This window comes from Archangium violaceum, from assembly GCF_016887565.1.
GTDB classification, from domain to species: Bacteria; Myxococcota; Myxococcia; order Myxococcales; family Myxococcaceae; genus Archangium; species Archangium violaceum_B.
Genome location: NZ_CP069396.1, coordinates 8,676,405 through 8,732,647 on the forward strand (window position 1 = coordinate 8,676,405; position 56,243 = coordinate 8,732,647).

Here is a 56,243-nt window from a genome sequence, read left to right on the forward strand (position 1 = left end):
CGATCGACCCGTGACCTGGCATCCCCTCGTGGGAGACAAGTTGGAGGATTTCCAGGCCGTCCAGCCGAACAAGACGCTCGGTCCCGACTCGGCGTATACGAGCGAGGCGCAGGCGCGCAAGGACCTGAAGGACTACCTGTCCCAGACGAACAGTGAGAGCTTCTCGGCCCAGGCCATGAAGATCCTCTGAGTCAGGCCCTGGCTCCCGACCGGGGAACCGGGATACTGGGTGCGAGAACCCTCTTCCGCACCCGGAGTCCCTCATGTTCCCGCATCGCGCGCCCCTGGCGCGTCTGCTCGGTGTCCTGCTGCTCTCCCTGACCGCCCTGGCGCACGCGGCGGAGCCGAGCCCCAAGGCTCCCGCCACCCCCAAGGCTCCGGGAACACCGTTCCCCCAGGAGGTGCTGCACACCTCGGAGCTCTTCTACTCGGTGTTGCTGTTCCACCCGACGGAGCCGAAGGGCAACGTGGTGGCGGAAGCGAACGCGCTGCTGGCGGCGAAGTACAAGGAGCTCAACGGCGCGTGGAAGTCCGGCGCGCCGGCCCCCGAGGTCGTCATCGAGAGGGTGTCACAGGACAAGTTGGATCCGATCGACGAGGAGCTCCTGCGCTACTTCGGCGGGAAGGTGGAGCCCGAGGATCGCAAGCGGCTGCTGGGCGCGAAGCACGCGACGGCGCTGAACTTCCACATCCCCTTCGCCAAGCGCCACGAGTCGCTGCTGGCGGCCATGCGCTTCGCGCACCAGCTCGCCACCCAGCAGAAGGCCCTCCTCTGGGACGCCGAGACGCGCGAGTACTTCTCCCCCAAGAGCTGGAAGGAGATGCGGGTGGACGGCTGGACCGGTGGAGTGCCCTCGATTCCCGCGCACATCACGATGCACGTGTACGCCAGCCGTGGGGCCCAGCGGATGGTCACCCTCGGGATGGTGAAGCTGGGCCTGCCGGATCTGGTGGTGGAGCAGGTGCCGGGCTCGATGACGACCGAGATGGGGAAGCTCGTCAACGCCGTGGCGCAGTTGCTCACCGAGGGGCTGGAGCCCGCGAAGACCGGAGAGCTGGCGGTGGACCTGACGCGCGTGAAGGACGCCCGGGTGCAGCGCATGGTCGCGGCGGATGATCCGAAGACGGCGCGGCGGAACGCGAAGTTGTGGGCCATCGAGGGCCGCCGGGACAATGGAGACCCGGAGAACCCGCTGCTGGAGATCGCCTTCCCGGGGAGCGGGTCGGCGCACGAGCGGCAACTGGCGGCGCTCGACGGGCTGTTCGGCAAGAAGCCGGACAACATCACCGCCGCGCCCCCGGGAGACCCGGAGCTGGAGGCGGTGGCTCGCAAGGCACGCGCCCGGCTCAACGAGCTGCGTCCCCGCATCGCCAAGGGAATCCATCCACCCGAGGTGCTCCTGGTGAAGGCGGGCTTCCGCACGGATGACGACAACCTCGAGTACATGTGGATGGAGGTCATCACCTGGGAGAAGGACCGGCTGAAGGGGACGCTGGCCAACGAGCCCTTCAACGTGAGCCGGCTTCGCCGGGGCTCGCCCGTGGACGTGGCGGAGTCGGAGGTGCAGGACTACCTCTACATGAGCCCCAACGGCACGCGTGAGGGCGGCGAGAGCAGCACCATCCTCATGCGCCGCGAGCAACAGGGCCAGTAGGCCGGGGCACGAGCGGGACTCACGCCGGCGCGGTCGCTTCCCGCACCGCCCGGCGCAGGGCCGCCCTCGCGAGCAGGCGCGTGGAATCGAGCGTCGGCAGCGGAGAATTCGAATCGTTCATGATCAACGGGATCTCGGTGCAGCCGAGGACGACGGCGTCACAGCCCTCCCCTTTCATCCGTTCGATGACCCGCTGGAAGCAGGCGACCGCCTCGGGCTTGAAGACGCCGCACACCAACTCCTCCATGATGATGCGGTTGATCTCCTCGCGTTCGGCGGTGTTCGGGCGCACGTACTCCAGTCCACGCGCCGCGAGCTTCTCTGGATAGAGCTCGCTCTCGACGAGCCAGCGGGTTCCAGTCAGGCCGATACGCCGGAACCCGCGCTCGACGGCCCGTTCGGCGACGACCTCGGCGATGTGCAGCCAGGGCAGCGGTGAGCGCGGCTCGACGGAGGGAAGCGCCTGGTGGATGGTGTTGTCGGGGCAGATCAGGAAATCCGCGCCGCTCCTCGCGAGCTTGTTCGCCGAGGAGAGCATCAGCTCACCGACGCCCCGCCAGTCACCCCGGTCGATGCATTCCACGTACTCGGCGAGCGAGTGCGTGTGCATCGAGACCTCGGGATGGGCGTGCGGGCCAAGAAGCTGCGCGCCTTCCACGCAGACGGTCCGATAACAGAGAGCCGCGCCTTCAGCCGAGCAGCCAACGATGCCGATGTGGAGGGACATGACGATCGTATCCCATGATTTCGAGCCTTTGGGGCACCCCTGAAAAAAGATGCTCCGGCGTGTCGATCTCGCGGCTCCTCGTTCGACGAGACAATAGAGGCCCCAATAGAGGCCCCCAACCCGAAGCCAGAAGGAGCGCCGAGCATGCGATTCATGATGCTGATGATCCCCAAGGGGTACGAGAAGGCAGCGCCGGGCACGATGCCGGACGCCAAGGCCGTCGCCGAAATGATGAAGTACAACGAGTCCCTGAAGAAGGCCGGCGTGCTGCGCGCGCTGGATGGCCTCCACCCCCCCTCGATGGGCGCGCGCGTCTCGTTCTCCGGTGGGAAGCCCAGGGTGACCGACGGGCCCTTCGCCGAGACGAAGGAGGTACTCGGCGGCTACTGGATGATCGAGGTGAAGTCGAAGGAGGAGGCGATCGAATGGGCGTCGCGCTGCCCCGCTGCGGACAACGAAGTGATCGAGGTTCGCCAGGTGCAGGAGTTCTCGGACTTCCCCGCCGATGTCCAGCAGGCCGCGGCGAGGTTACCCGAGCTGCAGGGGTAGCCCGGCAGCCAACCCCTTCTATGGCACCTGCAGCTCGCGAGGGATGCAGGCATGGAGCTCCAGGCGCTTTCCCGTGAGCGGATGTACGAAGCACAGCCGCTCCGCGTGCAGCAGGTAGCCGATATCCCCGAGCAGTCCCGGATGCTCGGCGCGCGGCACGCCTCCCACGGTGTAGACGGGATCTCCTTCGAGCGGATGCCCGATGAAGGCCAGGTGGATGCGGATCTGCTGGGAGCGGCCCGTCTGGATGTCCACCTCGAAGAGGGTGCTCGCCGCGCGCCGCTGGAGCACGCGCGCCAGGCTCCGGGACGCCTTCCCGCCTGGAGTCGCCATGGGAACCATGCCCATGTCTGGATGCACCACCTCGCCGATGGGCGCGGTGATGTCGTAGCGCTCCTGGGTGGCCACGTTGAGCGACAGGGCCCGGTAGCGCTTCTCCACCTCGTGCTCGCGCCAGGCGCGGGACAGTTTCGCCGCCGCGTCGTGCGTGCGCGCGAAGAGCACGAGGCCCGAGGTACCACGTCCCAGCCGATGCAGGGGGCTCGCCTCCGGGAAGCGCTCCCGCACGACGCTGAGCAGGGTGTTCACGAGGAATCCCCCGCCCGGCACCGTGGGCAGGCCGACCGGCTTGATGACCGCCAGGATCGCCTCGTCCTCGTGCACGAGCGAGTAGTCGCGCGGCGTCTCCCTTTCCTCCCAGGGCGGCCGGTTCCACACGAGCCACTGGCCGGCCTTCAGGAGCTCCTCGCCCGTCGCGGAGATGTCATCCAACAGGACTTCTCCCCGAGCGAGCCGCTCCCGCCACACCGCCTCCGAGGAGTGCCGGTAGGCATCGACCAGGTAGGAGAGCGTGCTCGCTCCCCGGGCCCGCGTGCCCAGTTGTTCGCGGTAGGCATAGCCCGTATTGAGCGCCATGCCGCTACCCTCCCCCGAAGGGCCTCATGGAGACCCTCCCGTGCCGAGCCCCCGGGCCCGGTCCAGGTTCGCGCCTGCCCATCCGTGTCTTCTTCACGATGCACGGTGTAGGCATCCCGCGCATCACGACGCAACTGGAGCGAGCGCCTGAAATACTTTCAGCGATTTGAAGGCTCACACCCCGCGGCAGTGGTCGGATTCCTGCTCGCGGGTCAGCGATTCCAGGCGTTGAACGGCGGCCCGCACTTCAATTTCACCGAGGCCATCTCCCTGGTCGTGGACTGCGACTCGCAGGAGAGGGAAGCCTGCACCCCCCTCCCTATACCTGGAGTGTAGACCTCTATACACTTGGGTCTGACGCACAGCGTCGTACTGTCCGGGCCCCTGGTGTCCCGGGCTTCTCCAGAGAGGTGACCGCCGCGATGAGACGATTGCTGCACGTCCCGGGACTCTTCGAGGAATATGGAATGACGCCGGGGACCATCGACGAGCTGATCGGTCCCGATGGAGTGCCCCGGCCGGATTTCCTCGGACTGCTGACGTTGTTGGGGACGCGAGCACCGGAGGACTTCGCCCGGCTGCAGTCGTTGGCGGAGCGGGCCCTGCTCAACCAGGGCGTCACCTTCTCCGTCTACTCGGACCAGCGCGGCACGGAGAGGATCTTCCCCTTCTGCCTCATTCCCCGCCTCATCTCGGCGCCGGATTGGGCGCACCTGGAGCGGGGATTGGAGCAGCGCGTGCGTGCGCTGAACCTGTTCCTGAATGACGTCTATGGCGAGCAGCGCCTGTTCGCCGAGCGGCCCGAGCTGAGGGACCTCATCCTGAGCACCTCCCTCTACCTGCCCCTGTTGCGCGGCGTGCGTCCACCCGGCGGCGTGCGCATCCACATCGCGGGCATCGACCTGGTCCGCGATGGCCAGGGGACGTTCCGGGTGCTGGAGGACAACCTGCGCACGCCCTCGGGCGTGTCGTATGTCATGGAGAGCCGCGTCATCTCCAAGCGCGTGCTGCCCGACATCCTGGAGATGGCCCGGGTGCGCCGGGTGGACCACTATCCGGCCCGGCTGGCGGAGACGCTGCGGTCCGTTTCTCCCGAGGATCCGGAGCGCTCCACCGTCGTCGTGCTCACCCCGGGGCCGTACAACTCCGCCTACTTCGAGCACAGCTTCCTGGCGCGCACCATGGGCGTGCAGCTGGTGCAGAGCGAGGATCTCTTCGTGGACCGGGAGCGGGTCTTCATGCGGACCACCCGCGGGCCCCAGCGCGTGCACGTCATCTACCGGCGCATCGACGATGCCTTCCTGGATCCGGAGACCTTCCGTCCGGACAGCCTGCTGGGCGTGCGCGGCTTGATGAGGGCCTGGGCCGCGGGCCATGTGACGCTGGCCAACGCCCCGGGCAACGGCGTGGCGGACGACAAGGCGGTGTACGCCTTCGTGCCGGAGTTCATCCGCTACTACCTGGGCGAGCAGCCCGTGCTGGAGCAGGTGCCCACCTACGTGTGCGCCCGCGAGGAGGATCGCCGCTACGTGCTCGAGCACCTGGAGGAGCTGGTGGTGAAGACGGTGGACGAGGCCGGTGGCTACGGCATGCTCATGGGTCCCCAGTCCACCCGGGAAGAGCGCGAGGACTTCCGCCAGCGCATCCTCGCCACGCCCCGGCGCTACATCGCCCAGCCTCGCGTGGAGCTGTCCACCTGTCCCACCTGGGACGCGGCCTCGGGACGCGTGGTGCCGCGCCGGGTGGATCTGCGGCCCTACATCGTCTCCGGACCCCAGGGGCCCTGGGTGCTGCCCGGAGGGCTCAGCCGCGTGGCCCTGCGCGCCGGCTCCTATGTCGTCAACTCCAGTCAGGGGGGCGGTTCCAAGGACACCTGGGTGCAGAAGGAGGCGGCATGATCGCCCGCATCGCGGAGCATTGCTTCTGGCTGGGGCGCTACCTGGAGCGCGCGGAGAGCACCGCGCGGGTGCTGCAGATCACCGGCCAGCTCGCCCTGGACGCGGAGCTCCCCCCCGAGCAGTTCTGGACTCCGGCCCTGGCCATCTTCGGCGAGCGCCTCGCCTTCACCACGCGGCATGGAGCGCAAGCCGAGGCGGACGGCGAGGCCGTGCAGCACTTCCTCACGTGGGAGGAGGAGAACGCCTCCAGCCTGCTGAGCACCATCTGCGCGGCCCGGGAGAACGCCCGCACCATCCGCGAGGTGGTGAGCCGCGAGTGCTGGGAGGTCACCAACGAGCTGTACCTGTGGCTCGTGGGCGAGGCGGGCCGGGAGGAGTACGCCCACTCCCGCTTCGCCTTCTACCAACACATCCGCCGGATGGTGCAGCTGTGCCTGGGCCTGTTCCGGAGCACCATGCTGCACGACACGCCCCTGGACTTCATCTGGCTGGGGGTGATGTTGGAGCGGGTCGGTCAGACGGCGCGGCTGCTGGACGTGCACCACCACGTCTTCACGGGGATGAAACCCGAGCACCCGGTGGTGGAGACGGCGCTGTGGCTGTCCCTGCTGAGGGCCTGCTCCGGCTTCGAGCCCTTCATGAAGAGTCACTCGGGCCGGGTGACGGGAGACGCCGTGGCGGCCTTCCTGCTCTTCGAGTCCCGCTTTCCCCGCTCGGTCCGCTACTGCGTGGAGTCCGCGCACCGCTACCTGCGCCAGCTCTGTCCACCCGAGTCCCAGGGTCCCGGCCGGGAGAGCCTGGCCCGCATCGAGCCCCTGGTGGAGCTGCTGCGGCCCGAGTCCCTGGTGGGCCCGGGAGCGTCCATGCATTCGCTGCTCACTCACATGGTGGAGGAGACGGCGGGCCTGTGCTCGCTCCTCTCGCACGAGTACTTCGGCAGGCCCCTGACGACGCTGGGCGCACAGAGGATGGCCGGGTAGAGTCCCGCCCGCCATGCTCAACCTGCTCGCGTTGTCCTTCGAAGGAGAGCTCGCCCCCAGTCTGGACCTGCGGTGCCTTGCCCCGGGCCGCAAGCCACCAGACGGATGGGGGGTGGGCTACTACCCGGGCGGAGAGTTCGCGGCCACCCTGCTCAAGGAGGCCGCGCCCCAGTCCGGCAGCATCCGCAGCGAGCTGGTGAAGACGTGGGACCCGTTGGAGTCCTCCATCTTCATGATGCACATGCGCTCGGCGACCTGGGGCCCCATCACCGAGGCCAACACCCAGCCCTTCTGCCGCAGCGCCTGGGGTCGCGACTGGCTGCTGGCCCATAGCGGCAGCCTGGAGCAGCGCCTGCCCACCCCTCCGGGCGCGCGCTTCGAGCCGGTGGGCTCCACGGACTCGGAGGCCCTCTTCTGCCGGCTCCTGGACTGGATGCAGGAGCAGGGCTGGCGCAGCCTCGCCGAGGTGGACGCGCCCCGGCTCCGCGGCTGGCTGGAGGAGATGAACGGCCTGGGTCCGCTCACCCTCGTCCTCTCGGATGGAAGGGACCTGTGCGTCTACGCGGATCGGACGGGGACCACGAACTGCTGGCTGTGGCAGGTCTCCCCGCCCTACGAGCGGCTCATCGTGGGCGACGCGGACCTGGAGTTGGATCTCACGCGGCGAGGCGCCAAGAGCCGCAAGGGAATCATCGTCAGCACCCACCCGCTCGAGTCGCGCACCGAGGACCCCGTCACCTGGAAGCAGCTGCCTCCGAGCGCGCTGGTGATCCTGCGCCAGGGCTCCGTGCGCGCCGAGGTGCTGCCGTCCAGGCCCCCGGGGCCGGGAGCCGCCCCACCCGCCTCGGCCGCCGAGTTCGTGGCCCGCAGCCGCCTGCGCCGTCCGCCGGTGAGCCCGGTGCGGGTGATGGACGTGCGCCACCGGACCGTCTACCGCTACGAGCGGCCCGTGGAGCGCAGCTCGCACAAGCTGCGGCTCACCCCGCTGCACGACCGGCTGCAATCGCTGCTCTCGCACGAGGTGACTCTGTCCTCGGGCGTGACGCAGGCCGAGTACGAGGATGTCTTCGGCAACCGGGTGCGCAAGGTGCTGGTGGATACGCCATACACGGAGCTCATCATCGAGGCGCGCTCGCTGGTGGAGCTGCGGGACACGGATCCGCTGAGCTACCGCCCGCTGCGCGAGCGCTCCACCCTGCCGCTGGTGTGGATGCCCTGGCAGCGCAACATGCTCCAGCCCTATCTGCTGCCGCCCGAGCTGCCGGAGACCCAGCTGGAGGAGCTGCTCGAGTACGCGATGAGCTTCGCGCGCCGCAACGACTTCGATCTGCTGGACACGCTGCTGGACATCAACTTCAGCATCTTCAAGGAGTACCGCTACCTCCAGGGCTCCACGACGCTGATGACCACGCCCTTCGACGTGTACTCGTCGCGCAAGGGAGTGTGTCAGGACTTCGCCAACGTCTTCATCTGCCTGGCGCGCCTGCTGGGAGTGCCCGCGCGGTACACGTGTGGCTATGTGTACACCGGCCCCAAGCACGCCAACACGGCCCAGTCCGAGGCCTCCCACGCATGGGTCCAGGTGTACCTGCCCGAGGTGGGCTGGAAGGGGTTCGACCCCACCAATGGCATCCTCACGCAGACGGACCACGTGCGCGTCGCCATGGGAAGGCAGTACGCGGACACCACGCCCACCCGGGGCACCATCTACCTGGGCGGAGGTGGTGAGAGGCTCGAGGTCTCCGTGCGCTGCGAGCCCGTGGAGCCCGAACGCGGCGAACGTGTTGACCGGACGTAGACTCGATTCCCACTGAAGCTTCATACCCTGCGTGCTATGAAGCCGGCGCTCGCTTGCCTGGGCTGGATGCTGAAGGTTCGCAATCGGCCCAGGACCTTCGCGCGGCAAGCCGCGCGCATTCATCTTCATCACAGGAGGCATCGTGGAACGGACCCCCTTCGGTACGGCCCCAGGCGGACAGCCTGTCGATGTCTACACCCTCACCAACAGGCGAGGGGTAGAGGCGCGGGTCACCAACTACGGCGGAATCATCCTCAGCCTGCGTGTGCCGGATCGGGACGGCCGCTTCGATGACGTGGTGCTCGGCTACGACTCGCTGGCTGGCTACCTGGCGGAGTCCCCGTATTTCGGCGCGCTGATCGGCCGCTACGGCAACCGCATCGCCCAGGGCCGGTTCACGCTCGATGGTCGGCAATACACCCTGGCGACGAACAACGGCGTCAACCACCTGCACGGCGGTCTCAAGGGCTTCGACAAGGTGGTGTGGACCGCGGAGCCGTTCGAGAACGACCAGGGCATGGGCATCGTCCTCACCTACGTCAGCCCCGACGGCGAGGAGGGCTACCCGGGGACCTTGACCGCGAGGGTCACCTATACGCTGACCGGCGATGACGAGCTCGTCTTCGACTACCACGCCACCACCGACAAGGCGACGCCCGTCAACCTCACGCAACACAGCTATTTCAACCTGGCCGGCGACGGGAAGGGCGACATCCTGAGCCATGTCGTCACGATCAACGCGGACCGCTTCGTCCCGATCGATCCGACGTCCATCCCCCTCGGCGACCTCCGCGACGTCACGGGCACGCCGTTCGACTTCAGGCGGCCCACGGCCATCGGCGCGCGCATCCGCCAGGAGGACGAGCAGCTTCGCAACGGGCAGGGCTATGATCACAGTTTCGTGTTCGACAAGGGCGGCAAGGCCGGCGAGCCGACGCTGGCCGCGCGCGTCCTGGAGCCCACCACGGGCCGCGTGATGGAGATCCTCACCACCGAGCCGGGCATGCAGTTCTACTCCGGCAACTTCCTCGACGGCACGCTGAAGGGAAAGAAGGGCGCGGTCTACCACCGCCGTTTCGGTTTCGCGATGGAGACCCAGCACCTGCCGGACTCGCCGAACCAGCCGGGCTTCCCCTCGACGATTCTGCGCCCCGGTGAGCACTACCGCTCGCGCTCCGTCTACAGATTTTCCGTCTCGGGTGCGTGAGCCTGGCCCCCTGCGCGGCTCCTGGGGAACAACAAGGTCGCCCTCGAGTGACTCAGGGGCTTGCTCGTGGGATTCGAGGTCCAACACGCGCAAGCCATTCTGGAGCGCTCTGGTCAGTGAAGATAAGGCCCGAGGCTTTTGAAGTGGAAGTAGTGGGTCCGCTTCTGCTCGTCGTTGAGCCATCCGGGGGCGCCCCCCGCGGCGTTGTAGATGCCCTCCAGCTTGGAGGAATCATGCGTGTCGATTTCGTAGGCGACATGTTTCCCAGGGTGGCGCCCACAATCAGCTACACCTCCTTGAACTTGCCCCCGGTAGCTCCAATGCTCTCCAGGGCCTCTTTGATCTGCTCGGAGACGAGAAGCACTACGAGCCATCCCCAGGGACGGAACACCTTGGCATCACCGACCTTGGAGGGGTCGATGCGCAGGCCATGTACGGCTCGATAGTTGCCCGTCTTCTCCGGGCGACCGTCCTCGGGCTTCCAGTATTGGACCTCGGCGGACGCCTTGTCATCGATGCACTTCACCACGCGCGTGACATTGAGGATGAAGAACTCATCGGCCTGGTCTTCGACATCCACCGGAACGAGCTGCACGTCCGCAGAAGCCAGCTCCGCGAAGATGGCGGCCACCCTTGCGTGAACGATGGGGGTACCACCGACGGCCGTCACGCAGAAGTCCAGCGGCCTCCCAGGACGGTAAAGGGGAACCCGAAGGCGTCCGTCGATGGCTACGGGCAACCCGCCCTCAAACTGCCATCGGTCTACCTCGCGGCCCCGTGGATCAACGGGATCATCCAGATACCAGCGCCCGGAGACGTGAACGTCATCGGACAATCTGAAGTACCGCATGGGAATCAAGGCCTCCTTCGGGTCACTCAGCCCGCGTGACCAGCTTGTTGAGGTGAGTGCCCTCGGTGACGATCTCCTTGGCCAGCCTCCGGAGTTCCGCCGTCAGTGCCTCCCTGCACTGCTGCATGCTACGACAGCCCTTCATCGCGTCCCTCAGACGATCGAGCACTTCCTCATGGTACTCCTGCGGATGCGGGCCGACGTGGCCCCTGACGCGCACCTTGTTCGCCGGATCGTCCAGCGACATGCCAGCCTGATCAAAGAGCTGCTTGAACTTGGGAGTCCACGGGCCACCACTGTGGGTGGCATCGGTCCATTTGTCGGTGGCGATGTGATGCTCGGGCCCCTCCACGTCCACCGGCCTGGAAGCCGCCCCATACACGCTCTGGGCCGTGGCAGCGACTGCATTGGGAGCCAGGGCGATGGTGACGGCATCTGCGGTCACGGCCACGGCTTCCACCTGCGCAACTTCAGCCAGTTGGATTCCCACCCGCGCCACACCCGCCGCTGACGCTCGAGCCGAGCCGGGCAGGTTGGTCACCTTCGCCGAGAAGCTGGCGGCTGTCTGACCGATGGCGGCAGTGAGCAGCAGTGCGAAGGCCCGCGCCGCATTCTTCCCCATCACCTTGCCGTACTTCTTCCCGGCCTCGCGGATCGCCGCAAACGAGGTGGCGTGATCCTGCTCCTCCACCAGCCGCCTGAAGCCCTGGATGAGCGTCCAGAACGTGTCCACCCCGATGTAGCAGACGAAGGTGGCCGTGACGACCGTCGCCAGCCCCTTGGAGAACACCGGTTCGGGCGCCAGCCACATCGCGGCGTAGATCGCCATCGTCCAGTAGAGCGACGCCTTGATCGCCTCCGGGTCGGCCATGTCCTTGAAGGCCTGCATCATCTCCGGAACGATCTCCTCGATGGCGAAGGACATGCCCAGAGCGTAGCGGCCATCCCCGGTGAGGAGAGGGTTGTTCATCAGCACGTTCCGGCAATCCCCAGGCTTCCCGAGGGCCTCGCAGAACCGCAGGTACTCCTGGGTCACTCGCACATTCACCTCGGCCCACTGCGAAGCCGAGAGCGGCTCGTCCAGAGGAACGACACCGTCGCGCTGGGTGTACCGGTACCAGCCACTGCGTGGGGGGACCTCGAACAGCTCCCTCGCGGCTTTCTCAGGGTTGACCGAGGGCCTCTTCTGCCGGATCTCCTTCGCGATGGCCCGCGTGAACTCCTCCTCCCCCAACTCCACCGGCCTGACATCGTCCGTACGGGGGACGTGGATGAGGGGCTGGTCTTGTCCCGTGTCGAGGCGTACCACGCGCGTGGGGCTGCACGAGGTGGACAGGGCCAAGAACAAGGCCGCAACGACCAGACGACGAGGAGCCATGAGACACCCTCCAGCTCGAGGAGGGTTCGAGTCTACGGACGGGGTACTCCAGAGACGATGACGCCCCAGGTCCTATTCGCATTCCACCACGGGGGTGAAGCTGCCCGGCCTCCCCTCCACGGCGGTGCACCTGGTGTGCCGCACGTGCCCTACCGGGTTGGACGCATGACGTCTAGCGCTGGCCCCGGGTGCGTGCCTGGATGAACACCTCGAGTCCATCCAGGACGCGCTGCAAACCGAACTCGAAGGCATGTGCGGGATGGGTCGCGGCCCCGAACTCCGCCCCCGCCGCCGAGCCCACCCGGGCCGCGGTGGGGTAGCGCTGGGGATCCAGCACCTTCTCCAACAGCGGAGCGTGCGCCGCCCACCACTGCTCATCGCTCATGCCGGTGTGCCGCTCGGCCTGCGCTGCCTCCACCGAGCGGCGCGCCGCCCCCTCCACGTGCCCCGCCACCAGGCTCACCACCGAGTCCATCTCCACGTCGGTCAGGCCAATCCCCTCCACCGCACGCAGCTCGTGGTCATACCGGGCGATGAGGTTCGGTCCCATCACCGGCCGGCTCTTCGCGATGTGCAGCATCCACGGATGCCGGTGGTAGAGCGCCCAGTTCTCCCGGGCGATCCGCTCCAGCCGCCCCCGCCAGCCCCCGGATACGTCCTCGCTCCGCGGAAGCTCGCCGTAGGCCCGGTCCAGCATGACGTCGATCAGCTCCGCCTTGCTCGGCACGTAGGTGTACAGCGACATGGGGGCCACCTTCAGCGCGTCCGCCACCCGCCGCATGGACAGCGCTCCCAGCCCCTCCGCGTCCGCCAGCGCGATCGCCTCCTGGACGATCTGTTCCACCGTCAGCCGGGGCTTGGGCCCCCGCTTTCCACGCTCCTGGAGCCCCCACAGCAACTCGATGCTCCGCTGGGGATCTCCACTGCCGCTGTACTCGGTCGTCACCCCGTCATTCTTCCCACAAGCGGAAATACTGTACACCGTACGCGGTTATAGAGTAGAGAATCCGTACACCGTACGGAGTGGAGGAGCCCCATGCGTTCGACCCGGGAAGAGAGCCGTGAGATCCGTCCCTTTCACATCGACGTTCCCCAAGCGGAGCTGGACGAGCTGCGAGAGCGGCTGGGGCGCACCCGCTGGCCGGACGAGCTGCCCGGGGCCGGTTGGCGCCATGGCGCGTCCCTGGGCTACCTGAAGGAGCTGGCCGCGTATTGGCGCACCACCTACGACTGGCGAGCCCACGAGGCCACACTCAACAGCCACCCGCAGTTCATCACCCGCATCGACGGGCAGGACATCCACTTCCTGCACGTGCGCTCGCCCGAGCCCCACGCACTGCCGCTGATCCTCACCCACGGCTGGCCCAGCTCGATCGTGGAGTACCTCGACGTCATCGGCCCGCTCACGAATCCCCGAGCCCACGGTGGAGACCCCGCCGATGCCTTCCACCTGGTCATCCCCTCGCTCCCGGGCTACGGGTTCTCCGGACCCACGCACGAGGCGGGCTGGGGCTCGCGCCGCATCGCCCGGGCCTGGGCCGAGCTGATGCAGCGGCTCGGCTACACACGCTACGGCGCCCAGGGCGGCGACTGGGGCACGTGGATCTCCCGCGAGCTCGGCCTGCTCGTACCCGACCGGGTCGTGGGCGTGCACACCAACGGGCTCATCACCTTCCCGGTGGGAGCGCCCGGCGAAATGGAGGGCCTGAGCGACGCCGATCAGGCCCGCCTGGCATTCGCGGACCACTACCAACGTGAGTTGTATGGCTACAAGAAGATCCAATCCACGCGGCCCCAGACCCTGGCCTACGGTCTGACAGACTCCCCCGTGGGCCAGCTGGCATGGATCATCGGGGTGTTCAAGGAGTGGACCGACTGCACCCACTCGCCCGAGGACGCCATCAGCCGGGACCGCCTGCTCACCAACGTCATGGTGTATTGGCTCACCCAGACGGCCCACTCCTCGTCCCGTTCCTTCGTCGAGACTCCGGACACTCCCGAGGATGCGGATCTCGCGGAGGACGTGAAGCCGACGCCGGTGCCCACCGGGGTGGCGCTCTTCCCCCGTGACATCCTGCGGCCCATCCGCCGCTTCGCCGACCGCGATCATACGAACATCCTTCATTGGAAGGAGTTCGACCGCGGCGGCACCTTCGCCGCCCTGGAGGAGCCCGACCTCTTCATCGGCGACGTGCGGGAGTTCTTCCGCCGCGTGCGCTCGAACAGGTAACCCGCCCCAGCTCCGCCGCCAGGATGTCAGTCCTTGCGCGGAGGAGAGATCTTCCGGAAGAACACCACCGCGTCCGCGTTCCGCCCCACGGGGCCGTGCGCGTATGAGCTCGGGTTCCCGTAGTCCGTGACTTCGTCGAGCAGTGTCCCCGGTGGGCGCTGACGCAGGTCGAGCAGGAATGCATCGCCATGAGGTGCGAGCGCGGCCTCGACGCTGCCCTCGCGTAGCGGCACGCGGCGGGTGACAGGCTGTCGGCCGTCGGGCATGAGGTGCTCTCCCTCGGGGGCCAGCAGCCAGAACACGAAGACCTCCTGGGGGCGTGGCTCCACGACATGGGTGCCGATGGAGCGCCACATCGGCTCGTGCTCGCCGTCCGACGGGCCGGCCCTCAGCGTCGAGGAGTCGCGAGACAGGTGCGTGTTGTGACCCAGGAGGATGAGCTTCTCGCCGGGGTGTGCCTCGAGCCAACGATCGAGGGTCTTGTGCATGAACTCCTCGCGCCGCGCGTAGAAGCGGTGTCGGTCCGCGAGTGTCCGCGACTGCAGCCGGCCGAGCTGGAACACGAACGACTCGGAGAGCGCGTCGAGCTGCTCCAGCAGGCGTGTCGCCACTGCCTCGCCGAAGGCCGCGCGGTAGGGAGCCGGATCCTCGCGGACTTCTTCGGCGAGCTTGAACACTCGCAGGGCCTCGTCGCCGAGGGACTCGCCTTCGACCAGCGCGAGGCGCGCGAGCAGCCCCTGGGCTTCGGCGCGGTCGGCATGAGGCGCCAGCGTGTCGCGGAGATCCTGATAGCCTCCGCCGAGAATGCCCTCGGTGTCGAAGCCGAAGAAGTGCAGCCGCTCGGTGCCCGGCGCGCGAGACTCGCTGAGCTCGCGCATCGCATGAGCGAAGCGCTTCTCCTCGGCGGCGAAGGCGGTGGTGGCCTCACGGTCGGACTCGGTCCGCGGCTGGAAGCGCTCGAGCTCCCGCCGCTCCTGCGGAGTCGCCCCGGAGTAGCCATGGAGCACCACGCGCTCGAGCGAAGCCGGGTCGCCAAGCTCCAGGAAGCGATCGATGCGCGCCGCATCGGAGGTTCCCATCTCCATGCCCACGTGGCGGAAGCCACGCGCGAAGAGATGACGCAGGAGCGCGAGGCGGTACGGGTACTTCTCGTGGATGTAGTGATCGGGCTCGCCGAGATAGACGATGCGCGCATCCCCGATCATCGCATCCACTCGCTCCGCGACCCTGGGCTCGAGCTGGGTGGACTCTGGGTCGGACCACCCCGTGCTGTTCGCTCGCACCCACGCGGAGTCGAGCTTCGCGCCGGAACAACCGGCCAGAAGAGCCGCCAGTGCCGTGAGCACGCGCACGCATCCCATGCCTTCTGACTTCCCCATGTTTCCTCCAGTCCGATGACCGTGATGAAGAGGACCGCGGAGGGTAGTCGGCGAGCGTGACTGGAGAATGACTGGGAGGGCGGGTAATCGTGGGCTGGGATGTCCGGACGGCACCACGCCCTCAGGACGGTCGGCTAAGGAACCCAGCCGGGCAACGCGGCGGCCTGCTTCACCCAGGTCGCCATCTGGGCCTCGTCGAGCTCGTCGCCTTCGCGGATGTCGAGGTAGCGCGTGTTCTTGTCCTTGCTGGGGCCGGGCGGGACCGGTCGCAGCGACGTGCCGCGGAAGAAGGTCACCTTGACGTAGTGGGTGAAGACGTGGAACCCCAGGAACCAGCCCTGGCCTTCGATGCCGTACAACGGCGTGTTCCACTTCACGGCCTTGCGCACGTTGGGCACGTTCCGCACGATGAGCGCGTCGAGCCAGCGCCCGACGTCACTCTTCCAGCCCGGCATCGCGGCGATGTACGCCTGCACCGGGGCGTCGCCGTCGGCCTTCGCGATTTGTGGATTGCCGCCTGAAAGGAGTTTCACCGGCTTGGCCTCACTCGCACCTGGCTTGGCCTTGGTGCCTGCCTTCGGCGTGGACTTGGACCTGGTGGCCGACTTGCGTGGCTTGCTCGCGCGCGACGTGCCCTTGGCCTTGGGCTTCGCCTTGCTCTCAGTCATCATTCGTCCCTTTTTATTAGATGGTTCTCGAGCCGCTCCAGGTGTTCATCCCAGAACCGTTCATAGTACGCCATCCAGTCCCGTACGGGCCTGAGCCGCGCAGGGATGAGGCTCCCACAAATGGGGGCAGAGCCGAAGCCGGAAGAGGCGAGCGGGCCAGCACAGACAGCGGTGAGGGTGGAGCCGACGAAGGAGCGCACGCCGCCGCAGGGGAGTCTCGTCGCGAAGTCACACACGTTGAACGCGGGTACCGAACTCTTTCAACCGTGCGATCACGTAGGCCGGGTCGAGCAGTCCCTCGGGGTGGTAGAGCCCTGGCGATACGGGAGGACCTCCCGCGAGGCCGAGCAGCCGCTCTACCGCGAGCGCCGCGCCTCGGGCGCTCATGCCGGAGTGCACGTCGCCGTCGGAGAGCTCGTGACGGACGCGTCCCGTCGTCCCGTCCTTCCGCTCGCCCACGATTTCGATGATGACCTCGTGTGAAAGGCCTTGGCCGGGGCGGCGGCTGGCCGTGGGCCTCACCGCGAAGTCGAGGCGAACGGTTCTGGCGTCCGTCGCGGCCGCGAGGCTCACGACGTCGAGCAGCGGGTAGGCCTGCCCCTTCCACTCCGTTCCATCCACACCTCGGAAGACGCGGGTTGCTTCCTCTCCCCGGGCCCAGAGGAACTTCCCGTCCTCGAGCATCAGCGGATGCGGCACGCTCTGGGCGACACGCTCCAGGTCGCCTTTCGCCGCGGGCCCACCCACGTCCTCCTCATCGAAGACCGCGCCGATTTCGATGGAGTGAATGCGCTGGAACTCCCTGGCGAAGTGGAGGGCCGCCAGCGTCACCGTTCCGCCGAGGAAGTGGCCGAGCATGAGGATGGGGGCGCTGCCAGGCTTCTGGATGTAGTGCGCTACCGCTGGCCCGATGTCGAAGACGAAGTCCGAGAAGGCGACATAGGGGATGCCCTTTGCCTGCGCGTACTTCAGCGAATGGAGCGAGGTGTCCTTCAGGAACACGACCACGGCACTGAAGGCCGCATCGGTGGGGAGGCCCAGGTCCTGGCGCTCCAGGTCGATTCTCACCGCATTCGCACCGCCGAGCTCCTTCGCGAGCGCGTCGGCCCGGGCGAGGTCTCGCGCGCCGATGGTCATGGCAAGGGCTGGCTGGAGCCGACGAAGTGCTCGGGCCGCGCGACCGCCGACGACGCCGGAGCCTCCGATGATGAGAACGGATGGATTCATGGGGGATGACATGGTGGATGCACTCCTGGGGTTGTTCTGGGAATGGACCGTCTGGGGACGTGCTGGCCGCCGCTCACACCCGACGGATGCGGGTGCCGATCTCCTCCAGGCGCCGCACCATGTAGGCCGGGTCGATGAGGACGTGCGGGAGGTAGAGACCTGGCGCCACGGGCGGGCCGCCCGCCAGGCCGAGCAACCGCTCGAGGCCCACGGCGACGCACTGGGCCGTCACGGGCGCCTGACCCGCCGGATGGACGAGCTCGTAGCGGACGCGTCCCGTCGTTCCATCCCGCTGCTGGCCCGACAGCTCGATGATGATTTCCGTCGAGAAGGGCTCGCCGCGCCTGCGGGTCGCTGACTGCCCCACCGCGAGGTCGAACCGGATGGACCGGGCGTCGGTTGCTCCGGCGAGGCTCATGAGGTCGAGCGGTGCGTAGGCCTGGACCCGCAGCTCCGCTCCGTCCACGCCCACGAGGGTGCGTGCCGCGTCCTCGCCCTGGGCCCAGCGCCACTTGCCGTCCTCGAGGAGAAGGGAGCTCGCCGCGGCCTTCGTCATGCGCTCGAAGTCGGCATACGCCGCCGGTCCGCCCATGTCCTCCTCATCGAGCACCGCGGCGATTTCGATGGCCTCGAGGGTCCGGAACTCCCTGGCGAAGTGCAGGGCTGGCAGCGTGGCGGCTCCTGCCAGCCAGAGGCTGTCCATGAGGATGGGCGCGCCGCCGGGCTTGTGGATGTAGAGCCCCACCTCCGGTCCGACTTCGAACAGGGCCGTCGAGATGCTGACGTAGGCCGCCCCCGTGGCCTGCGCGTACCGCAGCGAGTTGAGGGTGTCGTCCTTCACGAACATGGCGATCGCGCTGAAGGACTTCCCGGCAGGCAGGCCCAGGTCCGGTCGCTCCAGCTCAATCCTCGCGGTGTCCGCGCCGCCCACCTCCCTGGCGACGGCGTCGGCCCGGGCCAGGTCGCGTCCTCCAATCGTGATGGGCAGCTCCGGGTGGAGCCGGCGGAGCATCTTCGCGGCCTGGGAGCCGACGAGGCCGGAACCTCCAATGATGAGGACGGGCTGCTGCGTATTCGTGGACATGGCGGGAGGGCTCCTCTGCATGGCGGGGCGGCGGCGTGACCGGAAGCGGTCGCGCCCATCCGGCCCAGATTCCTACCTTTAGTAAGTTACCAATAGTAGGTTCGCCACGATTTGTTCATAGGGAGGGCGAGGGGCAGTGACGCGGCTCGTGCTCCGCGCCTGGCGGCGAGTTACAGTCACTTGACACCGGTTCAGGTGCGAGCCGCGTTGCCATGAGCGAGACATCCAGCAAGAAGCTGCCGAAGGCCCAGAGGCGCGACCAGTTGCTCGACATCGCGCAGACCCTCGTGCGCGAGGAGGGGACGGACGCGTTGACCCTCGGCTATCTCGCCGAGCGTGCCGGCGTCAGCAAGCCGGTGGCCTACGAGCATTTCAAGACGCGCTCCGGGCTGCTCATCGCGCTCTACGCGGAGATAGACGCCCGGCAGGTCAAGGTGCTGCAGGATGCGCTCGCGCGCACACGGCGCCGGCTGGAAGACGTCGCCCGTGTGGTGAGCCGCGCCTACATGAATTGCTACACGTCGGTCGGCCCGGAGTGGCATGCCATCTCGGCCGCGCTGAAGGGCGACGAGGAGATGGAGGCCTTCCAGCGGGAACTGATCGACAGCTACGTGGCCCTCTATTGCGAGGCGTTCGCGCCCTACACGAACCTGTCGAAGGAGGAGCTCCACCTGCGCTGCGTCGGAATCATCGGCGCGGCGGAGGCGATTTCGCGGGAGATGATTCGAGGCCGCGTCGAGGAAGCCAAGGCCGCCGCGACCCTGGCCGCGCTCATCATCCGCGGGCTCTCCACATAGGCGCCGCGGAAGGCGCGGAAGGTCTCAACGGCCTCGGGCCGCGCTCGAGCTGCTCGGGCCGGGTATGCGGGTGCCCCTGTGATGGCGCTCACTCTCCGGGCGTTGGCGCCGTCACAGTCCCCCGGCGGCCTCCAGGGCAGAGTGCTTCGTGTCAGGGCGTGAACCCCACACGCGACGCCCTGGCATCGAGGCCGCCATGTCCCGCATCACGAGCACCGAGGTCATCCTCCCCTCCTCCCTGTCCGCCGAGGCGCGGCACCAGCTCACCGACAGCCTCTACGCCGTCCACGCCCGGCTCTTCGAGTCGGAGGAGGAGCGCGAGGCGTGGGCCCCCCGCGACGGGCCCGAGGCGCTCTACTTCCTCGAGACCGCTACGGGCCATGCCGAGGGGCACGGGCTGTTGACGGTGGCGCCCATCACCCTGGAGAACGTGCTGAGCATGGCCCGCTCCCTGCTGAAGCGGCGGCTGCACCAGTCCATGGTGAGGCTGGCGGCCCGGGTGCTGGGTACGCGGCTCGGGGCGCGCCTGGGCCGCTCCCTGGTGGTCCACACGTTGCGCCACGTGCCGCTCTTCGCCCAGCTCGACGAGGCCACCCTGCGCGACCTGGCCGAGCACGCGGAGCTCCTCGTGCTGCCCGCGGGCAGGGAGGTCTTCCACGCGGGAAGTGCCAGTGACGAGCTGTACCTGCTGGAGACCGGCGTGGTCCATGTGCTGGCCCAGGGAGGGAAGCTCATGGAGGAGCTGGGCAGCGGCGCCGTGTTCGGGGAGCTGGCCCTGCTCACCCGCGAGCGCCGCTCGGCGACCGTCCGCACGGCGACGGCCTCGACGCTCATCCGTATTCCCCGCTCGGCGCTCCTGCCACTGCTCGAGGGGAATGACCGCCTGCGCGAGCGGATGTGGAAGACGCTCGCCGAGCGGCGCTTCGATGATGTGGTGCGGGGGCTGGAGGGCTACGGGCACCTGGGGCGCGCGCGCCGGCTCTCCCTGCTGCGCTCCGGAGAGCATCGCGAGCTGAGGCCGCAGGAGTGGCAGAAGCTCGAGGCGGGCACCCACCTGTTCGTGCTGTCGGGCGCGGTGGACTTCGAGCACGCGGGGCTCGTGGTGACCCAGCGGGACGCCACGCTCCTGGAGGTCGGCCAGCCGCTCCGTGTGAGGGCCCGGGAAGCCACGCGGCTCGTGCTCCTGAATCCGCGGGCCGCGTGAGGGTGTCATGCCTACCAGGTCCGGGCCCAGCGGAGCTGGCTCACCGCGCCGCCGCCGGCTTCGTAGTAGTCGAGCGTCACCTCGTGCTCCCCGTGGAGCAGGAAGAGATAGGCGCGGTACGTGGTGGGGGGTTGATTCCTCCAGGCATCGATGAGCGGTGAGCCATCCACCCAGAGCCGCACCCCGTCGTCGGCGGTGGTGGTGAACCGGTAGAAACCCGCGGAGAAGCGGAAGCGTCCGGTCCAGCGCACCGAGAAGTCGTCGGACGGAAGGCCGGTGCCGGGCGGCGAGTCCGTACCCCAGTCATTGTTGATGGGCGCGGGCTCGCAGCGGACGAGGGCGGGGGGGCCATGGAGGTCTCGGTTGTTGAAGTACTCCGCGCGGAATTGCCCCTCCGGACAGGTGATGGGGGTCGGTGGGTTGAACGTCGCGGTGTACACGGCGTCCAGCTCGCCGGTCGTCACCAGGTGCTGCGGGTCGCCTCCATCCGACCAGGAGAAGAACGTGAGGTCTCCCTGCGGTGAAGGCGCGAAGATCGTGTGGCGTGTGCCGACGATCGCCATGTGGGTGAAGGGTGCCGTTCCGGCCGTGCCGTCGTACACCACCTGCAACCCGGGGGGCGAGGTGTCGAGCGTGAGTCGCACCGTCTGGGGATGGATGGCCACGCTCTTCGTGTCCGTCAGGCCATTGAGATCCGTGGCGGTGAGCCTGAGCTCGAGGAAGAACTCGTCGCCGTGGTCCGGGGCGACGAAGCTTCCACCCGCCCCCGTGCGCGAGAGGAGCGGGTGGACGTGACATCCCCCGTTGGGGCAGTGCTGCAGGACGATGTTCCACGCCAGGTTCGCGTCGGGAAGGGTTCCATCCTCGGGGTCCGTCCCCGACCCGGAGAAGGAGATGACATCCCCCACCTTGAACAGGAGCGAGGGAAGGGGTGCGTGGATGAGTGCGGTGGGGGCGTGATTGCCGACGCTGATGCCCACCACCGCCGAGCTGCTCCCTCCACGGCCATCCTCGACGGTCAGCCGCGCGGTGTAGGTGCCACTGGCGGAGTAGATGTGCAGTGGATCGCTCTCGCTCGAGGTGGGCGTGCCATCCCCGAAGTCCCAGGTGTAGCTCAGCGGGTCCCCCTCCGGGTCACTGGAGCCGGCACTCGAGAAGCGCACGCTCAAGGGGGCGCTGCCGTTGTTCGGGGTCGCCGAGGCCACCGCGAGGGGAGGCGAGTTCGCTCCCGCGTAGCGGATGCGGCGCAGCTCTCCGCTGAAGATGGAGAGGTAATAGAGGTGGGTGTCCGGGCCGAACTTGATGTCGACGACCCCGGCGGTCTCGGTGGCGAAGTCGTTCACACTGACCAGGTTGTCCCCGGCATCCACCGTCAGGGCGTGCATCCAGTCCTGCGTGCAGTCTCCGAAGATGAAGGCATCCTGGAACGGAGCGGGCCAGGAAGTGCCGGAATGAAAGGCGCCTCCGATGCTGCACGCGGTGGTCTGGTGCAGCCAGACATGGAGCGGCATCTTCACGGCGGAGGGGCCGAGTGCATAGAGGGCCTGGCATGCCGGCTTGGGCTCGTAGCCACTCTGACGTTCCGTGCCCTCGTAGCAGGGCCAGCCGAAGTTCGCTCCCGGGGTCGCGACGTCGATCTCCTCGTAGGTGTCCCAGCCGACGTCCCCCAGGTAGGGGACGCCGCTGCCCGGGCGCAGTCCGAACCGCAAGGCGTTGCGCAGGCCGAAGCTGAAGACCTTCGAGCGGTTGGCGGTGGCGTCTCCGTTCCAGAAGGGGTTCGTCGGCAGGCCGGCCCCGCCCGGTGTGATGTGGAGCAGCTTGCCCGCGAGCGAGTCGAGGTCCTGCGCCCTCAATGCGTCGTCGTCGACGTGGGTGAAGTGGGCGCCGTCCCCGAGGGTCACGAAGAGGCTGCCATCGGAGGCGAACTCGAGGTCACCCACGGAATGGGAAGGGCTGTCCGAGGGAATACAGTCGGTGCCCGGCGGGAAATCGTTGCAGGAGCGGCCCACGCTGGTTCCGAGGAGCACGGTCTCGCTATCCGGTGAAGCCGTGTCCCCCACGGCGGTATAGCGAACCATACGCCCTGTCTTGGGTCCATCGAAGTCACCCGGGTCGTTCTCGTAGGTGTAGAGCATGTAGACGAAACCATTGCGAGCGAAGTCCGGGTCGGCCGCCAGTCCGAGGAGCCCGCGATCGGCAAAGCCATTGACGCGGCTCCGGATGTCGAGGAAGGGCGTGCCCAGGAGGATCCCGTTCTTGTAGACCTTCACCACGCCTGCTTTCTCGGCGATGAGGATGCGGCCATCCGGGAGGGGGGCGAATGCCGTCGGGTCACTCAGGCCCGAGATGAGCACTTCCTGGGTGAAGCCCGCGGGCAGGGCTGACGGGACGGTTCCGGGAGCACCGGAGGCCCTGGGTCGGTCGCTGAACAGGAAGCCCTCGCGGCCTTCGGCGGCACCTGCTCCGGGCAGGTGCAACATCATGAACAGACAGACTGGACCCAGAACGTACGTGCGCCACGGATGGATGCTTCTCACTGTGGAACCCTCTCCCCGGACTCCGCGTCAGGGCATTCGATGAGAGGAGCACAAGTAGGCGAGTCTCCGGTGGATGGCTCTCGTCCAGCGGTTCTTGTCATCTGTAGCGAATCCTGCAAATCCCCACCGGTCCCGTGAGGGCCGTGAGGGTGTCAAAGAGTGAGCTGTCTCATGTTCGGAGAGTGGCGGGGGAGTGAGGCGATCTCGTCATCGTCCCCTCTCCAGGCGACGCCCCCTGGAGCTGGGAGCCTCTTGCTCACATCCGAAAATGTCCCCGTCTAGCTGAATGGCTGAGGATGTCAGGAGTTGGTCATGCGCACGAAGCAGCGGCGAGCCAGCCCCCGTGCCCTGCTCACCTGCGGGCAGCGGACACTACAACTGCCAGTGGTACACGCTGGGCGACGGGCGCACGGGCGGCACGCCGGTCTTGAGCTCCAACGGAGGTTGGTGGGCCTGGACCGAGGCGGCTCCCAACAACACGACGGGCTGGCCGCACCAGGAGCCACCATCGTCAGCAGTGGCACGGTCGACGGACCAGGACAAGAGCCCGCCAGCCATCGATATCGAACAACCGGTCTTCCTGCCCAAACCCAGGGCACTGCAAGGAGGGATGCATGGCTGACAAGTACTTCATTCGCCAATCCATCGCGAGGCTGCAGGAGGAATTGCGGCTCATACAAGCTTCCGGCGGTGATGAGTCGGTGGACTGGAAGGCTCGACGTGATGCTCTGCTGGCCGAGATCGAGCAGATAGTCGACATGGCGCTGCCTCCGGACTCCCAGCTCGTCAAGCTCCTGAAAAACACCATCGCGGAGGCGCCAAGACCGGCATCAGCAGAGAAGTCGACCGTGCCCGATGCGACCTCCAGCGACTCGCACACGTTCAGCGTCGTAGCCCGGGTGCTGGAGGCGACCCATCGCTTGAACGAAGCGCGCTTCGATGACGAGGCTATCGGCAGGCTGTCCGATGACATCAATTGGGTCTTGAGCCGCAAACTTCTAAAGCAGCCGGTGGTATTGGTATCGATAGCGATCCTGGTTGTGTCCTTCGGTTTCGCCGTCTTTGGAGCGCTCAGATTCAAGGACATGAAGTTCGACGTGATTCAGCAGATTCAAGAGCGAGGCGTTCAGGCGAAATCCGAAATTGACGAGAAGAGAAAGCAGGCCGAGCAGTCCTTCGTGCAGCTTCAGCAGCAGGAGCAGGCCACGGCCGGCAAGTTGAAGGATCTGGACAACGAGATTGACAAGCACGGTGACCGCATCACCAGCTTGTCGAAGAAAACCGCTGACGCCATCTATCAACAAGGCCAGTCCAAGTTGAACAGCCTCGACAAGGCAGTGAATGATGCGAAAGAAGAGATATCGAAAGCCGCCAACCAGCGCGCCACCGAAGTGAAGCAGCAAGTCACCCCTCAGTTCGATGAAATGCTGAAGGAGGACTTCGATAAGCTGCAAGAGCTCGACCGCAATCTGACGAAGCTGAACGAACGGGGGGTACTACTGGCCAGCTCATTTCGGTTGATGGACACGCCAGACAAAGACATCAGGCACAAGCTCGCCGCGGCGTTCAACACGACCGTGACCATGGTCCACGTCGTGTTGGTGGGGCTGCTGCTCCTGTTGATACTCAACGTGGTGCTGATCATCCGGAACTGGAATCCGCCCAGGCCTTTGTCAGACAAGGTCTGAAAGAGCGACCCGGAACAACGCGCGGCGAGAAGGAGCCCCCTGCATCCAGCACATGGACCCGGTGAGCGCCGCATCGGCGCCCACGCGGGCAAGACGTACCTGCGGCGGATTTGAAACCGTCTCCCCTTCCGCCTACTTCACCTCGCCGCTGGCGGTGCTGCTCGCCGCAGGGCTCATCAGGATGGGCGGCCGGTCCTTGCCCTCCACCGCCCGCTGCAATTCGATCTCCTGCAGCAGCACCGCCGGCGCCACCGTCGACACCGGCACGTTCCCGCTCTCCGCTCCGCAGAAGCCGTTGAACACTCCCTGCTTGCGGCCCGTCGCCAGAATCCGGTTCATCGACGACAGCGGCGTGCCCACGATCTCCACCCCTCTCACCAGCGTCTCCTGCCCCGTCTTCACGTCCACCCGGTACACCATCCTCGGCATCCCCTTGAACGCCTGGTACCCGTAGCTCGACGTGTTCGTGTTCCCTCCCGTGATGTCCCGGATGATCAGCCCGTACGGCTTGCCCTGTCGCTTCGCCTCCGCGATCAGCTGCTTCTTCAGCTCCACGTCATCCACCTGCTTCGACGACTCGGCGATCAGGTTCGCCATCCGCGCCACCGGCTTGCGCGTCCCCTGGCTCCGCCCGTGTCCGTTCGACTGCAGGAAGCCGTCCACCGGACGCCTCGACACCAAGTAGCTCTTCAGCACCCCCTTCTCCACCAGCACCGTCCTCTGCCCCTTCACGCCCTCCTCGTCGTACTCGTAGAAGCCGTTGAGCGGCTCGCCTTGCAGCGTGCGAAGGGTCGGGTCATCCACGATGCTCAGGAACGTCGGCAGCACCTGCTTGCCCACCTGTCCGCGGAACGTCTTCCCCTCCCCTTCCCCATCCTGCCGGTCTCCCTCCAGCCGGTGCCCCAGCGTCTCGTGGAAGAGCACCCCCGCCGCCTCGGGCGCGAGGATCGCCGGTCCCGTGTACGGATCGATCGACGGCGCCTTGCGCAGCGCCGCCAGTTCCTCGATCACCTTGTTCGTCGCCTCGGCCAGCTTCTTCTCGTCCGGCAGCCCCGCCTCGGTGGGCGAGTAGTAGTTGCGCGAGTTGTCCAGCAGCTGCCCGTCCTCCGCCCGCGTCACCGCCATCACGTGCAGCCCGTACATCGTCTGCTCGCTGATGATCCGCCCGCCCTCGCTCGACACGAAGACGCGCGTCACCTTGTCCGCCGTCACCCGCACCTCCGAGTCGAAGATGTCCGGGTGATTCTTGAACCTCGACGACACCTCGCGCGCCACGCGCACCCAGCGCTCGCGATTGAACGGGAAGGCCAGCGGCGGCTGCGTGTACGTCGCCGGCTTCTCCTTCGAGAAGGACGGCGGCTGCTTCGGATCCTCCACCGCGTACACGTTCTCCGCCTTCTTCTTGAGGAAGCTGGAGAGCGCCGCCTTGTACTTCTCGTCCGTCACCAGCCACAGCGACGTGCGCAGCGCCAGGGGCGAGTCGTCGAGCGGGGCGTCCTTGTTGGTGATGTAGCTGGAGCCCTTGCCTCCTCCGAAGAAGTCGTACTCCTCGGGCCCCGAGTTGTCGAACTCGTACGTGCCCACCCGCACGTCCACGTACAGCTTGCGATCCCGGTACGTGTCATCCAGGAAGACCGCCCCGTAGCGGGCGACGATGCCGTACTGATCCGTGTCCTTGAGCTGGTAGCTCATGAAGTACGGCGGCTCGTGGTTCTGCAGCTTGAGCTGCTGCTGGTTGCGCTGGAGCTCCTCCGCCATGGCGTCCATCAACACCACCCGCGTGTCCGGAGCGGGCGCGGCGGCGGTGAGCAGGGCGGATGCGGCGAGCAGCGGGAGGACTGGCCAGGTTCGTATTCTCACGCCCCGACTCTACCCGAGCCCTCCCTCGCTCCCCATCGGGGAAAAAACGGAGCGTCTCTCCCGGACAGCATGATGGGCACTCCTACCTGCCCGGGAAGCAAACGGCCGGGTTCTCCCCTTTGTCGGCCATTACCCTCACCCCCCGCCCTCTCCCAGAGGGAGAGGGAGCATGCGCAACACGAGTATGTCCACGAACTTCTTGGACTCTCCCATTAGCATTCGCTCCTCTGAGGAGGCCGTCATGGACAAGAAGGTCGTGGTCATCACCGGGGCGAGCGCGGGCATCGGCGCCGCCCTGGCCGAGCAGGTGGGCAAGAAGGGCTGGCAGGTGGTTCTCGCCGCGCGGCGCGAGCCCGAGCTGCGTCAGGTGGCCGCGCGCTGCGGCACCGAGGCGCTTCCGGTCATCGCCGACGTGTCCCGGCGTGACGAGGTGAAGCGCGTTCTGGACGCGGCGCTCGGCCGCTTCGGGCACGTGGATGTCTGGGTGAACAACGCCGGGCGGGGCATCAGCAAGCGCGTCTCCGAGCTCACCGACGACGACTTCGACGAGATGATGCGCGTCAACGTCAAGTCCGCCCTTTACGGCATCCAGGCCGTGCTTCCGCATTTCCAGTCGCGCGGGAGCGGGCACATCATCAACGTCTCGTCCATGCTGGGGCGGGTTCCCTATGTCCCCGAGCGCTCCGCCTACAACGCGGCCAAGCACGCGCTCAACGCGCTGACGGCCAACCTGCGCCAGGAGCTGAGCGAGCGCTACCCGGGCATCCATGTGACTACGTTCCTGCCGGGCGTGGTGGCCACCGAGTTCGGCGTGAACGCGCTCGGAGGCGGCGTGGACTCGCGCAAGATTCCCGGCGCCCAGCCCGTCGAGGAGGTCGCCTCCGTCCTCGTGGGCGTCATGGAGCGGCCCCGTCCCGACGTGTACTCGCGGCCCGAGTACAAGCAGCAGGTCCTCGCCTACTACGCGTCCGAGGATCTGACCTTCGCCAGGCCCGGCGCGCCCAACGACAAGCGTTGAAAGAATAGAGGCCCCGCCCCGGCGTCCCCCCCTCCGTGGACGCCGCAGCGGGGCCTCCTGCTTCACCGGACGGCAACCGGGCCGGCCGGTGTCAGCGTCAGGCCTTGGTCACCTTCTCGCGGCCCGGCCCGATGTTCTTGCAGGCGTTGCGGGTGTCGACGACCACCGGCGACTGCTTCACCACCATGGCGTAGTCGATGCTCGAGTGGTCCGTGAGGATGACCACCGCGTCGTACTTGCTGATCGTCTCCGGCGTCAGCGGCACCGACTGCATCGTGTAGTGGAAGCCGTGGCCCTCCTCCAGGCGCGGCACGTACGGGTCGTGGTAGTCGACCTCGGCTCCCTTCTCCTTGAGCAGCGAGATGACCCGCAGGCTCGGGCTCTCGCGCATGTCGTCGATGTCCTTCTTGTACGCCGCTCCCAGGCACAGCACCTTCGCGCCGTTGAGCGTCTTCTTGTTCTTGTTCAGCGCCTCCATGGTCCGGGTGACCACGTAGTACGGCATCTGCGTGTTCACCTCGCCCGCCAGCTCGATGAACTTGGTGTGGAACTCGTACTCGCGCGCCTTCCACGTCAGGTAGAACGGATCGATGGGGATGCAGTGACCGCCCAGGCCCGGACCCGGATAGAAGGGCATGAAGCCGAAGGGCTTCGTCGCCGCCGCGTTGATGACCTCCCACACGTCGATGTTCATCCGGTCGCAGAGCATCTTCATCTCGTTGACCATCGCGATGTTCACGCACCGGAAGATGTTCTCCAGCAGCTTGGCCAGCTCGGCCACGCGCGTGGAGGACACCGCCACCGTCTCCTTCAGCGCGCTCGCGTACAGCGCCTGCGCCACCTCCAGGCACGCCGGCGTGTGGCCACCGACGATCTTCGGAATCGTCTTGGTGTTGAAGCTCTTGTTGCCCGGATCCTCTCGCTCGGGGCTGAAGGCCAGGTGGAAGTCCACGCCCGCCTTCAGGCCGCTCTTCTCCAGCAGCGGCTTGAGCACCTCGTCCGTCGTCCCCGGGTACGTCGTGGACTCGAGGATGAAGAGCTGACCGGGCCGCACGTGCGGCGAGAGCGCCTCGCCCGTCTTGATGATGTAGCTCATGTCCGGCTCACGCGACGCCGTCAGCGGCGTGGGCACGCAGATGATGATGCAATCCATCTCCCGTGCCTTCGAGAAGTCCGTCGTGGCCTTCAGCTTGCCCGCGCTCGTCAGCTCCTTCAGTGGAGCGCTGGGGATGTGCTTGATGTAGCTCTCCCCCTTGCCGATGCTCTCCACCTTCCGCGTGTCCACGTCGAGCCCCATCACGGGGAAGCCGGCCTCCGCGAACGCCATACCCAGCGGCAGACCCACGTAGCCCATCCCCACCACGCCCACCTTCGCCTCCCGCCGGCGGATCTGCTCCAGCAGCGGGCTCACCATGACGCGCATCTGCTTCACCTCTCTGATGGCGTGCCGGTTCCCCGGTCACGCGACGTCCCTGTCTTCAATTGAAGACGACCACCCACCTCAGCCTCGCCGGGGGCGACAGCCGCACCCCGAACACCACCACCTGTGACGCCACCACCTGGCCGTAGCCCGGCGAGTACCGGGACGGCTCCAACCGTGGCACCAGGCCTTCCGCGAAGAGCACCAACGCCTCCGGTGCCTCCGCCGACCCCAGTTCCACGCCGAGAGACTCGAAGCTCCGTGGGGCGTCCGGCACTCGCAGCGCCCTCGCCAGTTCCTCCGGCGTGGGTGCCCTCAGCCGTGCTTCGCGGTCCGGAAGGTGGATCCTCCCCACCACTTCGTGAAGCCCCACCCCCACCAATGCGTCCGTCACCCCGAGCGCGCGCTCACGCTTGTCCAGCACGAAGGTGCGCTCCACGCCCACGGGCGAGGGCAGCACGCGATAGCCATCGTGCCGCACGGTGAGGCGATCCAGCTCGGCGCCCGGCTGGAACACCTGAACCCGCGCCCGCGCCGTCTCGGGCAGCGCGAACAGCCGGCCCGGCGACAGCGGCGTCTGCTCCACCCCGTCCACCTGCGGCGTGTTGTGCGCCGCCGTCGAGCGGAACGCGTTGCGCATCTCCGGGTCGCGTGTGTACGTGCCCGTGCCTGGATCCACGATGACGGGGCGTCCGTGCAGGTGCAGCTCGAACGACAGCTTGTCGTTGTGGCTGTGTCCCCCCACTCCGCCCTGGCCCTGCGGGCCCGCGCTCACCGTCACCACCGCTCCCGCTCCACGCAGCACGTGGAAGCCGCCCCGAGGGAAGCTCACCGACTCCGCGGGTCGCGCGGGCCGCAGCCCCTGGAAGCGCTCGAGCCCGGGTTGTCCCAGCAGCCACGCCGCCTCGTCCGGGAACTCGCCCTCCGCCAGCTCCGCGGCTCCGAAGAGCGCCGCCCCCAGCGGCACCAGGTAGCCCTGCTCGCGCGGCTCCCTCTCCCGGAACGGGAAGACTCGGCCCGAGTCGTTGTCCCCTATCTGCGGCGCCAGCCCGCGCTCGGAGCACCAGGCCCGCGAGGCCGCGTACATCCGGCGCAACCGCGTCTCGTATCTCGGCCCCAGTTCCACGCCCAGGCCTCGCGCCACCACGAGCGCCAGCGTGAAGAGCTCCACCGCCAGCCGGTGGTACGGCACCGAGCCCTCGAAGGAGGTGCCCTCCGCGTGCACCTGCGACGCCATCTGCGCTCGCAGCCCCGACACCGCCCGCGCCACCTGCCTCGGCGCGTCCGGCAGCTCCGGGAAGAGCAGCCCCATCACCAGCAGGCCCACGTAGTTGGAGACGAGGTGGTTGTTGGGCACCGCCCCCTTGTCCTCCAGGTGCGCCTCCACCCACGCGGCGTGCTCGGCCAGCGACTCGAGCACCGGCACGAGGAACTCCGGCCGCCGCGCCTCCGGTGCGTCCGCGAACATCACCAGCGCCTGCGCCAGGTTGGCCCCGCGCAGCGCGACTTCCATGGCGCACGTCCAGTGCACCCCCTGCCCCACCGGGTTCGCCTGGAGGAAGTCCAGCGTCCGCGTCACGAAGGCCCGCGCGAACGCCCTCCTCGGCTCCTCGTGGCGCCCCACCCAGTACCCCTGGCCGAGCGCCACCAGGCAGTCCAACCGGCCCAGCTCCCACGGGTACTTCGGATCCACCCCCGGGCGCTCCAGCCGCAGCTGCTCCACCGGCATGACCGGGTAGCGGTAGCCACTCACCGGATCCTTCGACCAGTCCACCGGCTGGCCCTCGCCGAAGCACACGTGCGTCCCGAAGACGTCGAACTCGCCCCGCAGTGCCGCCCGGGCCCGCTCCAGCGCCCGCGTCTCCGCCCCCGGAATGGCCGCCAGCGCCTGCTTCACCGAGGCCCTCTGCCCCACCTCGCACCAGGCCACCCCGGGACGCGACGACAGCACCCGCTCGGCCAGCGCTTCCGCCGTGGAGACGCCGAAGGCCTCCAGCAGCCTCAGCTCGTCCAGCCGCTCGCGCCTCCTATAGAGGGCCTGCCGCGCCGCCCCCTGGACCCGTCTCGCCATCCCCCTGGCGAGCCCCCCGGGCGCGAGCCGCATGATCGTCGAGTAGTAACCCAGCGTCCCCATTCCGCTCCGTCCCATCCCGGACGGCTTCGATAGCAAGTGGTCGGCCAGCGCCCTCCGAGGGGAAAACCCGCGTTGGGAACGAGGAAACCCTGTAGGCCAGTAAAAAAGTTGGGTGGCCGGGTGAATGGGTGGGAAAGAGTTTTCCTTCCGTCACCCCTTTCATTCCCACGCAGGGTTGCGTTGCACCTCTCGCCCACCGTGGCCATTCCTCCATGTGTGCAGGCAGGTGCTTGGAGTGGGCGGCGTGTGGGAAGGAGTGCCAGCGCCTCCGAGGTGGAGCGAACGGTCTCGGCTGTCGCCGAGCGGGCGCTGCACCACGGGGCGAAGGCAGGCCTCGATGCGCTCGTCGAGGCGGCTGTAGGTCTCACTGGTGCGAGCGGCGCCGCGCTGTACGCGGCCGGTCGCCGCGTGGCGATCTCCGGACTCTCGCCTCCAGCGCCGGCTCGCGCCCATCCCCTGCAGATGCAGAAGGATGGGCACACGACGCTGGTGATTGGCGAGCCCTGTGTGGAGGCTTCGGACCGGCTGATCCTCACCCGTCTGGCGGTGCTCGGCAGCGCGCTGCTCGCGTGCCGGGAGCGGGAGGACGCCGCCCGGGCCGAGCAGACACGTCTGCGGTGGGAGCGGCTCCGCCTCGTGGAGCTGCTCGCGCACTGGGACCGGGCGAGATCCCGCCAGGCTCATGACCTGCGCACCCCGCTGCAGGTCATCCAGGGGTATATCGACATGTTGAATCGGGGCATGGCGGGGGCTCTCACTCCCCCCATGCAGCGGTACCTCGAGCGCATCAGCCGCGCCGCCAGTGAGTTGAACGTCCGTCTCCAGCACCGGCCCTCGCGTGAGAAGGTTCCGGCGGAGGATCTCCGCGCGCTGTTGAGCGCTACCTTCGGGCCCGGACGGCGCGCGGCCGTGCGGCTGGAGTTGCCTGCAGTGCCCGTGCGCATCCGCGCGTCCCGGACGGTGCTCGCGCTGCTGGTCCGAACCCTGGAGCGACTGCTTCGCGGAGTCGGGGCCTCGGAGATCGTGCTGCGCGTGGAGGCGCCGGAGAGCACCGAGGCGTGGCAGTTGATCGTTCAGGCGAATGCCGAGCGTCCATTGTCGGAGAAGGCTCGGGCTTCGTTGGAACGGCTCGCTCGCGGCATGGAGGCCCGGCTCTCGGTGACGGAGTCTCCGGAGCTCCAGGTGTCCTTGCTGCTGCCGCGGATCCTGGGGTGAGTGGTTCCTCGTGGGGCGAGTGCCTCACGGGTGCGAATACCCTCACCCTGACCCTCTCCCAGAGGGAGAGGGGATATATGGCTACGGTTCAGCCTCGGGTGCTTGGATGACTCGCGCGGCTCGCATCAGCGCGCGACGTTTCATCCATCGCACGCAGAGCATTCCCACGCCCGCCGCCACCGCCACGTACAGCAGCCATCTCAGGCCCCCCTGTACGTCCGCGAGCACCGTGGGGCCGAAGCGGTAGCCCAGCCACGTCATCCCCATCGCCGCCACCCAGGCCGCCGCCCCATCCGCCAGCAGGAATCGGCGATAGGGCACTCCGGTCGCTCCCGCCAGCAGGAACGCCGGCGCTCTCAGTCCCGGCAGGAAGCGCGCGAGGAACACCGTCAAGGCCCCTCGTCGGGCGAACATCTTCCGCAGCAGCTCGACCCGTGTTGGCGTCAGCATCTTCGCCAGCTTCGGGTGCGAGAACACCCTCGGCCCCAGCGAGCGCCCGATCCGGTACAGCGCGCTGTCTCCCGCCAGGATGCCCAGATAGGCGGTGAGCGCCATCATCGGCAGGCTGGCTCCGCTTCGCGCCACCACCAGCCCTCCCGTGATGACGACCAGCTCCTCGCTCAGTGGCGCTCCCACTCCACAAAGCACGAGGAGCAGGAACACCGCCGGGTACGAGAATCCCGCGATCCACAGCGCGACCTGCGCCTCCACGCCGCCTCCTGGCAAGAACGCCAAGGTGCTCACGCCCGGCCATGGGGAGAAGAAGCCTCTTCAACGAGGCCCCGCTCCCTCGCCTGCTCAGGCGCTCGCGGGGAGGAGCTGGCGCACCAGGTCCAACAGCTTGCCGCGCTCCACCTCGCGCTTGACGAGGTAGCCGTCCGCGCCCGCCTCCAGTCCGGCGGCCCGCTCCTGCGGACTGTCCAGCGACGTACAGAGGATGACCGGGATGTGCGACAGCTTGGGGTTCGCCCGGATGCGCCGCGTGAGCCCGATGCCATCCAGCCGCGGCATCTGCCAGTCACTCACCACCATCTGGCAGGGCGTCCGCTCCAGGATGCCCAGCGCCTCCTCGCCATCCCCGGCCGTCACCACCGTGTAGCCGGCGATCTCCAGCAGCGCCTTCATGGCGAAGCGCGTGGTGAGCGCGTCGTCGCACACGAGGATGGGCGGGCGGCGCACCTCGGTGGCCGCGCGCAACACCACCGGCGCCGAGGCGGCGCGCAGCAACTCCGGCGCGTTGAGCACCGGCACCACACTGCCGTCGTCCAGCACGGCGGCTCCTGCCAGGTGCGCCACGCTCTGCAGGTGCCGCCCCAGCGAGCGCACGACGATCTCCTGCTGGCCCACCACCGCGTCGATGGCGAACACCGCGCGCACTCCGCCGAGCACCAGCACCATGGCCGTCTGCGGCTTGCCCGACTCCAGCGCCAGCGGCAGCCGGGGCATGCCGATCGCCACCGACAGCGGATAGAAGGGCAGGTGCTCGTCCTCCACCTGCGCCATCACGTGCCCGGCCACCGTGCCCACGTCCGATGGCGCCAGCCGCATCACCCGCTCCACCGCGTCCGAGGGAATGGCCACCACCGCCGTTCCCGTGCGCACCAGCAGCCCCAGCGCTCCCGCGAGAATCAGCGGCAGGTCGATGGTGAAGCGCGTCCCCTTGCCCTTCTCGAAGGAGATGTCCACCGCGCCCTGCAGCCGCGTGGCCGTCGTCTGCACCACGTCCAGGCCCACGCCGCGCCCGGACATCTCCGTCACCTGCTCGCGGGTGGAGAAGCCCGGCTCGAACACCAGCCGCGCGGCCTGCATGTCCGTGAGCTTCGCGGCCTCCGCCTCCGTGAGCAGCCCCCGGCGCACCGCCGTGGCCCTCACGTTCTCCGGCGACAGGCCCGCTCCGTCATCCTCCACCACCACCGCCAGGCGCGTGCCCCTCGGCTCCACCCTCACCGTCAGCTGCCCGCGCGGGGACTTGCCCGCCGCCACGCGCTCGTTCACCGCCTCGATGCCGTGGTCCAGCGCGTTGCGCACCAGGTGCAGCAGCGGATCCTTCAGCACGTCCACGATGCGCCGGTCGATGCGCACGTCCCCACCGGCGATCTCCAGCTCCACGTCCTTGCCCAGCCGCGCGCACAGCTCGCGCACCGTGCGCTTGAGCGGCTCCAGCATCTGCGAGGCCGGCACCATCCGCAGGTCGCGCAGGTCATCGCGCACCACCTGGGCCACCAGCGCGAGCTGCTCGCCCTCGCGGTGCACGTCCTTGGACAGCTGCACCAGCCGCTTCTGCACGCCCCGCACCTGCCCCACCCCGGCCCTCAGCGACTCCAGCGCCCCACCGCCACCGGACAGCGCCAGCTGCTGAGCCGCGCGCTCCAGCTGCAACAGGGCCTGGTTCGTCTGCTCCAGCAGCTCGCGGTGGGCCTCCGAGCGGCGCATCTGCTGCGCCCGGCCCGCCGCCAGCTGCTCCACCTGGAGCGCCAGCGAGTCGAGCGTGCGCACCGACACGCGCACCGCCCGGTCCATGTCCTGCTGGCGCCGGCCGCCCGAGGCCGAGCGCGCCGTCACCACCGGCTCCGCCGGGGCCACCGCGGGCTCGGCGGCCACCTCCTCGGTGAGCGACTCCAGCGCGCCCCTGAGCTGCACCAGCGCGCCCGCGATGTCCGAGGCCGCCACGCTCGCCCCGACGCCCGACTCCTCCATGCGCGCGAAGCCCGCGCGCACGGAGCTCGCCAGTGACTCCACGGCGGAGATTCCGGCCGTGTTCGCCGCCGCCTTCAACAGCTCGGCCAGGCCCACCGCCTCCCACACCGCGCCGGCCCGGTCCTCCAGGCCCGGCGAGCACAGCCGGCCCAGCGACGTCTCCAGCTTCTCCAGCGTCTGCATGCCCTCGCGCCGGAATTGCGCCGGCACCTTGGGCTTCACCTCGGTGGGCAGCTCCACCCCGCCCCGCCCGAGCCCGGACAGCAGTTGCGCCAGGTTCTCCACCGCCGGCTGCTCCCCGGCGTCCCCGCGGTTGATCGCGGTCTCGATGGCCGTGAGGCTCCGCAGGGTGCTCTCCACCAGCCCCGGCGGCGGCACATGCCCCGGCGAGCAACGCGCCAGCGCGTCCTCGATGGCGTGCACCAGCTGCTCGATGTCCGCCAGGCCCAGGCTGGCCGCGGACCCCTTCAGACTGTGCACCTCCCGCTTGAGCGCGATGAGCTGTTCCGACACCTGCTCGGACGTCCCCTGCTCCAGGCCCATCACGGCCGTGCCAATGGTCTGCAGTTGCTCGCGCGTCTCCGCGGCGAAGATGGGCCAGAGGCTCCGGAGTACCCGAGGATCCATGTGCCCCGCCTATCCCCGCCCCACGGCGGCGGGATCGGCCAGTTGCTCGAGGTCGAGCACCATCAGCCGCTCCCGGGTGAGGAACGTGAAGGGCCCCGGGGGCGGATGCGACAGCTCCGCGCGGGCCAGCTCCTGCCGTCCGTCCACCTCCTCCGCCGCCAGTCCGAAGAACTCCTCGGACACCTCCACCACCACCACGCGCGTCAGGTCCGACATGCCGCCCCCCTCCAGGCCGAGCACGTGCCGCAGATCCAACACAGGCACCACCCGCGAGCGCGACACCAGCGCGCCCAGCACATACCGGGGCGAGCCCGGCAACGGGCACAGGCCCCTGGACTCCAGCACATGGTCCACCGCGTCGATGGGCACGGCGTAGCGCTCCCCGCCCACGCGGAAGGCCAGCACCGACATCGTCTCCCTGCGCTCCTCGTGACGTGACTCGGCCAGCGCGCGCGCACGCTCGGCGAGGACCTCGCGCCGGCGCTCCGGACTGAGCACCTGCGCGCCCTCGAGCACGGCCTGCGCCTCGTCCAACTTGCGGCGCAGTGCCGCGTAGTCGATCTTCCCGCTCGACTCGTCGCCGGCCATGGTTCCTTCTCGGCTCCTCTAGTACTTGCTGGCCGGGAGCTTCAGGATGCTGCGCACCTTCTCGCGCAGATCGTCCACCGCCACCGGCTTGTTGAGGAAGGCGCTCGCCCCCACCAGGCGTCCCCGCTGGCGGCTGGCGTCATCCTTGAGCGAGGTGAGCATCACGAAGGGCGTGGCGAAGAGGATGGGGTCCGCCCTCACCGCCGCGCACAGCGCGAAGCCATCCATCTCCGGCATCTGCACGTCGGAGATGATCAGATCCGGCTTGACCTCCCGGGCGCGCGCCAGCCCCTGCACCCCGTTGCTGGCCTCGAAGAACTCCAGCCCCCACCCCATCAGGTACACCTGGATGAGGTTGGTGATGGTCTTCGTGTCCTCGACGATCAGCACCTTCATTCTTCCACTGCCTCCCGACGCGCCGTGTGCTGTTGTCATAGTTGGTACTTTCCAACGAGGTCCGAGAAGCGCTTGGAGAGGTTGGACAGGTTGCCCGCCACCTGCTCGATGCGCTTGGTGCCCTCGACATTGTCCTGCATGGCGATGGTGAGTTCGTTCATCGCCGCGGCGATCTGCTCCACGCCAATGGTTTGTTGCCGGGTATTCCCGGCGATCTGCCGGGCCGCCGACGACGACTCCCGGATGAGCTCCGACAGGCCGACGATGGCCGAGCCCGCGCTCTGCGCCATCTCCATGGCGGCCAGGGCCCGGCGGCTGCCCTCCTCGGTGGCCGTCACGGCGGCGCGCGTCCCCTTCTGCACCTCACCCAGCAGGGCGCGCACCTGGTTGGCGGCCATCTTCGACTGCTCCGCCAGGGTGCGCATCTCCATGGCCACCACCGCGAAGCCACGGCCCTGGTCTCCCGCCTTGGCCGCCTCGATGGAGGCGTTGAGCGCCAGCAGGTTGGACTGCTCGGCCACGTCCTTCACCGTGGTGATGATGTCGCCAATCTGCAGCGTCTGCTCGTTGAGGTCGGTGATGGCCAGGGCGATGGCCTTCACCTGCTCGCTGAGCTTCTCCATGGCGGACACGCTCTCGCCGACCACCTTCTGGCCCTCGGCGCTCAGGGACTCCGAGCGCTGGGTGCCGCCGATGACCGTGTCCGCGAAGGAGGTGGCCTGCTTGGACGTCTGGGCGATCTCCGCCACCGTGGCGCCCGTCTCGTGGATGGCGGAGGCCTGCTCGTTGGCCATGGCGGACTGCTGCGAGGAGGTGGCCAGCACGTTGGTGGCCTCGCGCTCCATCTCCGCCGCCGCGCTGCGCAGGTCCTTGAGCAGGTCCGTCAGCACCTCCGCCATGGTGCCGAAGCTGCGCGCCAGGTCTCCGATCTCGTCGGTGCCGCTGATGTCGATCTGCTGCCGCAGGTCTCCCGCTGCGATGCCGGCCGCCGCGCGCGCCAGCCGCTCCAGGGGGATGATGAGCACGCGGCACAGCGCGGCCACCGCCGCCAGGCACCCGGCCAGTGACAACACGGCCAGGCCGAGCGCGCGCCACACCATGCGCGACACGGTCCCATCCAGGACGCCCAGCTCCAGGCCCACCTGGACCGTGCCCACCTGCGTCTTCGCGTCCGCCCCACCATTGGGGGTGCGCGGCTCGAAGTAGACGGGGGCGGACGTCTCCAGCACGGACCGGCCGCCGACGTAGAGGACACGCCTGGCCTCCTGTGCCGGGGCCGCGGGCAGCTGTGCCAGGTCCTCCTGGGGCCGCGCCTCGGCGTGGCCGAGAATCTCTCCCTGGCGATCCCTCACCACCACGTACGCCACGTCCGAATTGCTCTGGAGGGTGGCGGCCGTGGCGCGATTGATGCCCGACTCGTCCCGTGCCCAGGTGGCGATGGCCAGGTGATGCGCCAGCTCCTGGCTGGCCGAATTGGCCCGCTTGGTGAACTCGTCCTTGAGCGACTCGCGCACCTGGAGCGAGAAGGCGGCCACGAGGATGCCCGCCACGAGCGTCCCCGAGACTCCGGTGATGGCCAGAATCTTGGTCCGCAGGCTGAGCCGCCGCATGTCCAGCCGCTGGATGGCGGGCGGCTTCATGGCGTTGCCTTCCACAAGTCCTCCGAGCTCCTACGGGCGCCTCTCATCTCGCCCCCGACTTTCCCTGCTTCGTCCCCGGCACGAGCGCCCGCCGCAGTCCACCGACCGTCATCGTTTCCACGCCTCGCAGCACGTGCTCGTCATCCAAACCTTCCAGCGCCCGGAGCGCGTTGCGCCGGGCCCGCTCGGCCTCCTCGGGGTGCCCCAGCTGTCCATACAACGCCACGAGCATGGCATGGCCAATGGCCAGTTGTGGCTCCAGATAGAGCGCCTTGCGCACCGCGGCCACGGCCCCCTGCACGTCCCCCCGCCCTTCGGACACCATGGCCAGCAGCAGGTAGGCCTCGGGTGACAGCTCCCGGGCCGCCAGCCGGGCGAGCTCCTCGGCCTGCTCGAAGTGTCCCTCGCGCGCCGCGGCCAGCGCCCGCGTCAGCGTCTCCGGCACCAGGGGCGCGGAGGGAGCCGGGGAGGACTCGGCCGGCGGGAGGGCCAAGGGCACCGGGGCCCGTGAAGCGCTCGGCGCCTCGGCGGCCCGTACTGTCTGGGAGGGAGCCAGCACCCGCCGCAGCGGGCTCGGCGCCCGCGTCGCGATCCGGAGGGGCCCGGGCCGGGAGGCGCGCGTGGCGACCCGCTCGCCGGGCAGGGGCTTGCGCAGGATGAGCTGCCCCCCCACCTCACGCTCCTCCAACCCCATGCCCTTGGCGAAGGGCACCTCGGCCGGAGAGAGGAAGAGCCAACCACCGGGCGCGAGCGCCAGGATGAGCCGCTCGACCACCCCGGGGATGACCTGGGTGGGGAAGTAGATGAGGACGTTGCGGCAGAAGACGGCCTGCGCGCCCGCCACGGGCGGCGCATCCGTGACGAGGTTGTGCCGCCGGAACTCCACCCGGGCACGCACCTCGGGGGGCACGGAGACGGAATCCGGCCGGAGGGAAAGAAAGCGTCGCTCCAGCTCCGGCTCCATGCGCCGCACGGACCAGGGGGAGTACGTGGCCTGCCGGGCGCGCTCGAGGGCCCGGTTGGACACGTCCGTGCCCACCACGCGGATGTTGTCGGGCGCGACGCCCGCCGCCAGCAGGGACATGGCGATGCTGTAGGGCTCCTCCCCACTGGCGCACCCGGCGCTCCAGACGAGGAAGGGCCCCACGTGCAGGGCGGCCAGTCGCGACAGCTCGCGCAGCTGCTCCGGATGGCGGAAGAAGTACGTCTCGCCGATGACGGCGTAGCCGATGAAGGTCTCCACCGCCGCGGTGTCCCGGGCCAGCACCCGCTGGAGGAAGTCGGCGACGGGCAGCCCCTGGGACTCGGCGGCGCGCGTCAGGGCGGTACGCAGGGAGCGGCGCACGCTGGGCGCGAGCACCATGCCGCACGCCGCGCGCAGCACGGACTCCAGCCCGCCCAGCGTCTGCTCGTCGAGGCGCTCCACGCGCACCGGCTCCTTCACGGTGCCTCCGGGATGGCCAGCACGGCCGAGGCGCGCAGCAGCGGGCGGATGCCCTCGGGGGTACGGCACAGGCCCGCCATCAACCCCGTCCCATCCCAGGACGTGCCCTCTCCCTCGCCGGCGCCTTCCACCAGCAGCGGCGACTCCACCAGATCGCGCACCCGGTCCACCAGGAGCGCCACCGTGCGCGGGCCGCTACAGATGACCAGATGTGCGTCCAGGTCGGGTTCCCTGCGCACCCGGAGCATCGCGGCCAGATCCACCACCACCGCGGGGGTGCCCCGGTAGAGCATGGTGCCGAGCACGTGGGGTTGGGCCGCCGGCAGGGGCTCGATGGCCACCAGGCGCACCACCTCCACCACGGCCTCCACGGGCAGCAGCGCCGTGGTGCCGGCCACCTCCACCGTCAGGAAGAGCCCCGGCAGCCGCTGGGCCTCGCCGAGCGTGGCCAGCTCCCGCCGGAGCCGGACGACCTCCTCTTCCAGCAACGCCAGGCGTTTCTGTACCGACGCACGCCTCGCCTGGGCTTCAGCCGTCATCGAAGGGGAATCGACCATCGCGAGCCCGCGTGAGTCCATACGCGGAAGGATTGAACGGTAGTCCGACATTGCGGGAAGCGTCAATGCGGGCGGCACACGGTGGACGAGCGGACGGCTGCCGGGCAGGCACTGATCTCCCAAGTCGCGTGTTTCCAGGAGATGTGGTTTCATGACGCGCCAGACGATGGTTCTCTCACCCAGGCAAAGACCGGGGGAGCACGACGAATGGTGACCGGCGACTCGCAGGGTCCGAGTGATACCGGGGCGGATCCTCTCATCGGGCGGACGCTCAACGGCCGCTTCAGCATCCTCGAGCCGATAGGCATCGGGGGGATGGGTCGGGTCTACCGTGCCCAGCAGACGCCCTTGGATCGGGTGGTCGCGCTCAAGGTGCTCAACCCCAATTTCCCCACCAGCAAGGATCCGGGCTTCCAGAAGCGCTTCCTGCGCGAGGCCTCGCTGTCCTCGAAGCTCCGCCACCCCAACACGGTGACGGTGATCGACTACGGGCAGACGGACGACGGCATCTACTACATCGCCATGGAGTACCTGGAGGGGCGCACCCTCGGCCAGGTCCTGGCGGAAGTGGGGCCGCTGCCCTGGGCGCGGGCGCTCAACATCGCCCAGCAGGTGTGCCGCTCGCTGCGCGAGGCGCACAACCAGGGCATCGTCCACCGAGACCTGAAGCCCGCCAACATCATGCTCCTCAACGAGGCCGATCAGGATCTCGTGAAGGTGCTGGACTTCGGGCTGGTGAAGTCCATCGCCCCGGGCTCCGAGGAGACGCCCAACCCGGAGATCACCCAGAGCGGCACCTTCCTGGGCTCCCCGGCGTACATGGCGCCGGAGCAGGCGCGCAACGAGGCGGACGTGCGCAGCGACGTGTATTCGCTGGGCGTGGTGCTCTACCAGATGCTGGTGGGGCGGCCGCCGTTCGTCTCGAAGGATCACATCGAGCTCATCTTCGCCCACCACAAGGAGCTGCCGCCGGCGTTCAGCTCGGTGCGGCCGGACATGCCGGTGCCGCAGGAGATCGAGACGCTGGTGCGCCGGTGCCTGGCGAAGGATCCGGCGCAGCGCTTCCAGACGATGGACGAGTTGCTGGAGGCGATGCGCGGGGCCAGCATGGCCGCGGGAGGCCACAGCGGCATCTTCAAGCGTCCGGGCGGGCACACCACCACGGGGCCGCACAAGACGCCGCTGTTCGCGGGCATCGCGGGAGAGGCCCCCTCGGGCGGCGATACGATCGCCGTGGACATCAGCGTGGAAGTGCCGCCCGACATGCAGAAGACGCGTCGGCGCACGCTGCTGCTGGGAGGGCTGGTGGGCGGAGGCATCGCCGTGGCCCTCACGGGTGGCCTGCTGCTGTCCTCGGGCATCTTCACGCCCAAGCCGCCCCCCGTGGAGACGGTGGCCCCGGCCGCCCAGGCCACCGCGCCCGCCGTGCAGAAGGCCCCGGCGGAGGTGGTGCGCTTCCGGCTGATGAGCCAGCCCAAGGGCGCGCGCGTCAGCTACAAGGGCCAGGAGCGCGGCGAGACGCCCCTGCTGCTGGAGATTCCCAAGGAGCCGGGCCAGGACACCGTCACCGCCGAGTTCACCTTCGCGCTCGACGGCTACCAGACGGAGACGGTCATCACCGGCGGCTCGGGCGAGGTGGTGTTCGCCCAGAAGCTGCAGCGTGCGCGTGGAGGCTCCTCCGCCTCGGCGCGCAACGCGAGCGCCGGGAGCCGGGTGGAGCAGGTCTCGGGCAGGGCGGGCGAGTCCCACACGATGGCGGCCATGGGCTCGTCCATCTCGGCGCCCGTGATGCTGGAGTCCGATCCGCCCCCGGCGCCGGTGCCCGCGGGAGCCCCGACCCGGGTGGACGCGAAGCCCGCGGCGGAGCCCACCGGTGGCCAGACGGTGTCCGCGTCGGCGCTGGCCAACAGCGCGCTCCCCACGGGTGACGGCCCCGTGCCCTACCAGGACGGCATGCCGCGCCTGGTGCAGCTCGAGGGCAAGGACATCGTCTACACGCGCGAGGCCCTCGCGGCCCGCGTCGAGGGACTGATGGTGGTGAAGTGCGTCATCACCAGGCAGGGCCGGGTGGACAACTGCCGCGTCATCAAGGGCCTGCCGCACATGAACGAGGCGGTGGTGGCGTCGCTGCAGTCGCGCGTCTACAAGCCCATCGCCCTCGAGGGCAGGCCGGTGGCGGTGGACTACGTGTTCACCGTCCGGCTCGTGGCGCCGCGCCGCCGCTGAGCCCCCTGCCCGCTCACCGCGAGGAGACGTCCAGCGCGACGTCTCCTCCACCCCCCGGTACGCCCCAGTCCACCACGGGCCAGCCGCGCCGCAGGGCCTCGCGGCGCAGGCGGCGATCCGGGTGGACGGCCACGGGGCGGCCCACCACCTCCATCACCGGCAGGTCCGAGTACGAGTCCGTGTAGAAGGCACACGCGGACAGCTCGACGCCGGCCTCCGAGGCGAAGGACAGCGCGTAGGAGCGCTTGCCCTCGCCGAAGCACACCTCGCCCAGGGGCCGGCCGGTGCACAGCCCCGAGACATCCACCTCGAAGCGGTTGCAGAGCACCGCGTGCAGACCGAGGTCTCTCGCCACCAGCTCGGACAGGTAGCCCGAGGACGAGGTGAGCAGGACGAGCGTGTCTCCAGCCGAGCGGTGCTCCTCCAGGGCGCGCAGGGCGCCGGGCCGGAACTGCGAGCGGACCCACTCCTCGTAGAACTGGACGGTGCGCTCGCGCAGATGCCGCTCGCCCATGCCCTCGAGATGGGAGATGGCCCGCACCAGCGCGTCCTGCATGGAGACGAAGCCCAGGTGGTAACGGGCCAGCCAGTAGCTGGCGCGCAAGGCCTGCACCCGGGTGATGTGGCCCTGCTCCAGCTCGCGTCGGACCCAGAGGGCGCCCGAGTTCACCGCGAGCAGCGTCTTGTCCAGGTCGAAGAAGGCGATGGTCATGCACCCTCTTCTTCCTAATCACGCGTCAGGCGCGGGACACGGCCGCGCCCACCCGGACGCTCGCGACGCCGGCCGAGCACCAGCAGTCCGAGCAGCGCCGCCGGAGCGAGGAGCGCTCCGGGCGCCGCACCACAGCCCATGCCCGGGCCATTCGACACCGCCTGGACGTGGCGGCCCAGGTCGGGGATCTCACCGCACTGGGTGGGCGGCAGGCCCCGGGGGTAGGCGTCGCAGAAGCCCGCGGCGCTCCCCACGTCGATGATGCGCTTGTGCGTCTCTCCCGGAGGCGCGGTGGGCTCCATGGTGGAGCCGGACACGGACACGTGGTCCAGCCCCACCACGTGCCCCATCTCATGGGTGACCGTGTTCTGCACGTCCGTGGCGACGCAACTGGTGGTCTGCACGCCCCCCTCGCACGGCGGCGAGTCGACGGTGGTGAAGAGAAAGCCCCTCCCGGGGGCGCCCGCGTTGAGCTCGATGTCCGCGTCGAGGATGTAGCCGGTGCGGAAGCTGAACGTGGTGGTGGTCAGCCCGATGACGGCGCTCCCGTGCTCCCAGCAGGAATAGACGTTGGAGCAGGTGTCGTCCTCGATGCACGGATCATTCGGCTCGACGACGTCGTTGCAGTCGCGCTCGCGGAAGGTGATGACGTTCTGGTTGTCCTTGCTGTCCTTGTCGTACCCCACCCTGGGATTCTGGATGTCCGGGCCGCGGGTGAAGGTGTAGTCGCTGCAGGTGTTGGAGACGGCCCGCCAGGAAGCGATAGCGGCCTCGACGGCCACGAGCTCGGAGTCTCCTGGAGTGCGGCTGCTGCCGGTGGGGTCCAGGTGGTACTGGTAGTCACGGCCGGGCCAGACGACGCAGAAGGGCCGGCCGGGCACCAGGGTGCGCTGGTACGTCTGCGCCTCGGACTCGGGAGCGGATAGCGCGAGCGCGGCGAGGGCGAACCACGGAAGGGAGCGCATCACGAGCGAGCGCCTCCGCGGCGGCGCCACGCGAGCAGGGCGAAGCCGGCCACCGCGGGCAGCCATGTCCCGGCGCCGGTGCTGGAACAACCCGAGGCCGAGTCCCCAAGCTTCGCCGACCTGGCGCCCGAGTCCGGCGTGGGCGTGAAGCAGCTCTGACTGGCGAGGCCCTTCGGGTACGTCGTGCACACGAAGTCACGCGAGCCCTCGTCGATGATGCGCTTGGACGTCTCGCCCACCGGGGCCCTCGGGAACATGACGGAGTTGGGAGCCTGGGTGTGGTCCAGGCCGATCAGGTGGCCGATCTCGTGCGTCATGGTGTTCTGCACGTCCGTGGCCACGCAGTTGCCGGGGTTGCTGGAGATGGGCTGGGCGCAGATCGGATAGGGCGGACTGTCCACCGTCGTGAAGACGAAGTTCGCCGCGTTCAGCTGGATGTCCGAGTCGTAGATGATGCCGGACTTCTCGTCGTAGGTGGTGAGCGTGAGGGCGATGGTGCGCTCATCGCCGTCCCAGCAGTCGTAGGTGTTGCCGCAGTCCGTGTCCTCGTCGCACCGGACACCGGAGGGCACGACGTCCACGCATTTGTTGGAGCGGAAGAGGACGAGGTTGCGGTTGGGACCCTTGGGGTCGTAGCCGACCTTGTTGCGCTCGCCGTCCACCAGGGGACCCTCCTGGAAGCGGAGGTTGCCGCAGTCCTCGAAGATGTCCTGCCAGCTCTGGAAGGAGCGGCGGATGGCGGCGAACTCGTTCTGCTTCTGGGCCTCCGAGCTCTTGGGGTTGCCCACGCTGCTGAACTGCCACTGGATGGTGGGCACCGTCCAGAAGAGGCACTGGGAGCTCGCGTTGCCCTGCTGCACCCGGCTGCGAACGAAGGGGTCCGAGCTCTGTCCGAGGGCGAGCGAGACCAGGAGCGAGGCGAGCATCACGGCCGTTTCTCCTGGGCGCGCACGGGAGGCTGTTGCAGCGCCGTGCGGATGGAGGCCTTGAGCTCCGAGAGCGACAGGGACTGGAGCGAGGAGGTGGTGGCCTGCCGGGTGTTTGGATCCACCAGGAGGGTGTCACCGGTGGGCTCGGGCACGGCCATGACCCGGGAGCCATCCGCCGAGCGCTGCACCTTGTACTTGCCCTGGGCCATGCCGGCCACGCGGAAGGACTGGGTGCCCCGGCGCTCGAGGAAGAGCACCACCTCCTCCCCCGGGGTGAACGAGGCCAGGCCGCTCACCCTCTGGCCGATGTCGCCTACACGCCCACCAGGCTGGGTGACGAGCACCGTGCCGCCCGCCTGCCCCTTGAGGGCCTCGGTCACCTGGATTTCCACATCGGTGACGATTCGGCGGCCATCCCCGCTCCACCGGCTTTCCACCCGGCGCACCGTCCCGTGGACGATGGTATCGGCCGAGCGGGCGAGCTCCGGCAGGTCCGCCCGCAGCATCGTGGTGGCGTCCGCCGACAGGGAGAGCAGGAGAACGACGGGGAGGAGCGCGCGGAGCGCGATGGGAAATTTCATGCAAGGACCCTCGGTGCGCGGCAGTTTAATGCATTGGCCACGCCACGGGCAGCGAACTCGGCCCCTCGTTGACCACCCAAGCCCGCTCCTGCTATCCGCGCCCCTTCTATGGCATCCGTACCCCGCGTCCGTTTCGCGCCGTCCCCCACTGGCTACCTCCACATCGGCGGAGCCCGTACGGCCCTCTTCAACTACCTCTACGCGCGGCGCCACGGCGGCGTCTTCATCCTGCGCATCGAGGACACGGACCAGGAGCGCTCCACCCCCGAGTCCGTGAAGGCCATCCTCGACGGCCTCACCTGGCTGGGCATCGACTGGGACGAGGGCCCGGGCAAGGAGGGCCCCTCGGCGCCCTACTTCCAGACGCAGCGGTTGGAGCTGTACACGAAGTACGCGGAGCAGCTCATCGCCGAGGGCAAGGCGTACCGCTGCTACTGCACGCGCGAGGAGATCGACGCGCGCCGCGCCGCCGTGGAGAAGGCCACGGGCAAGCCGGGCACCTACAAGTACGAGGGCACCTGCCGCGACCGCAAGGACATCCCCGAGGGCCGCACCTCGGTCATCCGCTTCCGGATGCCGGACGGCGAGGGCCAGGTGACGTTCGACGACAAGGTGCTCGGGCCCATCACCAAGGCGTACTCGGACCTGGATGACTGGGTCATGCTGCGCGCCGACGGCATCCCCCTCTACAACTACGGCTGCGTCATCGACGACCACACCATGGACATCACCCTGGTGGGGCGCGGGCAGGAGCACGTCAACTCCACCTTCCCGCAGCTGATGCTCTACCAGGCCTTCGGGTGGAAGCCGCCCGAGTTCGCCCACTTCCCGCTCATCCTCGGGCCGGACCGCGAGAAGCTCTCCAAGCGCAAGCACCCCGAGGCGGACGTGATGCTGCACAAGCGCAACGGCGTGCTGCCGGAGGCGCTGCTCAACTACGTCATCCGCCTGGGCTGGAGCCACGGCAACGACGAGGTCATCAGCCGCGAGCAGATGGTGGAGTGGTTCGACTTCGACCACGTGGGCACCACGTCCGGCGTGTGGAGCCCGGACAAGCTGATGTGGCTCAACCAGCAGTGGCTCAAGATGCTGCCCCCGGCGGTGGTGGCCGAGACGCTGGTGGACTTCCTGGTGGCCAGGGGCGTGCAGGTGAAGAAGGGCGACCCGCGGCTGGAGCGCGTGGTGCTGGCCTTCCGCGAGCGCGCCAAGACGATCCAGGAGATGGCCGACATGGCCCTCAAGTACTTCCAGCATGGCGTGACGCTGGACGAGAAGGCCGCGGCCAAGCACCTCACCGCCGAGTCCAAGCCGCTGCTCACCCAGGTGCGCGAGCAGGTGGCCGCGCTGCCGCAGTGGAGCGCCGCCGCGCTGGATGAAGTGGTGAAGAAGGTGAGCGAGCAGGCCGGGGTGGGCATGGGCAAGGTGGCCCAGCCGGTGCGCGTGGCGGCCACGGGCGGCACGGTCAGCCCGGGCATCGGCGAGACGCTCGAGCTGCTGGGCCGCGAGGAGACCCTCCACCGGCTGGACGCGGCGCTCGCCCGGCCGTAGCCCCTCGACAGGGGCCCGCACGCGGGGGTGGACACCTCCGGCGGCGGGCCCTATTCTCCCCCGCGATGACACGAGCGCTTGACAGCCTGAAGGGCCTTTTCTATAAGCCGCGCCCGCTCGGGACGGCGGTGGTCGCGGCGCTCTGGGCGTCGGTGGCGGTGGCGGAGGTGGTGAGCGGGGCTCAGCTCCCCGATGGCGCGCAGAAGGTGGGCGAGAACAGGTATCGGGCGCCGGGGGACCTCGAGAAGACGATGGAGTACTACAAGATCGTCTACCCGGCGGGCGCCTATCCTCGGAGGGCAGTCGTCAACCAGCCGGGCGTGAAGGCGGTCCACATCACCAACCCCTCGGGGAAGAATTTCGAGGGTCTGAACATTTACGAAGCGAACGACGAGGTCCGTATCTACGTCGTTCCGCTGCAGGCCGCGCCGGCGAAGTCGACACCGGCCAAGCCCGCGAAGAAGGCTGAACCGAAGGGTGGGAAGAAGTCGCGGTAGCCCGGTGGTTCGGAAAAAAGGCAGTTGAAGTGGTGAGGTAGTTGCGGTAGTCAGAAGCGCAGTTCTTGGGGAATCGTCTAACGGCAGGACAGCAGACTCTGACTCTGCTTATCTAGGTTCGAATCCTAGTTCCCCAGCTCGTTGTACCCGGTAGCAAACCGGCCCTGTCGTCTAGCGGTTAGGACGGTGCCCTCTCACGGCACAAACTCGGGTTCGAATCCCGGCAGGGTCACTCGTAGCAAAGGCGCCCACCTTCTTGGGAAGGTGGGCGCTTCGTTTTCCGGCCCTGTCGTCTAGCGGTTAGGACGGTGCCCTCTCACGGCACAAACTCGGGTTCGAATCCCGGCAGGGTCACTGAGGCGCCCGCTTCTCGCAAGAGAAGCGGGCGCTTCGCTTTTGCGGGCATCGCGCCCGCCCTCCCCTACCCGCCCTGCTGGAGGCTCTTGCGGAAGGCGGCCAGTGCCGAGGCCAGCCCCGCCTGGGCGCGCTGGAGGTTGCGGCGCATCAACAGCATCCGCACCCGCTCCGGCAACACCTGGGGCGATGAGGAGCCGAAGCCCACCAGTTCCAGCCGCAGGGTGATGGCGTCCAGCAGGTCCGCCAGGTCCGCGTTCGGGCCGGCTAGCAGCACCAGATCGGGCGCGGCGGACTGGAGGCGCTCGGCGAGCTCCCACCAGCGAGGCGCGCCCGTCTCCAGCACCACCACGGCCGCGCCCAGCAGCGCCGGCGAGTCCGGGGGCAGCGCCACGGCCTCGAGCCCCTCGCGCAACAGGGCCTCCAGCGCGTCGGGGCTGCCCACCACCGCCACCTGCCCGCCCGCGGCCATCCGGCTGGCCTGCTCGTAGGTGTACAGCTGGGACTCCAGCAGCTCGCGCGCCTCGGGCAAGGCCTGCCCGCCCGCCTCCAGCAGCGCGGCGGCCTCGCGCGCCATGCGCCGCGCCATCTCCCGGCCCCGCACCCGCTCGGCCCGGCGCTCCAGCGCGGCGCGCACCTTGGCCCGCACCAGCCGCAGGTCCTCGAAGGGCTTGAGGATGTAGTCGCTCGCGCCCGCCGCGAAGGCGGCGATCACCGACTCCGAGCTGGAATAGCCGGTGATCATCACCGCCTCCAGCGCCGGCTGCAGCGCCCGGGCCTCGGCGATGAGCTCCACGCCGCCCAGGCCCGGCAGGTTCTTGTCGGTGATGAGCACGTCGAAGCGCTGGGCACGGAGCAGCTCCAGGGCCTCCTCGGCATCCTGGGCCAGGCTCACCACCAGGTCCGGCTCGCGCGCCAACAGCCGGGCGCACACGTCGCGCACCACGGCCTCGTCATCCACCACCAGAACGGTCGAGGCGAGGGTTCCCCCACGACCCTGCTCACTCCCGCCACCCTCATCCGTTTCGAAGGGGAGATCCATGCCTTCGAGAATCGCACAGCTCGCGCCGGACTTCGAGCGAAGCGGAACGGGCCCTATGCTGTGAGACGTGGCGAGCTTCGAGAAAGCACTCGAGGAGAACCCCGCGCCGAAGCGGCTGGGTGACGTGCGCCTGCGCTACGAGCCCGGTCGGCTGCTGGGAGAGTCCCTGCCGCCCTCCTTCCTGAGGAGGCAGCTGCCGGGCACCTGTCTGGTCCTGGCGGCCCTGTGCACGGCGGGCGCGGTGGTGGGAGTGCTGCTGGGCAGCGCCCACGAGGCAGTGCCCCCCACGGCCCTGGCATTGGGCACGGCGGCCCTGGCACTGGTGGGCTATGCGCTGCGGCTGGAGGGCCAGCTGGGCCGGCGCCGCTTCGTGTTGCACTTCCCCTCCGAGCGCCTGCGGGTGGAGCAACTGCGGTGGGCACCCGGAGCCACGCGCACCGAATGGGTCCCCTTCGACGAGGTGTCCGCGGTGGAGATCGTCGAGCGCGCGCCCAAGCGCTACGCGCTGGTGGTGGCGTGGCGCCCGGGAGGCGAGCAGGAGACGCGGCGCGCGGTGCTGGTGGAGCACATCGGCGCCACCGAGGAAGAGGCCCTCTTCCGCGTGTGGCGCCTGCTGCACAACGCCTTCGGGCTCAGGGGAGCTGGACTCGCTTGAGGGTGAGCTCCACCTCGGTGCCCTCGCCCTGCTTCGACGACAGCCGCACCGCGCCACCGGACTGCACCACCAGCTCCTTGCAGATGGACAGACCCAGGCCGGTGCCGATACCCACCGGCTTGGTGGTGAAGAGCGGCTGGAACACCTTCTCCTGAAGCTCCTGGGGGATGCCGCAGCCGTTGTCCGCCACGGTGAGCACCACCTCCTGCTCGCGTGACGTCCACCGCACCTCGATGCGTCCCGAGCGGCCCGTGCCCTCCATGGCCTGCGCGGCGTTGACGATGAGGTTGAGCAGCACCTGGGTCAGCTTCACCGGGCCGAACGCCACCTTCACCGGCTCGCCCATGGTGGTGATGCGGGCGCGATCACGCACCTCGGCGCGCGCCAGCTTCACCGCGAAGGACACCACCTCGGCCACGTCCGCCGAGACCTCCATGTCCTCGCCCCGCGCCTGCGCCCTCAGGCCCAGCGCCACTCCGCGCAGATGGTCCGCGCCCGAGGCCAGGTCCTGCAGCAGCGACGGCAGATCCTCCAGCACGCTCGCCACTTCCTGCGACGAATCATTCGCCAGGTGCTTGGAGGCGTACTGCACCACGCACTCCAGATCCCTGCGCAGCGAGGACACGTTCTGCGACAGGTAGCCCACCGGGCCCATCAGCTCGTGCGCGATGCCGGCCGTCACCTGGCCCAGCGTGGCCAGACGCTCGGCCTTCATCATCCGCCCTTCCACCTCGCGGATGCGCAGCTCCAGGCGGGCGATCTTCAAGCCGTCCTCGAGCGCGGCCAGCACCTCGGCCCTGTCCCACGGCTTGACGAAGTAGCGGCTCACCTGACCGCGGTTCACCGCGTCGATGACGGCCTGCATGTCCGAGTAGGCCGTGACGAGCATGCGCTTGGCGTCCGGCGCCAGCGTGCGCGCGCGCTCCAGCAGCTCCACGCCCGTCATTCCCGGCATGCGCTGGTCCGACAGGATGACGCCAATCTCGTTGCGCTTCTGCTCCAGAAGCGTCAGCGCCTCGGCCGGTGTCGAGCAGCGGAAGATGCGGAACTTCGAGCCGAAGTTCGCCTCGAACACCCTCAGATTGAGCGCGTCGTCGTCGACATAGAGGACGGCGGGGAGGTCAGACGGATTCATGTAATTCCTCTCCGGGCCAGGCCGACCGACACCCTCACCATCCTGCCAACCCACTGCGCCCACGCCCCAAGAGATACCACGTCGCGAGCAAAACCCGATGGGCCGTGTTTCAGGATGTAAGAGGACCCGTACACACCGGGAACCCCAGCATGCTCGGCGTCCAGGCCACCACCCCGACAGCCGCGCCGGAGTGCTCAGCGAGGGGGCATGGGAGCCAGCGACAGCTCTGTCGCCTGCTCGCCTACCTCGTCCCGCGACTCCAGCTCCTGCTGAACCGCATCCAGGGACTCGAACCGCCGCGGTGGCAGGTTGCCCAGCAGCGACAGGACGACGGGAGGGGTGTCGTTCTCCCGGGCCAACCAGACGAGCTGCTCCGTGGAGAGCGGGAACACGGCGCCGAGCAGGGCGTCCTGGAGTGGCTGAGCCAGGGGCGAGGGACCTCCCATGCGCGTCTCCAGTTCCTTCATGCCCTCTTCGAGCCGGGTGCGTCTCGTGTCGTCGTCGTTCATCAGGGACAAAGTTAAGCAGCTCACGAAGGACTTGCGTGTCCTTTTCAGTGCTTCCCCAGCAAGCAGGTGTACGACCCACCTGGAGGCGACCCCCATGGCCGTCTCCCACCTCGACCCCCACCCTATCCCGAGACCCTACACACGACCCGAGGAGGAACGAGATGGCGGACAACAAGGACCCAAGCTACGCGGAGCACATCGAGCACGTGCAGGCCACGCACCCGGACCCGTGGCCCGGCATCAAGGGACGCTCCGAGGAGAGTGAGACGGACCTGCCCACCGGCACGAAGCGCGAGGAGCAGGCCAGCGTCACCGATGCCCAACGCCGGCTGGAGCACGAGATGCACGAGGACCAGAAGGAGCCGACCCGCGAGTGACGGGCCGGAGCTCCCGGGCGGGCCGCCCACCAGGGCGACCCGCCGGGACAGCGGGGGCTAGAACAGCAACCGCATCGGGTGCTCGAGCAGGTTCTTGAGCTCCCGCAGGTACTCGGCGCCGATGGCGCCGTCGATGACGCGGTGGTCGCCCGAGAGCGTCACCGTCATCAGCTTGCGCACCACCATCTGCCCGTCGCGCACCACCACCTTGTCCGAGACGGAGCCCACCGCGAGGATGGCCGCCTGGGGCGGGTTGATGACGGCGATGAACGAGTCGATGCCGTACATGCCCAGGTTGGACACGGTCAACGAGCCGCCGGTGTACTCGTCCGGCTTGAGGGCGCGCTTGCGGGCCCGCTCGGCCAGGTCGCGCGCCTCGGCGGAGATGGCCGACAGCCCCTTCTTGTCCGCGTCGCGGATGATGGGGGTGATGAGGCCGTCCTCGATCGCCACGGCGATGCCGACATCCACCGTCTCGAAGTGCAGGATGGTGTCACCGTGCAACGAGACGTTGATCTTCGGGTAGCGGCGCAGCGCCATGGCCGACGCCTTCACGATGATGTCGTTGACCGACACCTTCGATTCGAGCGCCTTGGCCTCCTCGCGGATCTTCAGCGCGGCGTCCATCTCCACGTCCACCGACAGGTAGAAGTGGGGCACGCCGGGCTTCACCTCGGCCATGCGCTGGCTGATGACCTTGCGCATGGAGGAGACGGGCACCGACTTCGGCTCGGGACGCACGCCCGGAGCCGCGGCGGGGGCCTTGCGAGCGGCGGCCGGAGCCGGCGCCTGGGTGAGCGCCTTCTCGATGTCGCTCTTCACGATGCGGCCGTGCGGACCGGAGCCACGCACCTGGCTCAGGTCCAGACCGCGCTCCCGAGCCATGCGCTTGGCGAGCGGACTGGCGCGCAGGCGTCCCCCCGGCGTGGGAGCCGGAGCGGCGGCCTTGGGCGCGGGCGCAGCGGAGGGCGCCGGAGCGGGCGCGGCGGCCTGGGGCGCCGCGGAGGGCGCCGGAGCCGGAGCGGCGGCCTTGGCGCCACCCTTGCCGGCCAGGAACGCGATGGGCGCGCCCACCTTGGCCATCTGGCCTTCCTGCACGACGATGCGAGCCAGCACGCCGTCGTCGTAGGCCTCGACCTCGAGGTTCGACTTGTCCGTCTCCACCTCGGCGATGGCCTGACCGGAGGAGACCTTGTCCCCCTCCTTCTTCAGCCACTTGACGAGCTTGCCCTCCGTCATCGTCGGGGAGAGCGCGGGCATCACCACGGGGATGCCGTCTCCCCCGCCGGCGGGAGCGGCGGGCTGCGCCGCGGGGGCGGGAGCCGGAGCGGGCGCGGCGGCCTTGGGGGCCTCGGCCTTCGGAGCGGCGGCGGGCGCGGCGGCCTTGGCACCGCCCGCGTCGACCTTCTCTCCCTTGGCCCCGAGGATGGCGATGGGCGAACCCACCTTGGCCATCTCGCCCTCGGGCACGACGATCTTCAGGAGGTAGCCGTCGTCATAGGCCTCGATCTCGAGGTTCGACTTGTCGGTCTCGCACTCGGCGATCGCCTCGCCGGAGGAGACCTTGTCGCCCTCCTTCTTGAGCCACTTGACGATCTTGCCCTCCGTCATCGTCGGAGAGAGGGCAGGCATCTGGATGGGCGTGGCCATACGGTTCTCAGGCTCCCTCGCGGTAGAGGACCTTCTTCACGGCGGCGACGATCTTGGGCGCGTCCGGCTGGATCGCGTTCTCCAGGTTCGCCGCGTAGGACATGTTCACGTCGAGGCCGGTCACGCGCACGACGGGAGCATCCAGGTCATCGAAACCCTTGGACTGGATGATGTCCACCACCTGCGCGCCCACGCCGGCCAGGGGCCAGCCCTCTTCCACGACGACCGCGCGGTTCGTCTTGCGCACCGTGGCGAGGATGGCCTCCTCGTCCAGCGGCCGCAGCGTGCGCAAGTCGAGGATCTCCACGGAGATGCCCTCGGCCTCCAGCTGCTTCGCGGCCTCCTCGCAGAAGTAGTACATGCGCGACCAGGTGATGATGCTGACGTCCTTGCCCTCGCGCTTCACGTCCGCCTTGCCGATGGGGACGATGTGCTCGCCCTCGGGCACCTCGCCCTTGAGGGCGTAGAGGCGCTCGCCCTCGATCATGATGACGGGGTTCTCATCACGGATGGCGGACTTGAGCAGACCCTTGGCGTCCGCCGGGGTGGCCGGGGCAACGACCTTCAGGCCCGGGAAGTGGGCGTAGGTGGACTCCAGCGCCTGGCTGTGCTGGCTGGAGAGCCGGCCGCCCGCGCCACCGGGGCCGCGGAACACGATGGGGCAGCGCAGCTGGCCGCCGGACATGTGCCGCAGCTTCGCCGCGTTGTTGACGATCTGGTCCATCGCCAGGATGGCGAAGTTCCAGGTCATCATCTCCACCACCGGACGCAGGCCCACCATCGCCGCGCCGACACCCAGGCCCGTGAAGCCCAGCTCGGAGATGGGCGCGTCGATGATGCGCGCGCTCCCGAACCGGTCCAGCAGTCCCTGCGACACCTTGAAGGCGCCCTGGTAGCGACCCACTTCCTCACCAATGAGGAACACGTTGGCGTCGCGCTCCATCTCCTCGGCGAGCGCCTGGTTGAGCGCCTCGCGATACATCAACTCGGCCATCTTTGGCTCCGAATGCGAAATCCGTAGGTTGAGAAGTCAGTGTGGGGAAGAACTAGCGCTTGAGGCCCGCAGCCTTGTCCGCCTTCTCGGCCTGCTCGCGCGGCTCGAGGTCCCACGTCACCTTCAGCTCCTGGCCCGACGGGTACTTCGGCCAGTTCGTCACCTTCGCCCCTAGCACGCGCTCGCGGGGGCGCACGTCCTCCTCGCCCTCCTCGACGATCGTGTCCTTCCACAGCTCGTCCAGGCTGGGCTCGGGAGACTCGTCGGCGAACTTCACCGCGGCGTCCACCTGCTCCTTCACCTGCGCCTCGATGGCGTCGAACTCCTCTTCCTTCGCCAGCTTCTGGGCGATGGCGTAGTCCTTGAGGCGCGGGATGGGGTCGTTCTTGCGCTCGTCCTCCACCTCCTGCTTGGTGCGGTAGGTGGCGGGGTCGGCCATGGAGTGGCCGCGGAAGCGGTAGGTGTTGGCCTCCATGAGCACCGGGCCGTTGCCCGCGCGGATGTACGCGGCCGCGTCCTTCACCGCCTCGTACATCTTCAACACGTCCATGCCGTCCACGGCCTCGTGGCGCATGTTGAAAGCCTGGCCACGCTTGTGGATCTCCGGCACCGCCGCGACGCGCGCGATGGCCGTACCCATGCCGTAGCGGTTGTTCTCGCAGATGTAGAGCACCGGCAGCTTCCACTTCACCGCCATGTTGAGCGTCTCGTGGAAGATGCCCTGGTTGGCCGCGGCGTCACCGAAGTAGCACACGGTGATGCGGTCCTCGTTGCGGTAGCGGCTGGCGAAGGCCATGCCCGCGGCCAGGCCGATCTGCGCGCCGACGATGCCGTAGCCGCCGTAGAAGTGGTTCTCGATGTCGAAGATGTGCATCGAGCCGCCCTTGCCCTTGCTGTAGCCGCCGGTGCGGCCGAAGAGCTCCGCCATCACCATGCCCGGGTCCGAGCCACGCGCCAGCGGCTGCGCGTGATCGCGGTAGCCCGACAGCATGTAGTCATCCGGGCGGATGGCCTCCTCGACACCGGCCGCCACCGCCTCCTGGCCGATATACAGGTGGCAGAAACCGGCGATCTTCCCCAGACCGTACTGCTGGCCCGCACGCTCCTCGAAGCGGCGCATGAGGTACATCTTCCGGTACATCGTCAACAGCAGGTCTTTCGAGTACTTGCTGGCCACCGCCAATGCCTCCGTACGATGAGGCCGCCCCAGCGTAGAAGGGCGGCAGACACGCCGAGCGCCTCATAGCGCGCGGCAAGGGGACTGCAAGCGCTTTCGTGCAACAAACCGGTGGGCGGGTCCTCCGTCCACCCTTTAGGCGCGTTGCGTCACGGTTCGTGAGAGAAGTGCGGCACCGAGACGATTTCGTCGAGCAGCACCACGGGCCTACCGGAATGGTCGGTCGCCAGGTGGACCACCTTGGCCTGAGGGAAGCGGCGCAGGTAGTCGTTGGCGTGAGTGGGCTCGTTGTCGAAGGCGGCGATCACCCGCCCCAGCTCTCCCAGCCGGGCATGGGCCTCGCGCTTGAAGGCGTCGTCGTTGTCGCGCTCGGAGGGCTTCATCAGCAGGTGCACCCGCCCCTCGCCGGGGACGGCCAGGCCGTTGCGGCGCATGCACTCCACGGTGCCCGCCCTCATGCCCTCGTGACGACCCGTGACGTAGGCCAGGTGCGCGCCCGTGGCCACCACCGCGTGGGTGAAGGCC

Annotated in this window: 51 protein-coding genes and 3 tRNA genes (2 of these 54 cut by a window edge); 23 read left to right on the top strand and 31 right to left on the bottom strand. The window is 68.6% G+C overall.

Annotation, left to right across the window (positions count from 1 at the left end; genetic code table 11):
• Positions 1–190, top strand: partial view of a hypothetical protein gene (locus JRI60_RS34495; protein WP_204220173.1) — the 3' end only. The gene continues 827 nt to the left of window position 1, outside the view; only the last 190 of its 1,017 coding nucleotides appear in the window; its start codon lies beyond the left edge, outside the window; it ends in the stop codon at positions 188–190.
• Positions 191–263: 73 nt separating this feature from the next.
• Positions 264–1,655, top strand: coding sequence for a DUF2314 domain-containing protein (locus tag JRI60_RS34500; protein WP_204220174.1), 1,392 nt, complete (start codon positions 264–266; stop codon positions 1,653–1,655).
• A 19-nt stretch (positions 1,656–1,674) separates the two neighbouring features.
• Here JRI60_RS34500 and JRI60_RS34505 read toward each other — a convergent pair whose 3' ends face one another.
• Complete coding sequence (locus JRI60_RS34505) at positions 1,675–2,382, bottom strand: aspartate/glutamate racemase family protein (protein ID WP_204220175.1); 708 nt, start codon at positions 2,380–2,382, stop codon at positions 1,675–1,677.
• Between the two features lie 144 nt (positions 2,383–2,526).
• Between JRI60_RS34505 and JRI60_RS34510 the strand changes: the two genes are divergently transcribed.
• Positions 2,527–2,931: a YciI family protein gene (locus tag JRI60_RS34510; protein ID WP_204220176.1), complete on the top strand. Its 405-nt coding sequence runs from the start codon at positions 2,527–2,529 to the stop codon at positions 2,929–2,931.
• Positions 2,932–2,949: 18 nt separating this feature from the next.
• On the opposite strand, the gene JRI60_RS34515 is transcribed toward JRI60_RS34510, so the two are convergent.
• Positions 2,950–3,846, bottom strand: a complete 897-nt coding sequence (locus JRI60_RS34515; protein WP_204220177.1) for an RluA family pseudouridine synthase — start codon at positions 3,844–3,846, stop codon at positions 2,950–2,952.
• A gap of 189 nt (positions 3,847–4,035) precedes the next feature.
• On the opposite strand from JRI60_RS34515, the gene JRI60_RS34520 reads away from it, so the two are divergent.
• The 5 genes from JRI60_RS34520 (at position 4,036) to JRI60_RS34540 (ending at position 9,729) form a co-directional block, all read left to right on the top strand.
• On the top strand, positions 4,036–4,182 hold the full coding sequence (locus JRI60_RS34520; RefSeq protein WP_239469874.1) for a VOC family protein: 147 nt from the start codon (positions 4,036–4,038) through the stop codon (positions 4,180–4,182).
• Between the two features lie 86 nt (positions 4,183–4,268).
• Positions 4,269–5,744: a circularly permuted type 2 ATP-grasp protein gene (locus tag JRI60_RS34525; RefSeq protein WP_204220178.1), complete on the top strand. Its 1,476-nt coding sequence runs from the start codon at positions 4,269–4,271 to the stop codon at positions 5,742–5,744.
• Positions 5,741–6,724: an alpha-E domain-containing protein gene (locus JRI60_RS34530; RefSeq protein WP_204220179.1), complete on the top strand. Its 984-nt coding sequence runs from the start codon at positions 5,741–5,743 to the stop codon at positions 6,722–6,724. The genes JRI60_RS34525 and JRI60_RS34530 overlap by 4 nt, the downstream gene beginning before the upstream one ends.
• A gap of 13 nt (positions 6,725–6,737) precedes the next feature.
• Positions 6,738–8,522, top strand: a complete 1,785-nt coding sequence (locus JRI60_RS34535) for a class II glutamine amidotransferase (RefSeq protein WP_204220180.1) — start codon at positions 6,738–6,740, stop codon at positions 8,520–8,522.
• Between the two features lie 142 nt (positions 8,523–8,664).
• Entirely contained in the window at positions 8,665–9,729 is a 1,065-nt protein-coding gene (locus tag JRI60_RS34540) for an aldose epimerase family protein (protein WP_204220181.1), read from the top strand.
• A gap of 286 nt (positions 9,730–10,015) precedes the next feature.
• On the opposite strand, the gene JRI60_RS34545 is transcribed toward JRI60_RS34540, so the two are convergent.
• The 3 genes from JRI60_RS34545 to JRI60_RS34555 all read right to left on the bottom strand — a co-directional run bounded on the left by JRI60_RS34545 (position 10,016) and on the right by JRI60_RS34555 (position 12,903).
• Positions 10,016–10,579, bottom strand: coding sequence for an imm11 family protein (locus tag JRI60_RS34545; RefSeq protein WP_343213353.1), 564 nt, complete (start codon positions 10,577–10,579; stop codon positions 10,016–10,018).
• 22 nt (positions 10,580–10,601) lie between these two features.
• Positions 10,602–11,957, bottom strand: a complete 1,356-nt coding sequence (locus tag JRI60_RS34550) for an AHH domain-containing protein (protein WP_204220182.1) — start codon at positions 11,955–11,957, stop codon at positions 10,602–10,604.
• A 172-nt stretch (positions 11,958–12,129) separates the two neighbouring features.
• Positions 12,130–12,903 (bottom strand): TetR/AcrR family transcriptional regulator, encoded by a 774-nt coding sequence (locus JRI60_RS34555; RefSeq protein ID WP_204220183.1) that lies wholly within the window; start codon positions 12,901–12,903, stop codon positions 12,130–12,132.
• A 90-nt stretch (positions 12,904–12,993) separates the two neighbouring features.
• On the opposite strand from JRI60_RS34555, the gene JRI60_RS34560 reads away from it, so the two are divergent.
• Positions 12,994–14,187: an epoxide hydrolase family protein gene (locus JRI60_RS34560; protein WP_204220184.1), complete on the top strand. Its 1,194-nt coding sequence runs from the start codon at positions 12,994–12,996 to the stop codon at positions 14,185–14,187.
• Positions 14,188–14,213: 26 nt separating this feature from the next.
• Here JRI60_RS34560 and JRI60_RS34565 read toward each other — a convergent pair whose 3' ends face one another.
• The 4 genes from JRI60_RS34565 to JRI60_RS34580 form a co-directional block, all read right to left on the bottom strand.
• The gene (locus JRI60_RS34565) at positions 14,214–15,566 is read right to left on the bottom strand and encodes an erythromycin esterase family protein (RefSeq protein ID WP_204220185.1); all 1,353 of its coding nucleotides are present in this window, start codon (positions 15,564–15,566) and stop codon (positions 14,214–14,216) included.
• 134 nt (positions 15,567–15,700) lie between these two features.
• Entirely contained in the window at positions 15,701–16,237 is a 537-nt protein-coding gene (locus JRI60_RS34570) for a DUF1801 domain-containing protein (RefSeq protein WP_204220186.1), read from the bottom strand.
• Between the two features lie 225 nt (positions 16,238–16,462).
• The gene (locus tag JRI60_RS34575) at positions 16,463–17,461 is read right to left on the bottom strand and encodes an NAD(P)-dependent oxidoreductase (protein WP_239469875.1); all 999 of its coding nucleotides are present in this window, start codon (positions 17,459–17,461) and stop codon (positions 16,463–16,465) included.
• Between the two features lie 73 nt (positions 17,462–17,534).
• The gene (locus JRI60_RS34580; RefSeq protein ID WP_204220188.1) at positions 17,535–18,545 is read right to left on the bottom strand and encodes an NAD(P)-dependent oxidoreductase; all 1,011 of its coding nucleotides are present in this window, start codon (positions 18,543–18,545) and stop codon (positions 17,535–17,537) included.
• A gap of 212 nt (positions 18,546–18,757) precedes the next feature.
• Here JRI60_RS34580 and JRI60_RS34585 point away from each other — a divergent pair, with 212 nt between their 5' ends.
• Together JRI60_RS34585 and JRI60_RS34590 are read left to right on the top strand one after the other, a co-directional pair.
• Entirely contained in the window at positions 18,758–19,342 is a 585-nt protein-coding gene (locus tag JRI60_RS34585; RefSeq protein WP_204220189.1) for a TetR/AcrR family transcriptional regulator, read from the top strand.
• Positions 19,343–19,538: 196 nt separating this feature from the next.
• Positions 19,539–20,546, top strand: coding sequence for a cyclic nucleotide-binding domain-containing protein (locus tag JRI60_RS34590; RefSeq protein WP_204220190.1), 1,008 nt, complete (start codon positions 19,539–19,541; stop codon positions 20,544–20,546).
• An 11-nt stretch (positions 20,547–20,557) separates the two neighbouring features.
• On the opposite strand, the gene JRI60_RS34595 is transcribed toward JRI60_RS34590, so the two are convergent.
• The gene (locus JRI60_RS34595) at positions 20,558–23,029 is read right to left on the bottom strand and encodes a PQQ-dependent sugar dehydrogenase (RefSeq protein WP_204220191.1); all 2,472 of its coding nucleotides are present in this window, start codon (positions 23,027–23,029) and stop codon (positions 20,558–20,560) included.
• A 397-nt stretch (positions 23,030–23,426) separates the two neighbouring features.
• On the opposite strand from JRI60_RS34595, the gene JRI60_RS34600 reads away from it, so the two are divergent.
• Both JRI60_RS34600 and JRI60_RS34605 read left to right on the top strand, forming a co-directional pair.
• Positions 23,427–23,705 (top strand): hypothetical protein, encoded by a 279-nt coding sequence (locus JRI60_RS34600; protein ID WP_204220192.1) that lies wholly within the window; start codon positions 23,427–23,429, stop codon positions 23,703–23,705.
• Positions 23,698–24,771 carry a flagellar export protein FliJ gene (locus JRI60_RS34605; protein WP_204220193.1) on the top strand — a complete coding sequence of 358 codons (1,074 nt, stop codon included), beginning with the start codon at positions 23,698–23,700 and terminating at the stop codon, positions 24,769–24,771. The genes JRI60_RS34600 and JRI60_RS34605 overlap by 8 nt, the downstream gene beginning before the upstream one ends.
• 132 nt (positions 24,772–24,903) lie before the next feature.
• On the opposite strand, the gene JRI60_RS34610 is transcribed toward JRI60_RS34605, so the two are convergent.
• Positions 24,904–26,631, bottom strand: a complete 1,728-nt coding sequence (locus JRI60_RS34610; protein ID WP_204220194.1) for a TldD/PmbA family protein — start codon at positions 26,629–26,631, stop codon at positions 24,904–24,906.
• Positions 26,632–26,872: 241 nt separating this feature from the next.
• Between JRI60_RS34610 and JRI60_RS34615 the strand changes: the two genes are divergently transcribed.
• On the top strand, positions 26,873–27,649 hold the full coding sequence (locus JRI60_RS34615; protein ID WP_204220195.1) for an SDR family oxidoreductase: 777 nt from the start codon (positions 26,873–26,875) through the stop codon (positions 27,647–27,649).
• Positions 27,650–27,746: 97 nt separating this feature from the next.
• Here the strand turns inward: JRI60_RS34615 and JRI60_RS34620 are convergent, their stop codons facing one another.
• A complete protein-coding gene (locus JRI60_RS34620; protein WP_204220196.1) occupies positions 27,747–29,072 on the bottom strand; it encodes a nucleotide sugar dehydrogenase in 1,326 nt (441 codons plus the stop codon).
• A 55-nt stretch (positions 29,073–29,127) separates the two neighbouring features.
• On the bottom strand, positions 29,128–31,218 hold the full coding sequence (locus JRI60_RS34625) for an alginate lyase family protein (protein ID WP_239469876.1): 2,091 nt from the start codon (positions 31,216–31,218) through the stop codon (positions 29,128–29,130).
• 231 nt (positions 31,219–31,449) lie between these two features.
• On the opposite strand from JRI60_RS34625, the gene JRI60_RS34630 reads away from it, so the two are divergent.
• The gene (locus JRI60_RS34630; RefSeq protein ID WP_204220197.1) at positions 31,450–32,418 is read left to right on the top strand and encodes a histidine kinase dimerization/phospho-acceptor domain-containing protein; all 969 of its coding nucleotides are present in this window, start codon (positions 31,450–31,452) and stop codon (positions 32,416–32,418) included.
• Positions 32,419–32,499: 81 nt separating this feature from the next.
• Here JRI60_RS34630 and JRI60_RS34635 read toward each other — a convergent pair whose 3' ends face one another.
• From JRI60_RS34635 to JRI60_RS34665, 7 genes are all read right to left on the bottom strand, one after another.
• The gene (locus JRI60_RS34635; protein WP_204220198.1) at positions 32,500–33,129 is read right to left on the bottom strand and encodes a DedA family protein; all 630 of its coding nucleotides are present in this window, start codon (positions 33,127–33,129) and stop codon (positions 32,500–32,502) included.
• An 87-nt stretch (positions 33,130–33,216) separates the two neighbouring features.
• Positions 33,217–35,742 (bottom strand): hybrid sensor histidine kinase/response regulator, encoded by a 2,526-nt coding sequence (locus tag JRI60_RS34640; RefSeq protein ID WP_204220199.1) that lies wholly within the window; start codon positions 35,740–35,742, stop codon positions 33,217–33,219.
• 9 nt (positions 35,743–35,751) lie between these two features.
• Complete coding sequence (locus JRI60_RS34645) at positions 35,752–36,330, bottom strand: chemotaxis protein CheW (RefSeq protein WP_204220200.1); 579 nt, start codon at positions 36,328–36,330, stop codon at positions 35,752–35,754.
• 18 nt (positions 36,331–36,348) lie between these two features.
• Positions 36,349–36,726 carry a response regulator gene (locus JRI60_RS34650; protein ID WP_204220201.1) on the bottom strand — a complete coding sequence of 126 codons (378 nt, stop codon included), beginning with the start codon at positions 36,724–36,726 and terminating at the stop codon, positions 36,349–36,351.
• A gap of 35 nt (positions 36,727–36,761) precedes the next feature.
• Entirely contained in the window at positions 36,762–38,366 is a 1,605-nt protein-coding gene (locus JRI60_RS34655) for a methyl-accepting chemotaxis protein (RefSeq protein WP_204220202.1), read from the bottom strand.
• Positions 38,367–38,409: 43 nt separating this feature from the next.
• Complete coding sequence (locus JRI60_RS34660; protein ID WP_239469878.1) at positions 38,410–39,810, bottom strand: CheR family methyltransferase; 1,401 nt, start codon at positions 39,808–39,810, stop codon at positions 38,410–38,412.
• Complete coding sequence (locus JRI60_RS34665) at positions 39,807–40,367, bottom strand: chemotaxis protein CheW (RefSeq protein ID WP_204220203.1); 561 nt, start codon at positions 40,365–40,367, stop codon at positions 39,807–39,809. The genes JRI60_RS34660 and JRI60_RS34665 overlap by 4 nt, the downstream gene beginning before the upstream one ends.
• A gap of 207 nt (positions 40,368–40,574) precedes the next feature.
• On the opposite strand from JRI60_RS34665, the gene JRI60_RS34670 reads away from it, so the two are divergent.
• A complete protein-coding gene (locus JRI60_RS34670; protein ID WP_204220204.1) occupies positions 40,575–42,593 on the top strand; it encodes a protein kinase domain-containing protein in 2,019 nt (672 codons plus the stop codon).
• Between the two features lie 13 nt (positions 42,594–42,606).
• Here the strand turns inward: JRI60_RS34670 and JRI60_RS34675 are convergent, their stop codons facing one another.
• The 4 genes from JRI60_RS34675 to JRI60_RS34690 are packed head-to-tail and all read right to left on the bottom strand — an operon-like array spanning position 42,607 to position 45,780.
• Positions 42,607–43,305, bottom strand: coding sequence for an HAD family hydrolase (locus JRI60_RS34675; protein WP_204220205.1), 699 nt, complete (start codon positions 43,303–43,305; stop codon positions 42,607–42,609).
• A gap of 14 nt (positions 43,306–43,319) precedes the next feature.
• Entirely contained in the window at positions 43,320–44,270 is a 951-nt protein-coding gene (locus tag JRI60_RS34680) for a myxosortase-dependent metalloprotease, MXAN_2677/MXAN_2678 family (protein ID WP_204229222.1), read from the bottom strand.
• On the bottom strand, positions 44,270–45,196 hold the full coding sequence (locus JRI60_RS34685) for a myxosortase-dependent metalloprotease, MXAN_2677/MXAN_2678 family (protein ID WP_204220206.1): 927 nt from the start codon (positions 45,194–45,196) through the stop codon (positions 44,270–44,272). The genes JRI60_RS34680 and JRI60_RS34685 overlap by 1 nt, the downstream gene beginning before the upstream one ends.
• Positions 45,196–45,780 (bottom strand): hypothetical protein, encoded by a 585-nt coding sequence (locus tag JRI60_RS34690; RefSeq protein WP_204220207.1) that lies wholly within the window; start codon positions 45,778–45,780, stop codon positions 45,196–45,198. Before JRI60_RS34690 ends, JRI60_RS34685 begins: the two co-directional genes overlap by 1 nt.
• A gap of 108 nt (positions 45,781–45,888) precedes the next feature.
• Here JRI60_RS34690 and gltX point away from each other — a divergent pair, with 108 nt between their 5' ends.
• From gltX to JRI60_RS34715, 5 genes are all read left to right on the top strand, one after another.
• Entirely contained in the window at positions 45,889–47,328 is a 1,440-nt protein-coding gene (gene gltX, locus JRI60_RS34695; protein WP_204220208.1) for a glutamate--tRNA ligase, read from the top strand.
• 65 nt (positions 47,329–47,393) lie between these two features.
• A complete protein-coding gene (locus JRI60_RS34700; RefSeq protein WP_204220209.1) occupies positions 47,394–47,825 on the top strand; it encodes a hypothetical protein in 432 nt (143 codons plus the stop codon).
• 66 nt (positions 47,826–47,891) lie between these two features.
• Positions 47,892–47,962, top strand: a tRNA-Gln gene (locus JRI60_RS34705).
• A 23-nt stretch (positions 47,963–47,985) separates the two neighbouring features.
• Positions 47,986–48,057, top strand: a tRNA-Glu gene (locus tag JRI60_RS34710).
• A gap of 50 nt (positions 48,058–48,107) precedes the next feature.
• Positions 48,108–48,179 (top strand) — tRNA-Glu (locus JRI60_RS34715).
• Positions 48,180–48,246: 67 nt separating this feature from the next.
• Here the strand turns inward: JRI60_RS34715 and JRI60_RS34720 are convergent.
• A complete protein-coding gene (locus JRI60_RS34720; protein WP_204220210.1) occupies positions 48,247–49,221 on the bottom strand; it encodes a response regulator in 975 nt (324 codons plus the stop codon).
• A 67-nt stretch (positions 49,222–49,288) separates the two neighbouring features.
• On the opposite strand from JRI60_RS34720, the gene JRI60_RS34725 reads away from it, so the two are divergent.
• Positions 49,289–49,876: a hypothetical protein gene (locus JRI60_RS34725; protein ID WP_204220211.1), complete on the top strand. Its 588-nt coding sequence runs from the start codon at positions 49,289–49,291 to the stop codon at positions 49,874–49,876.
• On the opposite strand, the gene JRI60_RS34730 is transcribed toward JRI60_RS34725, so the two are convergent.
• Entirely contained in the window at positions 49,854–51,011 is a 1,158-nt protein-coding gene (locus JRI60_RS34730; RefSeq protein ID WP_204220212.1) for a sensor histidine kinase, read from the bottom strand. The two genes, JRI60_RS34725 and JRI60_RS34730, sit on opposite strands and share 23 nt — an antisense overlap.
• 194 nt (positions 51,012–51,205) lie before the next feature.
• Positions 51,206–51,520 (bottom strand): DUF2795 domain-containing protein, encoded by a 315-nt coding sequence (locus JRI60_RS34735; protein ID WP_204220213.1) that lies wholly within the window; start codon positions 51,518–51,520, stop codon positions 51,206–51,208.
• Positions 51,521–51,681: 161 nt separating this feature from the next.
• Here JRI60_RS34735 and JRI60_RS34740 point away from each other — a divergent pair, with 161 nt between their 5' ends.
• Complete coding sequence (locus tag JRI60_RS34740) at positions 51,682–51,897, top strand: hypothetical protein (protein WP_204220214.1); 216 nt, start codon at positions 51,682–51,684, stop codon at positions 51,895–51,897.
• Positions 51,898–51,954: 57 nt separating this feature from the next.
• Here JRI60_RS34740 and JRI60_RS34745 read toward each other — a convergent pair whose 3' ends face one another.
• From JRI60_RS34745 to JRI60_RS34760, 4 genes are all read right to left on the bottom strand, one after another.
• The gene (locus tag JRI60_RS34745) at positions 51,955–53,547 is read right to left on the bottom strand and encodes a pyruvate dehydrogenase complex dihydrolipoamide acetyltransferase (protein ID WP_204220215.1); all 1,593 of its coding nucleotides are present in this window, start codon (positions 53,545–53,547) and stop codon (positions 51,955–51,957) included.
• Between the two features lie 7 nt (positions 53,548–53,554).
• Positions 53,555–54,541 carry a pyruvate dehydrogenase complex E1 component subunit beta gene (locus tag JRI60_RS34750; protein WP_204220216.1) on the bottom strand — a complete coding sequence of 329 codons (987 nt, stop codon included), beginning with the start codon at positions 54,539–54,541 and terminating at the stop codon, positions 53,555–53,557.
• A 52-nt stretch (positions 54,542–54,593) separates the two neighbouring features.
• Positions 54,594–55,718 (bottom strand): pyruvate dehydrogenase (acetyl-transferring) E1 component subunit alpha, encoded by a 1,125-nt coding sequence (gene pdhA / locus JRI60_RS34755; RefSeq protein ID WP_204220217.1) that lies wholly within the window; start codon positions 55,716–55,718, stop codon positions 54,594–54,596.
• A gap of 149 nt (positions 55,719–55,867) precedes the next feature.
• Positions 55,868–56,243, bottom strand: the 3' portion of a protein-coding gene (locus JRI60_RS34760; RefSeq protein WP_204220218.1) for a hypothetical protein. It continues 368 nt past the right edge of the window; 376 of the gene's 744 nt are visible here — the last part of the coding sequence; the start codon falls outside the window, past its right edge — the gene reads right to left on this strand; its stop codon occupies positions 55,868–55,870.

Bases quoted from the DNA above. Each gene is read 5' to 3' on its own strand.
- JRI60_RS34500 (WP_204220174.1), top strand. From the start codon at position 264: ATGTTCCCGCATCGCGCGCCCCTGGCGCGTCTGCTCGGTGTCCTGCTG.
- JRI60_RS34505 (WP_204220175.1), bottom strand. From the start codon at position 2,382: ATGTCCCTCCACATCGGCATCGTTGGCTGCTCGGCTGAAGGCGCGGCT.
- JRI60_RS34510 (WP_204220176.1), top strand. From the start codon at position 2,527: ATGCGATTCATGATGCTGATGATCCCCAAGGGGTACGAGAAGGCAGCG.
- JRI60_RS34515 (WP_204220177.1), bottom strand. From the start codon at position 3,846: ATGGCGCTCAATACGGGCTATGCCTACCGCGAACAACTGGGCACGCGG.
- JRI60_RS34525 (WP_204220178.1), top strand. From the start codon at position 4,269: ATGAGACGATTGCTGCACGTCCCGGGACTCTTCGAGGAATATGGAATG.
- JRI60_RS34530 (WP_204220179.1), top strand. From the start codon at position 5,741: ATGATCGCCCGCATCGCGGAGCATTGCTTCTGGCTGGGGCGCTACCTG.
- JRI60_RS34535 (WP_204220180.1), top strand. From the start codon at position 6,738: ATGCTCAACCTGCTCGCGTTGTCCTTCGAAGGAGAGCTCGCCCCCAGT.
- JRI60_RS34545 (WP_343213353.1), bottom strand. From the start codon at position 10,579: ATGCGGTACTTCAGATTGTCCGATGACGTTCACGTCTCCGGGCGCTGG.
- JRI60_RS34550 (WP_204220182.1), bottom strand. From the start codon at position 11,957: ATGGCTCCTCGTCGTCTGGTCGTTGCGGCCTTGTTCTTGGCCCTGTCC.
- JRI60_RS34560 (WP_204220184.1), top strand. From the start codon at position 12,994: ATGCGTTCGACCCGGGAAGAGAGCCGTGAGATCCGTCCCTTTCACATC.
- JRI60_RS34565 (WP_204220185.1), bottom strand. From the start codon at position 15,566: ATGGGGAAGTCAGAAGGCATGGGATGCGTGCGCGTGCTCACGGCACTG.
- JRI60_RS34570 (WP_204220186.1), bottom strand. From the start codon at position 16,237: ATGATGACTGAGAGCAAGGCGAAGCCCAAGGCCAAGGGCACGTCGCGC.
- JRI60_RS34575 (WP_239469875.1), bottom strand. From the start codon at position 17,461: ATGAATCCATCCGTTCTCATCATCGGAGGCTCCGGCGTCGTCGGCGGT.
- JRI60_RS34580 (WP_204220188.1), bottom strand. From the start codon at position 18,545: ATGTCCACGAATACGCAGCAGCCCGTCCTCATCATTGGAGGTTCCGGC.
- JRI60_RS34585 (WP_204220189.1), top strand. From the start codon at position 18,758: ATGAGCGAGACATCCAGCAAGAAGCTGCCGAAGGCCCAGAGGCGCGAC.
- JRI60_RS34590 (WP_204220190.1), top strand. From the start codon at position 19,539: ATGTCCCGCATCACGAGCACCGAGGTCATCCTCCCCTCCTCCCTGTCC.
- JRI60_RS34595 (WP_204220191.1), bottom strand. From the start codon at position 23,029: ATGATGTTGCACCTGCCCGGAGCAGGTGCCGCCGAAGGCCGCGAGGGC.
- JRI60_RS34605 (WP_204220193.1), top strand. From the start codon at position 23,698: ATGGCTGACAAGTACTTCATTCGCCAATCCATCGCGAGGCTGCAGGAG.
- JRI60_RS34615 (WP_204220195.1), top strand. From the start codon at position 26,873: ATGGACAAGAAGGTCGTGGTCATCACCGGGGCGAGCGCGGGCATCGGC.
- JRI60_RS34620 (WP_204220196.1), bottom strand. From the start codon at position 29,072: ATGCGCGTCATGGTGAGCCCGCTGCTGGAGCAGATCCGCCGGCGGGAG.
- JRI60_RS34625 (WP_239469876.1), bottom strand. From the start codon at position 31,218: ATGGGACGGAGCGGAATGGGGACGCTGGGTTACTACTCGACGATCATG.
- JRI60_RS34640 (WP_204220199.1), bottom strand. From the start codon at position 35,742: ATGGATCCTCGGGTACTCCGGAGCCTCTGGCCCATCTTCGCCGCGGAG.
- JRI60_RS34645 (WP_204220200.1), bottom strand. From the start codon at position 36,330: ATGGCCGGCGACGAGTCGAGCGGGAAGATCGACTACGCGGCACTGCGC.
- JRI60_RS34650 (WP_204220201.1), bottom strand. From the start codon at position 36,726: ATGAAGGTGCTGATCGTCGAGGACACGAAGACCATCACCAACCTCATC.
- JRI60_RS34655 (WP_204220202.1), bottom strand. From the start codon at position 38,366: ATGAAGCCGCCCGCCATCCAGCGGCTGGACATGCGGCGGCTCAGCCTG.
- JRI60_RS34665 (WP_204220203.1), bottom strand. From the start codon at position 40,367: ATGGTCGATTCCCCTTCGATGACGGCTGAAGCCCAGGCGAGGCGTGCG.
- JRI60_RS34670 (WP_204220204.1), top strand. From the start codon at position 40,575: ATGGTGACCGGCGACTCGCAGGGTCCGAGTGATACCGGGGCGGATCCT.
- JRI60_RS34675 (WP_204220205.1), bottom strand. From the start codon at position 43,305: ATGACCATCGCCTTCTTCGACCTGGACAAGACGCTGCTCGCGGTGAAC.
- JRI60_RS34680 (WP_204229222.1), bottom strand. From the start codon at position 44,270: ATGCGCTCCCTTCCGTGGTTCGCCCTCGCCGCGCTCGCGCTATCCGCT.
- JRI60_RS34685 (WP_204220206.1), bottom strand. From the start codon at position 45,196: ATGCTCGCCTCGCTCCTGGTCTCGCTCGCCCTCGGACAGAGCTCGGAC.
- JRI60_RS34690 (WP_204220207.1), bottom strand. From the start codon at position 45,780: ATGAAATTTCCCATCGCGCTCCGCGCGCTCCTCCCCGTCGTTCTCCTG.
- gltX (WP_204220208.1), top strand. From the start codon at position 45,889: ATGGCATCCGTACCCCGCGTCCGTTTCGCGCCGTCCCCCACTGGCTAC.
- JRI60_RS34700 (WP_204220209.1), top strand. From the start codon at position 47,394: ATGACACGAGCGCTTGACAGCCTGAAGGGCCTTTTCTATAAGCCGCGC.
- JRI60_RS34720 (WP_204220210.1), bottom strand. From the start codon at position 49,221: ATGGATCTCCCCTTCGAAACGGATGAGGGTGGCGGGAGTGAGCAGGGT.
- JRI60_RS34730 (WP_204220212.1), bottom strand. From the start codon at position 51,011: ATGAATCCGTCTGACCTCCCCGCCGTCCTCTATGTCGACGACGACGCG.
- JRI60_RS34735 (WP_204220213.1), bottom strand. From the start codon at position 51,520: ATGAACGACGACGACACGAGACGCACCCGGCTCGAAGAGGGCATGAAG.
- JRI60_RS34740 (WP_204220214.1), top strand. From the start codon at position 51,682: ATGGCGGACAACAAGGACCCAAGCTACGCGGAGCACATCGAGCACGTG.
- JRI60_RS34745 (WP_204220215.1), bottom strand. From the start codon at position 53,547: ATGGCCACGCCCATCCAGATGCCTGCCCTCTCTCCGACGATGACGGAG.
- JRI60_RS34750 (WP_204220216.1), bottom strand. From the start codon at position 54,541: ATGGCCGAGTTGATGTATCGCGAGGCGCTCAACCAGGCGCTCGCCGAG.